Below are 57114 nucleotides of genomic sequence, written 5' to 3' on the forward strand. Positions count from 1 at the left end.
CGCCAACCCCCTACATTCACCTCCAACGCCTCTCCCATCATCCCGACGGGAAGGTCACTGGAGTCTCCCTCATGCCTTTCGTAACCGTACGCATCACCCGCGATGGCGTTACCACTGAGCAGAAAGCTCAGGTGATTGCCGAAATCACTGAAACACTGGAACGCGTCCTCAATAAACGCCCTGACCTGACCCACATCGTGATCGAGGAAGTCGATACCGATAACTGGGGTTACGCCGGCATCACCACCACCCAGTACCGCAAGCAACTGGCTGAGGCAGAGGAGAAGTCATGACGTCCTCCGTCACCATCGATTTCATCTCCGATGTGGTGTGCCCCTGGTGCGCATTGGGGGCGACGGCGCTGGAGCAGGCGATCGAGAACGTGGCCGGGGAAGTCTCGGTCGAGCTGACCTACAAGCCGTTCGAGTTGAACCCGAACATGCCGGCCGAAGGTGAGCAAGCGGTTGAGCACCTGATGCGCAAGTACGGGAGAACCGCCGACGACATCGCCGCCGGCAAGGCCATGCAAATCGCACGCGGCGAGGCCATCGGCTTCAAGTTCGATCTGGAGAAGCGCACGCACTTCTACAACACCTTCGATGCGCACCGTTTGTTGCTGTGGGCGTTGCAGGAAGGCCGGCAAGTCGAGCTGAAGAGGGTGCTGCTCCGGGGCTATTTCAGCGAAGGCCAGAACCCGAGCGATCACCAGGCGCTGGTGCGTCTGGCGACTGAAGCGGGGCTGGATGGGGCAAGTGCACAAGAGGTGCTGGCGTCCGGCGCGTTCGCCGATGAGGTGCGAGAGCTTGAAGCGTACTACCGGCAGCACGGCATCAATTCGGTCCCTGCCATGGTGCTGAACGGTCGACACCTGGTGTCCGGCTCGCAATCGGTCGAGTACTACGAACAGATGTTGCGACAAATGGCGAACGCCCCGGCCGAAGCCTGATTACAGATTTTCTAACCCGTTCTTTATTGTCAGAGGTATTCATCATGAGCAGTTCGAAAAAAGTCATCGTAATCACCGGCGCATCCCAAGGTCTCGGCGACGGCATGGTCCAGGCCTTCCGTGAACTCGGCTACCGGATCGTCGCCACATCGCGCTCGATCAAACCGTCCACCGATCCGGACATTCACACCGTGGCCGGTGACATCGGCGAACCGGAAACCGCCCAGCGCGTCATCCGTGAAGCGATTTCCCGTTTCGGTCGCATCGACACCCTGGTCAACAACGCCGGGATCTTCATCGCCAAGCCGTTCACCGCGTACACCGCAGAAGACTACGCCAATGTGCTGTCGGTGAACCTCAATGGCTTCTTCTACATCACCCAACTCGCCGTCGCCGAGATGGAAAAGCAGGGCAGTGGCCACGTCGTCAACATCACCACCAGCCTGGTGGACCACGCCATCGACGGCGTGCCATCGGTACTGGCATCGCTGACCAAGGGCGGCCTCAACGCAGCAACCAAATCCCTGGCCATCGAATACGCCAAGCGCGGGATTCGGGTGAACGCCGTCAGCCCGGGCATCATCAAGACCCCGATGCACGGCGAAGAAACACACGCCGCACTGGGCAACCTGCACCCGGTTGGGCGCATGGGCGAGATCGATGATATTGCACAAGCGGTCGTGTATCTGGATGGCGCCAAGTTCGTTACCGGCGAAATCCTGCATGTGGATGGTGGTCAGAGCGCGGGACACTGAAAGCGCTTTTTTAAACACCGGAAACAACAAAGCCCCTGCATTTATGCAGGGGTTTTGTTTTGTATGGTGCGGCACCAAGAGTCGAATAATAAATTAACTATTTGATTTATATTGTTTTTATTAGTGATTATAGAACTTTCTATCCCTAAATCTATCCTAATCGACACTCGCATTTTATTAGGCTTTCCAGATCTTCAGCGGAGCGTATTGTTCAGTGGGAGTGTGGGGTGTAATGGTCGCAGATATCTGATTCATATAATGTTTTTTGGATGGGTTAAACTTAGTTGTGGTGCATTAAAAGTGCGGGCGTTATTTATAGATATTGATAGTGTTATAGAGTAAAGGTAAATATTAAAAGCTAAGCTGGGCCGGAAATAATGCCCTTTTGCCTGCTTGAACTATGTGTGTTTGTTAGTTGATCTCTGTGCTCGGCGGGCGTTCGCGGTCGGTACCATATATAAGGTTGTCGCTTAGTCTTGAGTTCTTTTGCGTGAATAATAATTTTTTTAGTTTTATCCCAGTCCCGGAAATCACATTAAAATATTTAAGGGCAATAATGTCATTTGGGAAAGCGCTTGTTGGTTTCATAATTATCGAATAAATATGGCAGTTGTAATGTTGTAATGTTGTATTTGGTCAGTCCTATTTTACAAGATGGAAAGTATAAGGTTAGTGTGTGATTGAGATGGGCTCTTGAGATTATCAGATTGTGTCGTTTGAACAGTATTTACAAGCGGTATTTCTACTCACAGCAAATGCACCAAAATCGAAGTTGCTCAAGTTGAACTCAACACGTTTATTGACTACCGCCAAAAATTGTAATGGTGCACCAAAAATAACTTTAATTGCCTCAGTTGCGGTAATCGATGCGGAAACACCACATACGGGACCTATACTTCCAATTTTACGAGATTTTCTATTTAGTTTTTTTACGCCGAATAGATCCGCAGCGTTTGTTGGAGTCAGCACTTGATCGAAACAGTGGAAGCAAGCGGTTAATCCTGGAATAACTACCTGTCCAATCAACGTTAAATGTAAATTATAACCGCCACCAATGATGTGTGGAGTTTTATTTTTTAAACAGAAGTCGGAAACTATCCTGGATGTTTTGTCAACGCTCGGAAAGTCTGCGCAATTTATAATTAAATTTTGGGTGTCAGGTAATGATCCTAAATCTTCGACAGATTCCATTTTTTTGCAGATGGCCTTTATTTCAATACCATATGAATGCCTGATGTTGTCGCGAGCTGTGGCAGCTTTAGGCTTTCCGATGTCAGCCTCAAAGAACAAATCTTGTCTATGGAGGTTAGATGCCTCGACGACGTCATCATCCATTACAGTAATATTCTGGACGCCAGCTTTTATCAAGCAATGCAAAACCCATGATCCTACAGCGCCAAGACCGATGATAAGTACACTTGTCTTCTCGCCTTGCGAGATGGCCTTTTTAACTTCCGATGTGGAATGAAAATAACTTTCTAAAGTATTGATCAGTCGAGGGCGTGAGTCTACGTCAGACTGAGAATACGGATCATTCACTTCAATTAGAACGTATTTCTCTTGAAGAAATAGGGCTAGTGCACATAACTCGTGAATCAAAATTTCTGGATACAAAGCACTGATTGAACTAATTGTCAGCGAGCCATCAAATCGGTGTAGTAATCCAACAATTTCAGGGTAACTCTGCTCGATTGAAAATCCGACCCTTAGATTACTATCAAAAAATTCAACAATCTGCCCAAGGTGTACAATTGCAATGCAACTTCTTAACCTAAATACTTTACTTTCTACAGACATCGCAACCTTCCTTAGCTGAAATTTCCACCCACTCCACTTCACTTTTTCCGATCATGAACTCTCCACGCTGAGATAGCCTAGATTTATATGCCTCACCGCCTGCAATATAGTTCAGCAGCTGTACACAAGCGTATGATGCAGAAAACAGAGACATACTGTAAGTTCCGCCGCTACCACCGATAACATGTGTTTTTGTGGGGTTGGTTTTATGTACTTTGTAAGATGGTTTCCAGTCAGCTAAGGCAACGCTGAAAAAATTGCTACAGCAATCAACACAGATAGACTCTCCAGGAATGAAAAAATCTCCTGTGCTCATGAGGTGAGCATCAAACCCACCGGCAACATAAAGAGGGATATTCTTAGCCCACAAATAGCGACCGAGTTTGACCGAAGTGTGACCTATATATGGTTCGTCGGCTGTGTTAATTACGACAGTGGCACTGTCCACCAAACTGGATAGGTCTGTTAAAGGTAGGAGTTTTTCCTGGATGCACTTGACGCTTACATCGGAGTTTATTTTTTCGATGTGACGCCTAAGTGCATGAACCTTCGGTTCTCCGATCTCATTAATTGAAAAATATGGATGCCGTTCGGAAGACTGTTGAGTGAGGGTCTTGTTATCTACAAGCGTAAAATTTGAAACTCCAGCTCTTGCGAGATTAATTACAATAGAAGCCCCAACTGCCCCCACACCAAAAACAACACAGTGGCTGTCAACGATTCGTTGATGAGCCTTATCAGCGGGTAACCCAAATATCCAATCAGACAAAAAATTTATCTGTCGTGAGTATCGCGAGTCAGGGGCTGTACTCAAAGGATGTTCTAATACACCGTTAACGATTAAATAGTCAAATATCGACTTTAGTTCGTCGAGGTCTAGTTCGAATCCAAAATCGGCTAAATGCTTCGAGAGGGGTTTTACTCCATCTAGGGCCGATAGTACTTCACTAAATGTAGGGTCAATCCGAATGGAAAGTTTTTGCCTAGTATTGATATGGTAAAACTGAATCGTGCAGACGTGAGGCTCACCTGTGGACATATATACATCCACACTGTCTTTTATTTTTAAGACAGGATCATATGTGAAAGCTTCCATTCTTCATCCTACCGAGAGGAATAGGTGCCAAATTCTTGGCACCGCTCCAAAATCAATATTGCAAAACACCGGCATTGGCTTCGAGATACTCATCCCAAGAATCTAAACTGCCGTCATCAGATCCAATATCTTGACGGGTGCAAACTCGAGTGCAGCAGTCGCTTCTACTTCCTGAACAAGTCGTAGTGTACTTGGTACCGGCTTCAGGATGTTCGCCTACTTCGGAAAACTTTAAACTAACCTTCATTTTGACCATTGCTAACTCCGTTTACGTTATGGACACAGAGCGAAAACGATACCATAATGGCATTCTCATGTCACTCACGACTTTCACGAACGGAGTTACTGATGCAGGGAAGATCAGAAGAAAATTTCTTCACAGTTGTTGGTGCCAAAACAAACAACCTAAAATGTCTAAATATTAGAATTAAGTTAAATTCATTGACCGCCATAACGGGGATAAGTGGTGGTGGGAAGTCTTCTCTGGCATACGGCACGCTGTTTTCAATCTGCAAACAGCAATTTAATCAGCTGGAGTTTGGGGCATATGATTATGCTACTTATAGCGTGGATTCATTTCACGGCTCATTGCCAGCGATAGCGCTAACGCAAAACAATTTTAACTCAAACCCAAAATCGACTATTTATTCCTACCTAGATATTCCTAGTTATCTCTACTCCATCCTTCCGAACGACGATACACTAATCGACCATTCATATCTTCGTTTAAATAAGCCAGGAAATGAATGTCCGCATTGCGAAGGAAGTAGAGAGTCACTATCGTTGTCCGAAAGTCTCATTGTTGATGAATTTAAACCTTTGGAAAAAAACCCTTTCAAATGTTGGTCTGGGGCAAATCTATCTAAGCATACAGCTCTGCTTCACGCTTTTTGTGAGGATGAAGGAATTGATCTGGAAAAATCGATCTCTGAGCTTTCAGTGCAGCAAAAAAATAAGGTCCTAAATGGCGAGTCAGCTAAGAAATTTAAAATAAGCTTTGCCTTTAGTGGGAAAAGGAGATCTAGAGAAGAACGTTATATAGGTCCAATAAAGAGCTTGGTGGAGTTCTCGCAGAGCGAAAAAGCATCACTATATGATGCTTTTAGGAAGTTTTCAAAACCATCTCCGTGCTCCCATTGTGACGCAACTGGCTTGAACTTAAGTTTCTATAAGAAAAGCAAAGTATCTGGAATTTCCCTTTTTGAATTTTTAAAGTCTCCAGTTTCTGAGGTGGTTACGCGGCTGAAACACTCAGGCAAAAGCCAACCCTCGGCATTAAAAGCATTAGTTACCCAGTTGGAAACACTCGTTGAACTTGGTTTGGGGTATCTTTCTTTGGTAAGACAGGTCCCCACCCTGTCTGGTGGAGAGTTACAAAAACTTAGGTTTGGTCAAATATGTAATACTTCAATTTCAGGGGTTATGTTTGTTTTGGACGAAATTTCGTCGCAAATATCTACAAATGCTCATGATCTTTTGATTGAGAAGATGAAAAAAATATGCGCTAACGGGAATACAATTGTAATGATTGAGCATAATCATTACTTTATCCAATCGGCAGACCAAGTAATTTGCATAGGTCCAGCGCCGGGAAATGAGGGTGGCTATATTGTACCTTATGTAGTTCCTGAGCATTCTGTACTTGAAAGAGATAAAGAGTATAAGCCCGCAGACTTTTTTCCTCTCCCCAAAGTCAGCAAGAATAACGTTTCAAATGTCCTGGCGTCTATTCCAAAAAATGCTATTACCGGAATATGCGGTGTTTCTGGTTCGGGTAAGTCATCTTATGCCGCCGCTATTAGTGAAGTATTTCCCGAAGCTCACTATGTTTCGCAAAAGCAAATGCGTGGAAACGTTAGGTCTACTATATCTACAGCTCTAGATTTGAGCGCAAGTATCGCGACTATTTACTCAAAAAACACTGATATGGCTAAGGAACTATTCCTGCCTCAACCAGGTAAGCTAGGTTGCTGTAATGTCTGCGGTGGAACAGGGGTCGTAGACTTTGCTAGGACTTTTGAGAAAACGATTAAGATAACCTGTTCTCTCTGTGAGGGTTCATTATTTTCAGAAGTTGTTGACCTTATTAAGGTGTTTAACATGAACGTGAAGGAGTTTTATGGTTCACCCCTTCACTCTCTACCTAATGATCTGGTTGTGCAAAGCAAAAAGCTCAGCGCTGTAGTAAAAATCGCTGAGGCTCTTGGGGTGTCCCACTTGAGTCTAAACCGGAAAATCGGAAGTTTGTCAGGGGGCGAATCTCGCCGTATTAAGTTGCTGCAAGCATTAATATCTCCAAGTAAAGACAAAGTACTGATAATAGATGAGCCTGGCGCTGGGCTGGATAGTGCTTCTGCAGTTAAAGCCATAACTCATATTGGAGATTGCGCTGCTTATTTTAAGGCTATTTTGGTGATAGACCATAAGCCTGAAATACTTGATCGATGCAATTATATTTTAGAGTTTGGCCCGGGCGCTGGGCCAGCGGGAGGGGAACTTGTATATTCTGGGTTGCCGTTCAGCAGGAGTAGAGCAGTATAAGGATTGATTTGTTAGCGTAAACCTGTGATAGATTGTTTGAAAGGTAAGCCTCTCAATTGTGAAACAATGGGAGGTTTGCGCGATTCGCCCTTGTTTTTGTTTATTCCCCGACTCTACATGAATGCTCTGTTCCCGAAGGTGCTCGCTGACTGTTTTGGGTCATTCCTTCCCTGCCTTTACTTTGTGTAGAGTAGTTAATGCAGCGTCCTCTATAAATGCCGACCTTCGCGAAGATTTTTTGAACTGCCAGGATTTGTCTAAGCGAATAGTGAGTAAATGCACGGTCAATAGATAGTAAAAACGCGTCGACTCAGTGCGCTGGTTGAGGTGCTGATTTAGAAACCAGTCAAGATGTTTTCGTTGCCAAGCCCATGGATTATCTCGGTACCAGCGATTAGAAATCGCCGCTTGAATGGCCTTTGCTTGACGTAGGTGACGCTCACGTGTGGCATGCGACCCGGTCAGAACTCCCGCCAAGAACAGTTCCATATCGAATGGCTTGTTGCTCATGTTGGAGCACCGATGTAGGCCGATACCACGTCGATACGGCCATGCCCCAGTTCATAGCTGATTTGGTCTCGGGCCTGCTGATCGAGGAGCTGGTTGAGTTGGTAGCAACGGCCACCGTTGATGGGCGAGGAATGATGGGTGATTTGCTCATAGCGTTCGCACGCATAGGCCGCGCGCAGTTCGTGGAAGCCTTTGAGGTTGTGCTGATGGAGGATCTCCCGTGCGGGGCGAACGATTCCCTGTTGGAAATCGAGGTAGCGTTCATTCGGTGCAAGCAGGTTGCGGCTACCATCTGGCGAGACTTGGAGGGCGAATGCCAGTGCGTCGTGGATGTGCTCATCCATCGTTATCCATCGAGGGGCTGAGGCTCCCGAGCGGCCCCCTTTGGTGCCATCCTGGATGTTGATTTTGCCGAATTTTTCGGCCTCACACCTAAGGCGCGGAAGATCGGCCAAAATGGTCTCGCGTAGGCGCATGCCGGTGGCTCGCGCTAACTGAACGATGGCCGCGGCACGCGGCATTTTTTGTTCGCAGAGCACCTCTACGATCCGCTTCACGTGTTCGCGGTCCTGGCCTTGCGGCACTGAGCGACGAACACTGGTGCGGCGCATTCCCAGTGCCTTGCTCGGACTCGGCACTTTCACATACTGATCACCGCGAAGCGCGGCCATGGTTCGGTTCACGCTGGACAATCGGTTTTGCGCAGTGGCGATGCAGATAGCGGCTTGTTCAACTTGCTGACGCAGATGTCCGGCATAGTCCAACAAGGTCTGCCGATCAATCTGCCGCGCATTGTTAAAGCCCGGCCCATCCTCCGAACGACACCAGCGCACGAACGCCTGCCACCGATCACTGTGAGCCTTTACCGTGCCGTAGTGTCCACCGCCGAACATTTCTTTCAATGCCTGCGGCCCGGCATAGCTTAGCTGCCGACCATAGCCAAAATTGCGCCCATCCCGTCTACCGACCAACGCCATGATCAAACTCCTCTCGAAGCCAAACCGTTTGAAGTCTTTCCCCACGTCATCCCGCCAGGAATGCTGAGTGTTATCAGGGATCAAGGCCCCTGCGACCTGTGAGGGTTGTCCACTTACGCGGGACTGACGGCTCCTTACGACCGGGAGCTTGGGCATCTCATGATCTGGCCTCTTGAACACCTCCGAAGAAGTGGGCGGGTAGAGGCTGCACTGGCTGACGAGACCGGTGCCGCGAGATCCTGAGTCGGGTTAAGGCAGTGAAGCGATGACCGGGGCATACCTGACTGTCAGCCAGGTGCAGTCCATTCCTTGGGCTGCGGCACCATCATTCGCATCGCTGTTGCTGGTGACTTCGGTATTTGTCACGCCGATTGTCACGAGGAGAGTTGCCGCAAAGCCATGTACGACATGGGCTGCAGCAGTGGTAGGAGCGCCCGTCTCTTTCTGGGAGAAAGAGACGGGCGCAGGTTGGCGCAATGACATGCCCAAGCGGATAGGTTGCTGCAGGGCAGCTATGAAAGAGGATGAGTTGCCGCAGTGGGCACACTGGTAAAAGTAGGCATCCATCACATCGCTGTGACCGTGCGAGCCGCCGGACGCTAATCGCACTTTGGGAGAACCACCACGGTGTGGCGTAGCCTTAAAGGTTCTGGCTACCTGGGTTGCTGTCGACGACAGCGCTTTGCCTGACCTTTTCTACGCCTGTGGATAATTCGGGTCAAGGCTCGAATTTTCGGGAGTTCTGCGGCTGTGGATGAAATTATCCACCGGTGGAAATCAGTGGTTCTCCATAGACAGTTGTGTGGGCTTTAGATTTTTTAAGTGAGGTCCATCCAAGCAGGGCGGCTTTGCAGCCCTGTTTGGATGGACCCGCGTGGACAAGCGGATCGCTGAGATATGAAGACCGAGCGCTTACTCAGTTGCGCCACGTTTTGCTTTTAGGCGAGTGACGTTCGCTCCTGTCTGGTTCGCGAATTCGTGCGGAGTGACATGCTCCTGCCGGTTGGCCTCCAGATACCGGCTCCACCAGTTCATGATCAGCCTGCGCTCCTCGATGAACTCTGCCTTGTGGATGTAAGCGGCGCGGACGTTGTTGCGCTCCTTGTGGCTCATCTGCCGTTCAATGGCTGTCTCCGACCACAATCCTGACTCGATCAGTGCGCTGCAGGCCATCGAACGAAATCCATGCCCGCAGATATCGGTTTTGGTGTCGTACCCCATCGTCCGAAGCGCGTTGTTCACGGTATTTTCGGACATGGGCTTCCAGGGTTTGGCATCCCCTGCGAAGACCAATGCGAATTTGCCTGTGAGTGCATGGATTTTTTCGAGTAGCGCCACTGCTTGCGGCGATAAGGGTACTAAATGGATATCCCCTGCCATCTTCGTACCCCTTGTGGAAAAGGGTACGCCTTCCAACGCGGGTCGAGTGTCCGGTATCTCCCAAGTGCCGCGCTTGAGGTCGAACTCGCTCCAGCGTGCGAAACGCAGCTCGCTGGAGCGTACAAACACATGCAGCGACAACATTACCGTCAGGCGGGTAAGTGCCCGGCCTTTATAGGTGTCGATCCGCTCCTGCAGTTCCGGCAGTCGCGATAAGGGTAGAGCGGGGCGATGGATCACCCGCGGGGCCTTGATCGAGCCTTCGAGGTCGTAAGCAGGGTTTATGGTGATAAGCCGGAGGCGCTTTGCCTCGCGCATGATGCTCTGCAGGTAGTTTTGTACCCTTAAAGCAACGTCTATCGTTCCGCGCTTCTTGATCGCTTCCAAGGGCTGCATAAGGTCATGGGTGTCGAGATCAACAATGGCGCGTGCGCCGATCAGCGGGAATACGTGGGTTTTGAGGCGGCTCATCACAGTCTTGGAGTGGCCTGGTGCCCACTTGGCCGACATTTCCGTATGCCAGTCGAGCGCAACGCTTTCAAAGGTTCTGCCTTTGATTACGGCTTCCGCCTTGGCTTGGTGCCTGTTCTCTATAGGATCAACGCCATCCGCCAGCATTCGCTTAACTTCCAAGCGCTTGCGGCGCGCATCGGCGAGGCCAATGACGGGGTAGTTGCCGAACGAGGTCAGTCCTTCGCGTCCGTCAGGTTTGACGTAACGGAGCCGCCAGCCTTTGCGGCCATTGGGCTGGACTAAGAGGTAGAGGCCATCGCCGTCGAAAAGCTTGTAGGCGCGGTCTGTAGGTTTTGCCAAGCGGCAAGCTGCGTCGGAGAGCGGAGCTGTGGTGCGCGACATAAGGGTACTCCCTTTTATCGAAGTGACCTGTATCCCAAACTCTACCCTTAAAACGGTTGGAATCCACCAGTTTCTGACGGAAACCGATGGAACCCAAAAACGAAAAAAACCCGCCAGAAGGCGGGTTTTTCGGGGGTTCCAGAGATTTTGAAAGCCTTCTCTGGAACCTTGTATGGTGCCGGCACCAGGAATCGAACCCGGGACCTACTGATTACAAGTCAGTTGCTCTACCATCTGAGCTATACCGGCGTGTCAGGGCGACGATTATAGCGATTGCTTGGCTTCTGTAAACCCCTGAATTCTGACTATTTTTGTTCGGCCTTCAGGTCAGGCGCGCAGCAGGGTTTTCTTGAGTTTCTGAATGGCTTGCCAGGTTCGGCTGTTTTGCATTGCGCGCAGCTGTGCTTCGGCCTGTTCGGCGCGTTGCAGGGCGGCGGCGAGTTGGTGTTCGGCGTCGCCGATGGGGTGGCTGAAGTTGTGGCCTTTGCAGAACTGGAATTCGTCCAGGTTGCACGGTGGGATGTCGAAGGCGGGTTTGAGGTTCAGGTGTTCTTCGGCGAGGTAGTAGGTGTTGATGCCGTCGAACAGGATGGATTGGTAGCCGGCGTCGGTGACGAGGCTTTCCCAGGTCTGGTCGCGCTCCCACGGGGTTTCGATGAGGATTACCCATGGTCGCCATTGGCTGAAGTCCATGCCGCGCAGGACGGTTTCTTCGTGGCCTTCGACATCGATTTTGAGGAAGTGAATGGCGCGGCCCCGGGCGTGTTCTTCGCAGATGGAGGTCAGGGTGCGGGACTTGATCGTTTGGCTGCGCACGTCCATGCCAGCGTCTTTGTGCATTTTGGCCATGGCCGGGTCGAGGGTCGAGAGGCCGGTGCCGGCGATGCCGTAGAAGGTCAGGTCGTCAGCGCTTTCCCCGGCCGCGCACTGCAGGTTGGTGTCTTTGGGGCGTTGCTGGCACAGGGCTTCGTAGTAGTTGGGCATCGGTTCGACGTTGATGCCGGTCCAGCCGTGGTCGTAGAACGCCTTGGTGACCGAGTCATGGGTGGGGTGGTTCGCCCCCACATCGATGTAGAAGCCGTTTTCGACAGTCTTGAGGGCGCGCCACAGGCGTATGTCTTCGAAATTCTGTGCATAAGAAATGAAAGTCACTGGCGCATCCTGTCGGAGGAATGTTCTTGTTCGTGGCCGCGCATGCTGGCGCCCTGGCGTTTGTGTATATCAAGAGAAGTGCAGCGGTGCAATTTCCCCTGTCAGCGGTCCGGGATTAGGCATTTATGTCGTTTTCATTAAATGCTTATGCACAATGCCATCGGCAGCGCACTGGGTTTAGGTCGAATTTGTGGATCCGTTCTCATTTGTTCGTAAATGCCTGTTTTTTCGATTTTTTGTGCTGGTGTACAAAAAATGAACAGTGTTGATTTTGCCCTGAAACAGGCGTGGATATTGGATCCGTGATAATTCCATCAACAGAGTTATCCACAGGGCGGATGGGTTTAAGCGCGTTCGGCCAGGAGCAGGAAATTACGCGGCGTGAGCGGGGCGTCGCAAAAGGTGCCGACGCGGACGCTGTAACCCAGTTCGGCGAGGAAAAGTGCCCGGTCAAGGACCAGCCAAAGTTCCAGCGGACGTCGGAACAGTCCGCGTAGTAGTTCAAGGTTGCGCACTTCGGCCAGACGCTGCCATCCGGCGGCCTCGAGGGCTGACCAATCTTGCGCGCCGATTGTGGAAAACTCTTTGAGTGACGCCAGGTGATGGCAGTAATCGGCGAAGGGTTTGTCCAGCCAGGCGCTGGGCAGGGAGGGGGTTGGCAGGTACTCGTCCATGCCGCGCAGTTGCCGTTGCAGCAGGTCGAAGCCCAGACGCCGGGCCATGGAGGCGTCGCGTTGACGTCGCACGCGGGCACCGGCGGTAACGGTTTCGCTCATGGGCAACGCGAGGTCGTCGAGGGAAAGCTGTAAGCCGGAGCCTTTGGCGGCCGAGGAAATCGGCGAGTATTGGGCAAGGCCGATCCGGTTGTAGCAGCACGGCGCAATGGCGATTTGTTTGCAGCCTGTTGCGCTGGCGAGTTGAATCAGTCGCACATGCAAATCACCGCAGGCGTGAAGCGCGACGGGCGTGTGATACGCACTCAGTAAAGAAGCTGCGTCTGCCGCGAGCACATCCTGTTCGATATGCAGTGCGTGCAGGTGATGACGTTGGCTGAGTGCCTGGCCGCTGGTGACCAGTGCCGGGTCGTATTCCAGGCATGTCAGTTGTTGCCCCGCTTGCAGCAGGCGGCGCCCCAGATGTCCCTTGCCCGAGCACCAGTCCAGCCAGTGTCGCGGTGCCTCGGAAAACTGCAATCGACTGGCGAAGGCTTCGATCTGTTGCCATTTGCGTCCCGGCACATCGACGTTCAACCGATGGCCGGCCGCTTCGAGTGTGCGTGCAGGCAATTCATCCACCGCACTCAAGGCAATGGACATCGTTGCCAGGCAAGCAAAGGGTTCCGGTGCATCCAGAAGGGCAGGTTGGTTGTGAGCGTTTTCCGCGTCTTCCAGCGTTCGCTCACGTAACCATGCGGCCAGCTCCGGGTAGGACGCTTCCCAGGGTAGCTGCAGATGAGTGAACGGGCGAGGTTTCCACAGACCCTGATGCGCTGTCAGAAAAGCATCCAGCGCGGTGAAACGGGCGAGCAGGGCCTCGCCCGTCAACACGCCGGTATCAACGCCCTTGGCAGGCATCGACGCGCAGCCAGCGCTCCAGCAGTTTGAAGCCGCGCACCAGCACATAGGCCATTACCAGGTAGAACATGCCGGCGGCGAAGAAGATTTCCACTGGCAGGTAGGTCCGGGCAATGATGGTGCGGGCCATGCCAGTCAGTTCCAGCAAGGTCACGGTGCTGGCCAGGGCGCTGGCCTTGAGCATCAGGATCACTTCGTTGCTGTAGGCCGGCAGGCCGATGCGCGCGGCACGCGGCAGGATGATGTAGAGCAGTGCTTTGGGTTTGGACATGCCCAGCGCCCGCGCCGCTTCGATCTCGCCCGGTGGAATGGCCTGGATGGCGCCGCGCAGGATCTCGGCGATGTAGGCCGCAGTGTGCAGGGTCATGGTCGCCGTGGCGCACCAGAACGGATCGCGCAGGTACGGCCACATCGAGCTGTTTCGAACCGCGTCGAACTGCGCCAGGCCGTAGTAGACCAAAAACAGCTGAACCAGCAACGGCGTACCACGGAAAAAGAAGATGTAGCCGTAGGGAAATGCCCGCACCCACCACAAGCGCGACGAGCGGGCGATGCCCAGTGGAATGGCCAGCAGCAAACCAGCGATCACGGCGATGGCCACCAGTTCCAGGGTCAGGGTCGCGCCCTGGGCCAGTCTCGGCAGCCACTTGATGATGACTTCCCAGTTCATTGGGTGCTCCTCGTGAAGCCGCGAGCGGCGCGTTTTTCCAGGAAGTGCATGCCGGTCATCGCCAGAACCGTCAGGCCCAGGTACATGAACGCGGCCACCATAAAGAAGGTGAACGGCTGTTTGGAGACGGTCACGCCGATTTGCGCATGACGCATGATTTCTTCCAGGCCGATCACCGACACCAGCGCGGTGTCTTTCATCAGGATCATGAACAGGTTGCCAAGGCCCGGCAGGGCGATGCGCCACATCTGCGGCATGATCAACCTGGTGAAGATGCGCCATTTCGACAGGCCCAAGGCCACGCCGGCTTCGCGATGGCCTTTGGGGATGGCGAGGATCGCGCCGCGAAACACTTCCGTGGCGTAGGCGCCGAAGCACAGGCCCAGCGCAATCACGCCGGCAGCGAAAGCGTTGAGTTCGAGGTCGGGATTGCCGAAGAACTCGCCCAGGGCACGCATCAGGTTGACCGTGCCGAAGTAGATCAACAGCACCCAGAGCAATTCAGGGATGCCGCGAACCAGGGTCGAATAAGTGCCGCCAAGCCATTGCAGCGGCTTGTACGGGGAAGTCTTGGCCAAGGCGCCGAGCAGACCGAGTACCAGCCCCAGGCACAGGGCCGAGAGTGCCAGTTTCACAGTCATCAGCGCGCCAGCGGCGAGCGCCGGGCCGAATCCGTAGAGGTCGATAATCATGGATTTCTTTTCAAATCGCGGCAGGCAAGGCCGAAAACCGGCGCCATCAGGCGCCGGTCAGGCAGGTCAGAATCAATAGATGCTGAACGGGAAGTACTTGTCGTTGATTTTCTTGTAGGTGCCGTCAGCGACGATTTCTTTCAGCGCGGCGTTCAGCTTCGCGCGGATCGGGTCGTTTTTACGAACTGCGATACCGATCTTGTCGCTTTCTTCCACCGGGTCGCCCTTGAACTCGTAGGCACGGCCAGCGTCGCTTTTCAGCCACTCGTAGTTGACGTACTTGTCGGCCAGGATGGCGTCCAGGCGGCCGGAAGTCAGGTCGAGATAGGCGTTTTCCTGGGTGTCGTAGAGTTTGACTTCAACGCCCGGCATGTTGTCTTCCATGAAGGTGCCTGCCAGGGTCGAACGCTGGGCGCCGATCACTTTGCCTTTCAAGGAGTCCTTGTCAGTTTTGAAGTCGATGTCTTTCTTGGCGACGAACTGCAGCTTGTTGGAGTAGTACGGGTCGGTGAAGTCCACCGCGCCCTTGCGCTCGTCGGTGATCGACATCGAGGAAATCAGGAAGTCGAACTTCTTGGCGTTCAGGGCCGGGATGATGCCGTCCCAGTCGGAGGTCACAACGGTGCACTCGACTTTCATCTTGGCGCACAGGGCGTCGCCGATTTCTTTGTCGAAGCCGACGACATTGCCACTGGCATCTTTATTGTTGAACGGCGGGTAAGCCGCTTCGATGCCCATCTTCAGGGTTTCGGCCATGGCACCGGCGCTGAACGCCAGGGTGGCGGCGGCAGCCAGGAAGACCTTTTTGTAGTTCTGCATGTGGGTAGCTCCGTTAGCGGTTGCTGGACATGAATTGTTTGCAGCGCGCCGAAAGCGGGTTTTCAAACACCTGCTGTGGCGATCCTTGCTCTTCTACCAGGCCCTGGTGGAGGAACACCACTTCACTGGAGACTTGACGTGCGAAGCCCATTTCGTGGGTCACGAGCAGCATGGTGCGGCCTTCTTCGGCCAGCGCGCGGATGACATTAAGTACTTCCTGGACCATTTCCGGGTCAAGCGCCGAGGTGGGCTCGTCGAACAGGATGACCTTGGGCTGCATGGCCAGGGTGCGGGCGATGGCCGCCCGTTGTTGCTGGCCACCGGACAGTTGCGCGGGATAGGCATGGCGTTTGTCGGCGATGCCAACCTTGGCCAGCAGGGCTTCGGCCACTTCGATGGCTTCGGCCTTGCTCTGGCCGAGCACGCGGCGCGGGGCTTCGATGATGTTGTCGAGCACGCTCATGTGCGGCCACAGGTTAAAGTTTTGAAACACAAAACCGATTTCGCTACGCAGGCGGTTGATCTGCTTGCCGTCGGCGGCCACCAGTTCGCCGTTCTTCGCGGCCTTGAGCTTGAGTTCTTCGCCGGCGACCAGGATCTGGCCCTGGTGCGGGTTCTCCAGCAGGTTGATGCATCGCAGGAACGTGGACTTGCCGGAGCCGGAGGAACCCAGGATCGAGATCACATCGCCGTCGCGGGCGGTCAGCGAGATGCCTTTGAGCACCTCCAGCGAACCGTAGCGTTTGTGCAAGTTGCGGATTTCAAGCGCGGGCGTGGCCTCAGCCATGTGCGTTCCTCATATATGTTGCGCTCCTGCTGTTGGCGGCCTTCCTGACGAGGCGGCCAACCTAGCATAGCGTTTCAATGGCAGCCAACAGCGCTACGGACGGTAAACGGCTGGTGTGTGGCAGGTTGTCGCATCGGCGCAGCAGACTGTCGCCCCATCAACAACCGAACAGCCGTTTGAACCTTGCCTGTCGATAAAAAGCGCGGTGGCTGCCGCAAAAAAAGGCGCGATGTTGCCAGCTTTGACAGGGTGTTGGAAGCGCTATCCGGCCAAATGCACTGCTTGCGCACTTTTAATGTGCACAGAGCCATTTTCAGGTGTGTTTCCGGTGCACTGATTCGCCACACAATGTGGGTCGCAGGGTAACGCTCTGGCGAAGTGCCATTAAATTCAATGGGTTGCGATGACTGTCCGGTCTGGTCGGAATCACCGGGTTAGAAGGATTTGAAATATTTTGGCGCAATTATTGCGTGCAGAATACAGAACGCCCTGTTGGCTTCTTTTTACGAGAAGGATCGCCGAACGGGATGCACGCATTCGCTTCTCCTTACAAAGGTAGTTTTAATGAGCAGTACCCAAAGCTCTAATGGCCTCGAACAGGGGCTTAAACCGCGCCACGTGACCATGCTGTCGATTGCCGGGGTTATCGGCGCCGGCCTGTTCGTTGGCTCGGGTCACGCCATCGCCGCTGCAGGTCCGGCTGTTCTGTTGGCTTACGCCGCCGCCGGTATGTTGGTGGTGCTGGTGATGCGCATGCTCGGCGAAATGGCCGTTGCCTCGCCGGACACTGGTTCGTTTTCGACTTACGCCGACCGTGCGATCGGTCACTGGGCCGGTTTCACCATCGGCTGGTTGTACTGGTGGTTCTGGGTGCTGGTGATTCCGCTGGAGGCCAACGCCGCCGCGACCATCCTGCATGCCTGGTTCCCGGGTGTGGACATCTGGGCCTTCGCCCTGGTCATCACGATGCTGTTGACCGTGACCAACCTGTTCAGTGTGAAGAACTACGGTGAATTCGAGTTCTGGTTCGCCCTGATCAAAGTGTTGGCCATCATCGGCTTCATCGTTCTGGGCCTCATGGCGATCTTCGGCTTCCTGCCGGGCAGCCAGGTCAGCGGCGTTTCGCACCTGTTCGACACCCAGGGCTTCCTGCCAAACGGCATGGGCGCGGTGCTGGGTGCGATCCTGACCACCATGTTCTCCTTCATGGGCACCGAAATCGTGACCATCGCGGCCGCGGAATCGAAAGATCCAGGCAAGCAAATCTCCAAGGCCACCAACTCGGTGATCTGGCGGATCGGCTTGTTCTACCTCGTGTCGATCTTCATCGTTGTGGCGCTGGTGCCATGGAACGACCCGATTCTGGCCAGCCTCGGTTCCTACCAGACCGTGCTTGAGCGCATGGGCATCCCGAACGCCAAGATCATCGTCGACATTGTGGTACTGGTTGCTGTAACCAGCTGTCTGAACTCGGCGCTCTACACCTCGTCGCGGATGCTGTTCTCCTTGGGCAAACGCGGTGATGCACCGGCCATGTCCACCCGCACCAACAAAAGTGGCACGCCATACTGGGCAGTGATGTTGTCCACCGGCGCTGCGTTCCTGGCAACATTCGCCAACTACGTAGCCCCGGCTGCCGTGTTCGAATTCCTGCTGGCAAGCTCCGGCGCCATCGCACTGCTGGTGTACCTGGTGATCGCGATTTCGCAACTGCGCATGCGTAAGCAGCGTATAGCGCGCGGGGAGAAAATCGCCTTCAGCATGTGGCTGTTCCCTGGCCTGACCTACGCGGTGATCGTATTCATCGTCGCGGCCCTGACCATCATGCTGTTCCAGGACGCCCATCGCGTGGAAATTCTTGCGACCGGCTTGCTCAGTGCTCTGGTGGTAGCTGCCGGCTTGCTGGTGGCTCGCCGTCGCAAACTGGAACAGCGTGGCGCGGTGGTGCTGAACTGATCCATACCGCGTAATGCAAAAACGGCCGCTGTCAGTGATGACGAGCGGCCGTTTTTGTTTCTGTCGATTGTTCTGTGTTCAGTCGACATGAACCCAGTCTTCTACGCGTAACCCCGGAACCGCTCTAATCAGCAGATTGCTCAAGATCGGCCATGAAGTCTTTAGTGACGTTGTCGCCGTCGAACCAGCTGTCCCATGTTTCACAAGCGGGAGTGACGATGAGTGCCCTTCCAATGGCGACGATATCGACACGATTTACGTCGCCGGGCATTGCAACGGCTTTGGACAGAGGGGCTTCCTGACTTCGATTGCTCATGAAGAGGGTGATTTTTTTCATTCGAGCCTCCTGCGCTTCACGCCGAAGTTTTATACGCCTTTTTCTTCGGGTGCTTCCAGCGACTCGCGGTAGACATCCAGCGCAGCGCCGAAGTCAGTAATGAACTGCGGCTCGCTCAGCCATGCCTGGGCGGCGTCGCGGTCCATGCCGTCGGCCCACATGCGGTAGTCGATCAGCATGTCGGCGGCCAGGTGGGTGGCGGCCATGCCTTCGTCGTCGGCGTTTTCCATGTCCAGCAGTTCTGGATGGTCGATGATGATAAAGGCGAGGTTCGTCAGCAACACCGAGAGCATTTCGCCGCGGCTGACGGCTTCCGCGTCGCGCATTTTGCTGAACATCGCCAGGGTGTATTCCGGGATCGGCTCGGCGAGGTGGCCAAGGTCATCGTCCAGCGCGGCGGGTTTGCGGCCGTGGATATTGATTTGCTTGGCTTTGGCTTTTGCACGCTTGGCGCGATTCTGTTGCTTGTTCAGGGAGGCCATGGGAACTCAGTTCGGTTTCTGTTGGGTTTGCGCGGCAATGGCGTCGGACGCCGCCACGTAGTCAGCCTGGAAGGCCGGTGATTCGATCCACGCCAGGGCGCCAGCCTCGTCGGTTTCAGCGGACCATTGGCGATATTCGATCAGAGCAGCGAGGATGAAGTCTGTCGCTGTTTCCTCACCTTCCTGCTCCAGTACCAGTGCGATAAGCGGATGTTCCAGAAAGGCCGCGCACATGGCCTGCTGGCTGATCTTTTGTGCGTCGATCATCTCTTTGAACATGTCGGTCAGGTCCACCGATTCGAAGTCGATGCGATCATCGTTCGGGTCCAGTTCCACCGGCGCGGCAGCCCGCTGGGTGCGGTTCTGCTTGGCCTTGGCCTTGGCGCGGGTGGCGCGTTTTTGCTGCTTGTTGGCGGAGGCCATGGGCATCGTTCCGTATTCGTTGAAAGGGCAATTGACTTAGCTGCGCGGTACTCGCCGCCCCGGGGAATCGGGGGCCAGTTCGCCGTTTTGCAGCCAGGTCAATGCAATGGGCCATAGTGTGGCTTGGTATGCGCTGCGAAAAAAGGCGAAATGTCCGACTTCTTCTTCGCCGATGTCTTCAGGGTGGATACGCAAGTGGGAGTTTGTGCTGCCGGTGAAGTAGCTGAGCAGGCGTTCGATGGCCGGAATCGTGCCGTAGGGATCGTCACTGATGCTGATGGCCAGGGTTTGCGCGGTGACGCCGGCAAAGGGTAGCTGTCCGGTGGTTTTGCTGATTGCGCGGCCGCTGGAGCGTTTCTCGAAACGGGCGGTGGAGAGGCTCCAGTCACGGACCACGCCGGCGGGTGTGTCTTCCAGCCATCCAAGGCGTTTGCCCGGAAAGTAGCCGTAGATCATCGTTACCAATGGCATCAGCACATGCCACTTGCCGAACATGCGCCAGCGATGGGCCGGCGCATAGTCGCGCCAGTAGGCGAATTGTGCACCGACCGTCACCAGGCGCCGGATCAGGTGCCCGGACGCCCCCAGGCCCGCTGCACAGCCGCCAAAGCTGTGGCCGACCACATCGATGGGCTGCCTTGGGAACTCGCGCTGTGCGCGCTTGAGCATCGCCTCGAAATCCAGCGCTCCCCAATCGGTCCACGAGGCTTGAAACCCCTTGAGCGATGCCGGCCGCGACTCGCCGATGCCGCGGTAGTCATAGGCGATGACATCGAAACCGTGGGCGAACAGGTAGTCGGCGAAGCGCGAGTAGTGGCGGCAACGGACCGAAGTGGCGGCATTGATGATCACGACCGGACGAGTGGCGTCCCGAGAAGGGTGTCGCCAGGTGAAGCCACCGAGGATGAAACCGTCCGAGGCGGTTTCCTTGAACGGTTTGCCGGGGGTGGTATCCGGCAGCGGCAACTCGATGGAAGTGGGGGCCAGTGGAGGCGTGTCCTGCAAATTCATCGGCGTCAGTCCTTTGCGGGTAGCTGCCAACGATAGTCTTGATGCCGCTGATGAACAATCCATTCACCTCAACGCAGTGGTTGATCGAGCAGTCGTTCTTCAAGTGCCGCCCGTTGCCGATCCAGCTCGTTACGCAGTTCTTCTTCACTCGGCAAGACAAGCTTGTACTTGCTGGCGAGCAGTTGCTCGTTTGCGTCCTGCACTGAGTAACGCACCACGGATTCATCCTTTTGCGCACAGAGCATGATGCCGACGGTGGGGCTGTCTTGCGCGCTGCGTATGAGGTCGTCGTATATGCACACGTACATGTCCATCTGCCCCACATCCTGATGGGTCAGTTCACCGCGCTTGATATCGACGATGACGAAGCACTTGAGCAGGTAGTTGTAGAACACCAGATCGATGTAGAAGTCTTTGCTGTCGGTACCGATGCGTTGCTGGCGGGCAATGAACGCGAAGCCCTTTCCCAGCTCCAGCAAGAAGCCGAGCAGTTGTTCGATCAGTGCTTGTTCGATCTCGCTTTCCTGAAGCATGCCGGCACTGGGTAAACCAAGAAACTCCAGTACCACCGGATCACGGATGAAATCACGAGGGCTGGCCTTCATGTTTTGAATGTGGGTGGCGGCCTCCTGCTTGACGCTGCCGCGATCGCGGCTCGCCAGCAGGCGTTCGTAATACAACGTATTGATCTGGCGCTCCAGGGCGCGGCTTGACCAGTTTTGGGTGACTGATTCGTTCATGTACCAGAGGCGGGCGCTGTCGTTGTCGACCCGAAGCAGGTGGCGGTAGTGGGTCCAGCTCAATTCGGAACGCACTGCGTTCCAAATTGGAAAAGTTTGATAAAAATCCCGCATGTAACGCAGATTGCGTTCGTCAAAGCCTTTGCCGAAGTCGGCACTGAGCACTTTCGCCAAAGTGGCCAGCAAGCGCTTTCCATATCTCGCCCGCCGAGCCCCTTCCTGCTCGAACTCGACAATATGTCGCCCGATCTGCCAACAGGTCTGCACTTGAACGGTATCGACCGCCCGAAGCACCTTCTGACGTGCCTGATGGATCAATTTGCCAAGGTTGCCAAGCAGTGATGCCAGATGTGGGTCGTGAGTGTCGTTGGGTGTGAGGGCCGTCATGAGGTCTTCCGCAGCAGGTTGAACAGCGAAAGAGCATGACAAATGAGCACCCTTCGAAGATGCCGGGAGTTACCGAGAAACAGGCAGGAAATACCGGCTTCTGCGGCGGGACGGGTCTGAATCCGGGTGAGGGTTGAGGAGCAAGTGGCGTAGTACGTTTCGTACTCAGGCCAAATCAATCCAGGGCCCCCTCCCTCCGACTGGAAATCCAAAGGATGTAACGATTGAGAGTCTGGCGACGTGGAGTGGGTGCATCGTCAGATCCCAGGCAAAAGGAAGCGCCGGTCATCACCGAGTGGTGATCATAACGAAGCCAGTGTCTGGATGAGTGCAACGCGTAAAGGGTTGGTTTCTACGCTCAGCAGCTTGATGGCCAAGGCGCAGCAGACCACGATCAACATAGGTTTGATCAGCCGTGGTCCGACCCGAACAGCGGCCCGTGCACCCAATTGAGCGCCGACGAAGGCTGCCAAAGCCATGGCAATGGCTACCGGCCAGATAATCACACCTTTGGTGATAAAGACCGACAGAGAACCGAGATTGCATGAGGCGTTGGCAAGTTTGGTAAAACTCATGGCCCGCATCATGCCCAGGCCGCAGAGCAGTACGAATCCGACGATAAAGAAAGAGCCCACACCGGGGCCAAATATACCGTCGTAGAAGCCAAGAATCGGCGCAACGCTAAACGAAAAAAGCAGAATGCCGATTCTCTTGCGTCGATCTTCATTGGCCAGCTTTGGAGAGAGCGCAAAATAGATGGCTACCAGGATCAGCATGATAGGTACGCAAACTTCCAGATAGCGTTTATCAATAGAGCTGACCAGCAAGGCACCACTGGCGCCGCCAATAAATCCGCAGATAACCAGGAAACGGCCTTCGCGCCACTCGATCATTCCTTTGCGAGCAAAGGTTACAGTTGCCGAAACAGTTGCCGAAGCGGCCTGGAACTTGTTCGTGGCAATCGCACTGATGGGGTCCATCCCAGCCAGAAAAAGTGCAGGCAATGTTATCAGCCCGCCCCCACCTGCAATGGCATCAAAAAAACCGGCGCAGAACGCCACGAGCGCCAATAGGCTAATTACATCCCAAGACATCCCAATCCCTCTTTTACAATTATTGGCAAGTCATCCGTGTGACTGGCCACTCAACAGTCAGGGCGTTTGGCAAACGTCAGCCCTGCAGCCTCAACGGGTCTTCTGAAATAACGATAGGAGACGAAATTTTCGACAGGCCAAAAATGCCCATTCTGTGCAAACCGATGATCAGCGTATGTCATCCAATTCCGTTAAAGCATACGGAGTATTCCGACAAACCAAGAGACTGCCAGAAAGGGCCGATTTCCAATATCTGAAATTTTTTGTGGACTCAGCCCCGGCAACCATTACGGGCACTTGCTGGCGTGGCGAGAGGAGGTGGGAATTGGCGCTTCGATGGTGCCTCGAGTAGTGCCTGGACAAATCGCAGGCATAAAAAAACCCTGAATCTTGCGATTCAGGGTTTTCGGTATTTGGTGCCCAGAGACGGAATCGAACCGCCGACACGGGGATTTTCAATCCCCTGCTCTACCGACTGAGCTATCTGGGCAACGGGGCGCATTAAACGGGTTTTTCAGGGGGTCGTCAAGCAAGTTTTCAAAAAAATTTTAATTATTACCGTCGCTTACGTTCCGACCCCCGATAAATCGGGGTTATTCCGACGGCGGCACGTAGCCTTCGGCCTTGGCGTAATCCTCGCCGGAGAAGTACTTGTCCATCTCGCCCTGGAGATATTTGCGATCTTCGGCGTTCATCATGTTCAGGCGTTTTTCGTTGATCAGCAGGGTCTGGTGTTTTTGCCAGTCGGCCCAGGCCTTGGCCGAGACGTGGTCAAAAATGTCCTGGCCTTTGGCGCCCGGGAAGGGAGCGCGCTCCAGGCCTGGTAATTCTTCTTTGTACTTGCGGCACATGATGGTGCGGGTCATGACGACTCTCCTGCGTTCAATACGGCGGCCGCGCGTTCGAGCAAGGTTTTGACCGGGGCGGCAAGGCCCAGGCGCGGCGGGGTGGCGAGGTTATACCAGAGCCAGTCAGCCTCGGCCACGTGGTGGCCGGACTCCTGGACCTGAACCAGCCAGGGTTCGATGGATAACTGAAAATGGCTGAAGGTGTGCACCAGGCTCGGTAATGCCTGTTGGGTGCCCAGCTCCAGCGAGTGCTGCGATGCCAGATGCGGCAGGTCGTCGAGGTCGTCGAGTTCCGGCAGGCTCCACAAGCCGCCCCACAGGCCCGTGGAGGGGCGACGGTAAAGCAGGATCGCGCCCTCGCCGTTGGCGAGCATCGGCATCAGTGTGCGTTTCTGCGGGATGGCCTTGCGCGGCTTGGGTATCGGGTAGCGGGTTTCCAGGCCGAGCATGTGCGCCTCACAGCCCTTTTCCAGCGGGCACAGCAGGCAGCTCGGTTTGCTGCGGGTGCAGAGCGTCGCGCCCAAGTCCATCATCGCCTGGGTGTAGGCGTTGACGCGGGTCTGCGGTGTAAAGCGCTCAGCGTTGGCCCAGAGCTGTTTGGCCACCTTCGGCTCGCCGGGGTAGCCCTCTTGTGCGGTAAATCGCGCCAGCACCCGTTTGACGTTGCCGTCGAGGATCGGCGCACGCAGGCCCATGCTGATGCTGGCAATGGCGCCAGCGGTGGACAGGCCGATCCCCGGCAGATCAGTGAGTTTTTCCACGTCTCGGGGAAATTCGCCGCCGTACTGCTCGACGACGATTTTCGCGGTCTTCTGCAAATTGCGCGCGCGGGTGTAGTAACCCAGGCCCGTCCACAGGTGCAGCACTTCGTCTTCCGGTGCCGCCGCCAGGGCTTCGACCGTTGGCAACGAAGCCATGAAGCGGTCGAAGTAGTTCAGCACGGTGCTGACCTGGGTCTGCTGCAACATGATTTCCGAGACCCATACCCGATACGGGTTGATGTCCTGCTGCCAGGGCAAATCGTGACGGCCGTGGCGGTCGAACCAGTCGAGCACCGCCGTTGAAAACTGCTCGGCTCTCATCGCTTGAACAGCTCCTTGAGCGCGTCTTTCAGTTTCGGGTTGACCTTGTCGCCCCATTTTTCGTCGATTTTTTCGCTGATCCTGTCGCCAGCCAGTTTGGACGCGACCTGGCTCATGCGGTCGTTATCCAAACGGCAAGCCTTGGCGCCCAGCTCCAGCGGGCCGCGGCAGCGCAGTGGCCACTCGATGCCGACAAACTTGTCGCCGACCTGACAGGCCGGGTCCGGCATGGCGCTGGTATCGCCTTCGACGATGATGCCGACGCGGTAGTCCATGCCCAGCACTCGCAGATCGATGTCACCGTCACCGTTGACGGTCATGCCGGGGATGCGCACTTTCAGGTCCGGGTTGCTGGCCACGCCGTTACGCAAGGTCAGGTTGCCCTTGAGCTCCTGGAACGGTGTGTCCTTGCCGCGCGGCTCACCGTTGAGGGTTTTGCGGTTGAGCGTGGCGATGCCTTTGCACAGCTGTTGCTCAAGGTTGGCGTTGAGCAGCACGCCATTGTTGATGACGAAACTGGCGTTGCCGTTGAGGGTTTCGATCAGTGCTTTCTGGCTGTTGCCGCTACCGGTCAGGCTGCTGTTGAGCGTGACCAGGCCTTTGACCGGCGGATTCTTGCCCTGGCTTTCGAGGATTTTTTCTGCCGGTACCCGGCTGATCTTCGTCTGCAGGTTCAGCGCCGGCACCGGCTGGCGTACATCGAGCGTGCCGTTGGTTTCGAAGCTGCCCTCGTACAGGTCGCCGCGCAGGTTGGCCAGTGTCAGCAGGCCGCCCTGGCCGGTGGCCTTGAGCGCAGCGTTATGGATCGGCAGTTTTTGCAGGGTCAACTGGCCGAAGCTCAGGTCGGCGTCCACATCGAGCTTGCTCAAGCGTTCCACTGGCAACAGGCGCTCGCTGCTCCACGCGTCCTTGGTCGGCGCAGGTGGCAACGGAGTACTGCCGGCGCCGGCCATGGCATCGGCTTCGGTGCTGGCGACTTCGGCCTGACGCACTTGTGTCGCGCTATTGGCCTCGGCGGATTTCGGCGGCAGGTAACGGTCGACGTTGAAGGTGTCGGCCTTGAGTGCTGCGCGCAACGATTGCTTTGCGAAGTCTTCGACGGCGATACGGCCGCTGAAGGTGCTGTCGTCGACTTTCAGGTTGAGATCGTCAAGCGACAGGCTGGTCGGTGTCGCTGCCAATCGGCTGACCAGCTCGACTTTGCTCAGGCTGCCTTCGGCCATGGCCGGGAGTTTCTGGCCGACGCTGTCGACGAATTTCGCCAGGTCGAACTGGGCAATCGAGATGCCGCCGCTGACCTGTGGGGTCTTGTCGAGGTCGTTGACCTTCAGTTCACCCAGTGCCCGCAGTTGGTTGGCGGAGATCTTGATACCAGTCCATTCGGCGATGTTGGCGGCCTTGTCCAGCACCAGCTGGCCCTGGGCGGCGAACGTCATGGTCTTGCCTTGCAATGGGTCGCCGGTCACTTCGCCGGACAACCTCATGTCTTCGAGCTGATAGCGCTGCAGTGCACGTGCTATGCGCACCTCACCGTTGAGCTCGGTACGCACTCGCAATGCCGGCTGGTTGGCTGACAGGAAAGCCGTGAGCTTGAGCGGGATGTTGACGGAGTCATGAACCGCACCGGTGCTCAACTGAATGCTTTCGGCGCTGAAGCTCTTGCCGGTTCGTTCATCGGTGTATTCAACCCGTGCGTTGTTCACGGTCAGGCTGTCGATGTCCAGGCGAATCGGTTGCGGCGGTTTTTCCGCCGCGACGTTGGCTTCAGGCGCAGGTTCGCCAGCGGCCGGCGGGGTGCTGGTCGCGTCGGTTTTGGTCGGTGCCGGCAGCTTGCCGATGTCTTGCCAGTTGCCGTGACCGTCCTTGTCGCGGTTCAGGCGCAGGTTCAGGCCTTCGACGCGCACGTCGCTCATCTGCACTTCGCGGCGTAGCAGCGGCAGTACGCGCACCGACAGGCCGAGCATCTGCAAGTCGGCGTACGGTTCGGTCGGCTTGACCATGGTCGCGACGCTGGCGTCGTGCAGCTCCAGGCCCAGCCACGGGAACAGGCTCCAGCCGATATCGCCATTGAGCGTCAGCTCGATGTGGGCCTTGTCGCGGGCTATCTGGCGAATCTCGTCTTTGTAGTCGTTGGGATCGAAGAGGTGGGTCAGGGCAAAGCCCAGCGCCACAATGATCAGCAACAGCCCGAGAAGTACCAGACCCAGGATTTTGCCGAACGCTTTCATGGGCGAGTCCTTGTAATTAGTCGAATTCAAAATTTAGCCGAAGAGTATAGCGCCCCCGAACAGACGGCCGGTCAGCGATCACGTCGGCAGTACATCCAGCGGCAGTTTCAACTTGGCCGCCAGTGCTTGCGCCTCCAGATGCCCGGCAGGCGCCAGCAAGCGCAGCGTCATACCCGATTGCTCGGCCATTTTCCGGGCTTCGGCGACCAGTCGCTCGGCAACCCCGCGGCGACGGGTAATTTTGCGCACACATATTTGGGACAAGTGCCAGGCATCTTGGTGCCTTTGCAAGCGGGCCGCGCCCAGCAGGCGATCATTGAAGCGTCCGGCGATCAGTGTGCCATCGCGCAAACAGTCTTCGATCAACTGCGCTTCCCCGGAAAACGGCGCGAACAGCCAGTCTGGGGCGTCGTGGTAGATCTTGTGCAGATCCTGCCGATCCTGGGCAGTGGCTTGGTTCAGCGGCTCGACAATGATCGGCATGGTGATTCCTGTGAGGTCATGAAGCGATGGAGATCGGATGACGTACAAAAGGTGATGTCAGTTTGGTTTTTCTGTCACTTGCAGATGGTAACCTTTGCCCGTTCGTCCGTCCTTCTGCGACCTGTTGTCGCACAACAAGGCGCTCCACCAAAAAAACGGTCATGCCTGCGTGCGTCAAGGCCGGGAGTGAACCGTGGCTGGCGAACCCTACTGATAATTGGGGGATACACAATGACCACGAGCATAACGGCGGACGGCTACAGCGCCGACCAGCCTGCGTTCCTGTTAAAGGAGCGGATCATCGCCAAGCCCGGTTTCAACCGCTGGCTGGTGCCACCGGCCGCGTTGGCCATCCACCTTTGCATCGGCATGGCCTACGGCTTTTCGGTGTTCTGGTTGCCGCTGTCCAAGGCACTGGGCATCACCGCTCCAGTGGCCTGCGCGCCAGACATGAGTTTTATCGCGCAAGTCTTTTCGTCCCAGTGTGACTGGCCGATCTCGATGCTCGGCTGGATCTACACCCTGTTCTTCATCTTCCTGGGTTGCTCGGCCGCCATCTGGGGTGGCTGGCTGGAGCATGCCGGGCCGCGCAAGGCCGGTGTTGTATCGGCGCTGTGCTGGTGTGGTGGTCTGCTGATCTCGGCACTGGGGGTGTATACCCACCAGATCTGGCTGATGTGGATCGGCTCCGGGGTCATTGGCGGTATCGGCCTGGGCCTGGGCTACATTTCGCCGGTGTCGACCCTGATCAAGTGGTTCCCGGACAAGCGCGGCATGGCGACCGGCATGGCGATCATGGGCTTTGGCGGCGGCGCAATGGTCGGTGCTCCGCTGGCGGCGGCGTTGATGGGGCATTTCGCTTCGCCAACCAGCGTCGGCGTGTGGCAGAGCTTCCTGGTGATGGCCGCGATCTACTTCGTGTTCATGATCGGTGGCGCATTGTCCTACCGAGTCCCGCCAACCGGCTGGAAGCCTGAAGGCTGGACCGCCCCGGCGAAAAAAGCCTCGAACGCAATGATCACTCATCGTCATGTTCACGTGAATGTGGCCTGGAAGACGCCGCAGTTCCGTCTGGTGTGGCTGGTGCTGTGCCTGAACGTATCGGCCGGTATCGGCATCCTCGGCATGGCGTCGCCGCTGCTGCAGGAAGTGTTCGGTGGCAAGTTGCTGGGCAATGACCTGGCATTCGGTCAACTCGATGCTTCACAACTGGCTTCAATTGCCGCCATTGCTGCCGGTTTCACCGGTTTGCTGAGTCTGTTCAACATCGGCGGGCGTTTCTTCTGGGCTTCGTTCTCGGATTACCTGGGCCGCAAAAACACCTACTTCGTGTTCTTCGCCCTGGGTTTTGCCCTGTATGCACTGATTCCGAACCTCGGCCACCTGGGCAACGTCGCGCTGTTCGTGGCGGCGTTCTGCATCATCCTGTCGATGTATGGCGGTGGTTTCGCGACTGTTCCGGCGTATCTGGCGGACCTGTTCGGTACGCAAATGGTCGGTGCGATCCATGGTCGCCTGCTGACGGCGTGGGCGGCTGCCGGCGTGCTCGGTCCAGTGCTGGTGAACTATCTGCGTGAGTATCAGCTGAGCATCGGCGTCGAGCGCGCAGCGGCGTACGACATCACCCTGTACATCCTCGCCGGCCTGCTGGTGCTGGGTTTCCTATGCAACCTGCTGGTGCGTCCGGTGGCCGACAAGTACTTCATGACCGACGCCGAACTGGCCGCCGAACAGGCATTGGGTCACGACAAAGGCGCTGACAGCAGCACGTCGCTGGAGTGGAAAGCCGCGCCGGGCACCAAGCCGCTGGCGGTTGCGGCGTGGTTGGTGGTGGGCACTCCGCTGGCGTGGGGTGTGTGGGTGACCTTGCAGAAGACGGCAGTGCTGTTTCACTAAGTAAACGCATCACCCTTGTAGGAGCGAGCCTGCTCGCGATAGCGGTCTGACAGTCGACAATGATGTTGAATGTGAGGGCCTCATCGCGAGCAGGCTCGCTCCTACAGTTGTTTTGGGGTGTCTGAAATGGCTTGTATGGACATGTCTATCGCCAACACCCCCGAATTCACTCCGTCAGGGATATCACCTCGCGTGTTTCTGTTTGGCGCCCGCGCCCCTATAATGACTGCCTTTTTCGCCCAATGATTTTGCGGAGCTGGTGATGGCCGAACGTAAGGCGTCTGTCGAGCGCGACACTCTGGAAACCCAGATCAAAGCCTCGATCAACCTCGATGGCACCGGAAAGGCCCGATTCGATATCGGTGTTCCTTTTCTTGAGCACATGCTGGACCAGATCGCCCGTCACGGGCTGATCGACCTGGATATTGTCAGCAAGGGCGACCTGCATATCGATGACCACCACACGGTGGAAGACGTCGGTATCACCCTCGGCCAGGCGTTTGCCAAAGCCATCGGCGACAAGAAAGGCATCCGTCGCTACGGCCACGCCTACGTGCCGCTCGATGAAGCGCTGTCGCGCGTGGTGATCGACTTCTCCGGTCGCCCAGGCCTGCAGATGCACGTGCCGTACACCCGCGCCACCGTGGGCGGCTTCGACGTTGACCTGTTCCAGGAATTCTTCCAGGGCTTCGTCAACCATGCATTGGTCAGCCTGCACATCGATAACCTGCGTGGCACCAACACCCACCACCAGATCGAAACCGTGTTCAAGGCTTTCGGCCGCGCCCTGCGCATGGCCGTGGAGCTCGATGACCGCATGGCCGGGCAAATGCCATCGACCAAGGGCGTCCTGTAATGCAGACAGTCGCGGTTATCGATTACGGCATGGGCAACCTGCACTCGGTGGCCAAGGCCCTCGAGCACGTCGGTGCCGGCAAGGTGCTGATCACCAGCGATGCGAACGTGATTCGCGAAGCCGACCGGGTGGTTTTCCCTGGCGTCGGCGCGATTCGCGATTGCATGGCGGAGATCCGTCGCCTCGGCTTCGATTCGCTGGTACGTGAAGTCAGCCAGGACCGTCCGTTCCTCGGCATCTGCGTGGGCATGCAAGCCTTGCTCGACACCAGCGAAGAGAACGACGGAGTCGACTGCATCGGCCTGTTCCCGGGTGCGGTGAAGTTCTTCGGCAAGGATCTGGTCGAAGACGGCGAACACCTGAAAGTCCCGCACATGGGCTGGAACGAAGTGAAGCAGAAGGTCAGTCACCCGCTGTGGCACGACATTCCGGACATGGCGCGGTTCTACTTCGTGCACAGCTACTACATCGCTGCCGCCAACGCGCGGCAGGTGGTGGGGGGCGGTCACTACGGTGTCGATTTCGCCGCGGCGCTGGCCGAAGGCTCGCGTTTCGCCGTGCAGTTCCACCCGGAGAAAAGCCATACCCATGGCCTGCAGTTGCTGCAGAACTTCGCTGCGTGGGACGGTCGCTGGTAAATGGCAACCAAGAAGTCCAAGCCGCCGATTCTGACCCTCACTCCCGAGCAGGAGAGCGAGGCCAATCGCAAGATCAAGCGTTTCATGGAGGACCGCTTCGAACTCGACCTCGGCTCGTTCGAGGCGGCGGAGATTCTTGAGCTGTTTACCCGTGAAATTGCTCCGCACTATTACAACAGGGCGATTTTCGATGTGCAGGCGCACCTCAAAGAGAGGTTCGAAAGCATCGAAAGTGACCTGTGGGCGCTCGAGAAAAACTGATTTCCGAGCCAAGCTGATCATTCAAATTTGAAGGTTTGCCAGATGCTGATTATTCCCGCTATCGATCTTAAAGACGGTGCCTGTGTTCGTCTGCGCCAGGGCCGTATGGAAGATTCCACGGTGTTCTCCGATGACCCGGTGAGCATGGCTGCCAAGTGGGTGGAGGGCGGTTGCCGTCGTCTGCATCTGGTCGACCTGAACGGCGCGTTCGAAGGCCAGCCAGTCAACGGCGAAGTGGTGACTGCCATCGCCAAACGCTACCCGAACCTGCCGATCCAGATCGGCGGCGGTATCCGCTCCCTGGAAACCATCGAGCACTACGTGAAAGCGGGCGTGAGCTACGTGATCATCGGCACCAAGGCCGTGAAAGATCCGGCCTTCGTCGCTGAAGCCTGCCGCGCGTTCCCGGGAAAGGTAATCGTTGGCCTGGACGCCAAGGACGGTTTCGTCGCCACCGATGGCTGGGCTGAGATCAGCACCATTCAGGTGATCGACCTGGCCAAGCAGTTCGAAGCCGACGGCGTGTCCGCCATCGTTTATACCGACATCGCCAAAGACGGCATGATGCAGGGTTGCAACGTACCGTTTACCGCCGCGCTGGCTGCTGCAACAAAGATCCCGGTGATCGCTTCCGGCGGCATCCACAACCTGGGTGACATCAAGACCCTGCTCGACGCCAAGGCGCCAGGCATCATCGGCGCGATCACCGGCCGTGCGATCTACGAAGGCACCCTCGACGTCGCCGAAGCGCAAGCTTTCTGCGATTCGTACAAAGGCTGAGGAAACGACCATGGCCCTGGCCAAACGCATCATCCCTTGCCTGGACGTGGACAACGGCCGGGTGGTCAAGGGTGTGAAGTTCGAAAACATCCGCGACGCCGGTGACCCGGTGGAAATTGCTCGTCGCTACGACGAGCAAGGTGCCGACGAGATTACCTTTCTCGACATCACCGCCAGCGTCGACGGCCGCGACACCACGCTGCACACCGTCGAACGCATGGCCAGCCAGGTGTTCATCCCACTGACCGTGGGCGGCGGCGTACGCACCGTGCAGGACATCCGCAACCTGCTCAATGCCGGCGCGGACAAGGTTTCGATCAACACCGCCGCGGTGTTCAACCCGGAATTCGTCGGCGAGGCCGCGCAGCATTTCGGTTCGCAATGCATTGTGGTGGCCATCGACGCGAAGAAGGTTTCCGGGCCGGGCGAAACCCCGCGCTGGGAAATCTTCACCCACGGCGGTCGCAAGCCAACCGGTCTCGATGCCGTTGAGTGGGCGAAGAAAATGGAAGGCCTGGGTGCCGGCGAAATCCTGCTGACCAGCATGGACCAGGACGGCATGAAAAACGGCTTCGACCTGGGCGTCACCCGCGCCATCAGCGATGCGCTGGGCATTCCGGTGATTGCCTCCGGCGGTGTCGGCAACCTGCAGCACCTGGCCGACGGCATTATCGAAGGCCACGCCAGTGCGGTATTGGCGGCAAGTATTTTCCACTTCGGCGAATACACCGTGCAGGAAGCCAAGGCCTATATGGCCCATCGCGGAATAGTGATGCGCTAAACATACAGGCTAGTGGACATCATGGCGGGCCCAAGGCACTCTTGGGTACGCCATGGATTTCGGTAGCCAGATATGCTTAAACGCTTTCTTCTCGTTCTCGCCAGTGCTTCTCTGTTGCTCATTAACGGGGCACACGCTGCAGATCGTTCCGATACCGGCCTGGTGTTGCTGACGGAAAACTTCCCGCCATACAACATGGCGAAGAACGGCAAGAACTTCGCTCAGGACGAGAACATCAATGGCATCGCCACCGATATCGTCCGCGAGATCTTCAAGCGCGCCGACATTACCTACAGCCTGACGCTGCGTTTCCCTTGGGAGCGAATCTACAAACTCACCCTGGAAAAACCCGGTTACGGCGTATTCGTCATGGCGCGGTTGCCGGATCGCGAAAAGCTATTCAAATGGGTAGGTCCGATTGGCCCGGATGACTGGATCATGCTGGCCAAGGCTGACAGCAAGATCACCCTCGAAACCTTGAATGACGCGCGCAAGTACAAGATCGGCGCCTACAAGGGCGACGCCATTGCCGAGACGCTGGCCAAGCAAGGCCTCAACCCGATCGTTGTGCTGCGTGATCAGGACAACGCGAAAAAACTGGTCAACGGCCAGATCGACCTGTGGGCCACCGGTGACCCGGCCGGGCGCTATCTGGCGCGCCAGGAAGGGGTTAACGGGTTGAAAACCGTACTGCGTTTCAACAGTGCCGAACTGTACCTGGCGCTGAACAAGAATGTGCCGGACGAAACGGTGGCCAAGCTCCAGGCGGCACTGGACCAGATGCGCAAGGAAGGGCGGGTGGACGAGATCATGGCGCAGTATCTGTAGAGTCCTGCACAAATCAATGTGGGAGCGAGCCTGCTCGCGAAAGCGGTTTTACAGTCGACATTTGCGGTGACTGTCATGACCCCATCGCGAGCAGGCTCGCTCCCACAGTTGTTTGGTCGTGCCCACGGATTAGCGGTACACCCCATCCTTGCCATGCGCCGCCGTCGCCCGGTTGCTGCGCACACTGATCATCTGCCGGATATCAATCCACTCGATCCCCTGAGCCTTGAGCTTGGGTAATTCGCGTTCCAGCACCGCCAGGGTCTGGGGATACGGATGCCCGATCATCACCGCCGAACCCTGCTTGTGCGCGAGGCTGATCGCGGTCTGCAACTGGGTCAGGATTGCTGCTTCAGTACGTTCATCATCGAGAAACACATCCCGCGAAACGCTCGCCAGACCGATCTTCTGTGCTTGGGCAGCGGCCACAGTCCCGGCACTGGTGCGGCTGTCGACGAAGAACTTGTGTCGTCGTTGCAAATCCGCCATCAGCCAGGCCATAGCCGCTGGTTGTGCGGTCATGCGGCTGCCCATGTGGTTGTTGATGCCGCTGGCGTATGGGACCATTTTGAACGCGGCGTTCAGGCGTTTTTCCAGCTCCTCGACGGGCAGCTCGGGATGCCAGGCGAACGGTCCGGTGGCCGGATCCATAGGCATGTGCAGAATGACGATCTTGCCGGCGCGACGGGCTTCGCGGGCGAACTCGGTGGCGTGGGGCGTGTCCGGCATGATTGCCGTGGTCACAGGGCCGGGCAGGGCCAGCACGCGGCGATCCCGGGGCAGGTTCTGCCCCAGGTCATCGATGATCAGACTCAGGTAGGCTTTGTGGGGCGTCGATCCGGCGGGTTCTGCGTGAGCAATACCCGCCAGACAACACAACAGCCCGATCAGCAACCGCAGAAGCATCTCAACGGCCGGACGTGATGCTCAGCCCTTTGAGCAGGCTCAGGGCCTGGGCCAATTGGTAATCATCGTCCTGTGGCATCGGCTTGGCTTTGCCGCTGGAACCGGTCGGTTTGTCTGCGCCGCCGTTGCCGTTGCCCAGGTGACCCTGCAGGTCCGCTTCCTTGAAGTAGTCGCTGTCCTGCTCGCTGGTGATCTTGGCCTTGCGCACTTCGATGTCCGGGACGATGCCCTGGGCCTGGATGGAGCGGCCGTTCGGCGTGTAATACAACGCCGTGGTGATCTTCAATGCGCGTTCGTTGTTGAGCGGCAGAACCGTCTGTACCGAGCCCTTGCCGAAACTGGTGGTGCCCATCAGCACGGCACGTTTCTGGTCCTGCAGGGCGCCGGCGACAATTTCCGAAGCCGAAGCGCTGCCGCCGTTGATCAGCACGACCATTGGCACGGCTTCGCTTTCGTCCTTGCCAGTGGCAGAGAAGCGCAGCTCGGAGTTGGCAATACGGCCCTTGGTGTAAACGATCAGGCCCTTGGTGATGAAATGGTCGACCACTTCGACCGCCGATTGCAACACCCCGCCCGGGTTGTTGCGCAGGTCGAGAATGATGCCCTTGAGCTTCTTGCCGTTGTCCTTGCGCAGCTTGGCCAGGGCCTTGGAAACCTCTTCGCCGGTCTTGACCTGGAACTGGGTGATGCGGATATAGCCGTAGCCCGACTCCAGCAACTGGCTCTTCACGCTCTTCACCTGAATGACGGCGCGGGTCAGGGTCACGTCGAACGGTGTGCCGCCGTCGCGCACCAGGGTCAGGGTGATTTTCTGGCCGATCTTGCCGCGCATCTTGTCGACGGCTTCGGTCATGCTCTGGCCACGGGTGGGTTGGCCGTTGATCTTGACGATGAAGTCGCCGGCCTGGATGCCGGCCTTGGAGGCCGGGGTGTCATCGATGGGCGAAACCACCTTGATGAAGCCGTCTTCGGCACCGACTTCGATACCCAGGCCACCGAATTCCCCGCTGGTGCTTTCCTGCAACTCGGCGAAGTCTTCAGGGCCGAGGTAGGCCGAATGCGGATCGAGGTTGCCGAGCATGCCCTTGATGGCGTTTTCCAGCAGAGTCTTGTCGTCCACTGGTTCGACGTAAGCGGCTTTGATCCGGTCCATCACCTCGGCAAAGGTGCGCAACTCATCCAGCGGCAGTGGCGCCTTGGTGGTCGCAACAGTGCCTGCAGGCGCAACCGCCGGGGCTGGTTGAGCGGCAAACGCCAGAGGCGCGCCGATCACCAGGGCGATCGTCAGGGCCAGCGAGGTAAGGCGGGACAAATACAGCATGTCGAACGAACTCCTAATGTAGGTAACTCAACGCCTATCCTTGCGCGTGGCACCATTGCGCGGGGTCACTCGGGTGACCCAGCTGACGAATTGCGAAATACAGCGCTGGTGTGTCCTGCCCGCCACTGTTACCGACAGTGGAAATAGGCTCACCGGCTTTTACAACGTCACCCGCAGACTTGAGCAGCGTCTGGTTGTGACCGTACAGACTCAGATAACCATTGCCGTGGTCGAGAATCACCAGCAACCCGGCGCCACGCAACCAGTCGGCGAATACCACGCGACCACCGTGTACGGCACGCACCGCACTGCCGGCAGACGCGCCGATCATCACGCCGTCCCACTTGGTCCGGGCATCGTCGCCACGGCTTTCACCGAAACGCGCCAGCAGTCGACCGTCGACAGGCCAGGGAAGTTTGCCGCGGGTTGACGCAAACGGGCCGCCAAAGGTCTCGCCGGAACTGGAAACCAGTGCGCCTGGTGTCGATCTGACCGGTTTGCGTGGGGCATCGTCGCTGGCATCTGCCTGCGCCTGGGCCTCACGTAAACGCTTTTTTTCGGCTTCCTGCTGGGCAATCAGCGCTTTTTGCCGCGCTTCTTCTGCCTCACGGGCCTGGCGGGCCAGGGTTTCTTCAATGGTTTTAAGGACTTTAGACAGGTCTGCCTGATCCTGCTCGCGAGCAGCCAGTTTCTGATCGCGAGCCTTTACGTCGTCATTGAGTTTGGCCAGGACTTTCTGGCGCTCCTGGCGAACTTTCTCGAGTTCGTCACGCTGGGTATCGAGGCTGCTTTGCTGCACCAGCAATTGCGCCTGTTGCATGGCGATGTCTTTCTCGACGTTTGACAGTTGGCGCAGGGTTTCGTTGAAACTTTTCAGCTGCTCCAGGCGAGCCTGGCTCAGGTAGTCGTAATAGGTGAGGGTGCGAGCGAATTTTTCAGGATTTTGCTGGTTGAGCAGCAGCTTGAGGTATTCCTGACGACCGTTCTGGTAGGCCGCCCGGGCCTGCATGGCGATCAGTCGTTGCTGCTCAGTGCGCGCGCTCTGGAGTTTTTTTTTCTCTGCATCGAGGCGCTGTAGCTCGGCTTCGCTTTTCTTCAGCTCTTTTTGCAGGGCTTCGACCTGCTTCTCGAGCTTGCCCATTTCGGTTTCGGTGCCCTTGAGCTCTTTCTGCACACCGGACTTCTCTTCCTGCAGCTTGCCCAGCAGTTTCTTCAGCTCGGCAATATCCTGACGCGTGGCGTCCAACTGTTGTTGGGTGTCTGCGCGCTCGTCAGCAAAGGCCGGTTGGAGCAGGCATGTCAAGGCTAGGGCTATCAGGACGCGAAGCATAGGGGCGGGCGGCACCAGGGAAAGGGACAGCCTAGTATGCCCGCCATGGGCGGCAAAAAAAATGCCCATTTCTGACTGTGTGATAACTGGGCCGAAAAACACCGATAACCCACTGTAGGAGCAGCCGGTCGACGCTCGACTGCTCGCGATGGCGTCCTAACATTCAATATCGATATTGACTGTCAGATTGCTATCGCGAGCAGGCTCCCCACAGGGTTTTGTGGCGTTCGGAAGATCTAATCAGACCAGAATCGAAGTCCCGGTCATTTCCGCCGGTTGCTCAAGGCCCAGCAACTTCAGCATGGTCGGCGCCACGTCCGCCAGCACGCCGCCTTCGCGGACCTTCAGGTCGCGCTTGCCGACATAGATGAATGGCACCGGCTCGGTGGTGTGCGCAGTGTGCGCCTGGCCAGTCGTCTCATCGGACATTTGCTCGACGTTACCGTGGTCAGCCGTGATCAGCGCTTCGCCACCGACCTTTTCCAGTGCATCGACGATGCGACCCACGCACAGGTCCAGGCATTCAACGGCCTTGACCGCCGCTTCGAACACGCCGCTGTGGCCGACCATGTCGCCGTTGGCGTAGTTGACCACGATCACGTCGTAACGCTGGTTTTCGATGGCATCGACGATGCGGTCGGTGACTTCCGGTGCGCTCATTTCCGGTTGCAAGTCATAGGTGGCGACTTTCGGCGACGGAATCAGGATGCGTTCTTCGCCCGGGAACGGTTCTTCGCGGCCGCCGGAGAAGAAGAAGGTCACGTGAGCATATTTTTCGGTTTCAGCGATGCGCAGCTGGGTCTTGCCGTTTTTCGCCAGATAGTCGCCCAGCACATTTTCCAGGCTGCCGGCAGCAAAAGCCGACGGTGCAGGGATGCTGGCGGCGTATTGGGTCAGCATGACGAAACCGGCCAGTTTCGGCTGGCGGGCACGCTCGAACTCACTGAAGTTGTCTTCGACGAACACGCGTGTCAGTTCGCGGGCGCGGTCGGCGCGGAAGTTCATGAACACCACGGCATCGCCGTCTTCGACTTTTACCGGCTCGCCAATGGAGGTAGCTTTGACGAATTCGTCGCTCTCGCCACGCTCGTAGGCTGCTTGCAGGCCTTCCTGAGCGGTGGCGGCGTTGAATTCGCCCTGACCATCGACAATCAGGTTGTAGGCCTGAGACACGCGGTCCCAACGGTTGTCGCGGTCCATGGCGTAATAGCGACCGATGATGCTGGCGATCCGGCCTTTGCCCAAGGCCTGGAAAGTCGCGTCGAGCAGTTCGATCGACGACTGCGCGCTTTTTGGCGGAGTATCGCGGCCGTCGAGGAAGGCGTGCAGGTAGATGTTTTGCGCACCGCGCTTGAAGGCCAGTTCGGCCATGGCGACCAAGTGATCCTGGTGGCTATGCACGCCGCCATCGGACAGCAGGCCCATGAAATGCACGGCCTTGCCGGCGGCGACGGCTTTGTCCACGGCGGCGCAGATGGTCGGGTTCTCGAAGAACTCGCCATCGCGGATCGATTTGGTGACGCGCGTGAAGTCCTGATACACCACGCGGCCGGCGCCGAGGTTCATGTGGCCGACTTCGGAGTTGCCCATCTGGCCATCCGGCAGGCCGACGTCCATGCCGCTGCCGGAGATCAGGCCGTTCGGCACTGTGGCCCACAGGCGGTCCAGTACGGGCTTCTTCGCGGCGAAGATGGCGTTGGATTCAGGGCTCTCACTGTGACCGAAGCCGTCGAGAATGATCAGGACCAAAGGTTTAGGCGTGGTAGTCATGGAATCCACTCGTGGCTGAGGTAAAAGGGGTAATGGAAAAAGGAGTCGCAGTTTAAAGCGAAGTTCCTGCCACGTCACCGCCGGACGGGGTTTGGCCCACCATAGTGGCTGTGTATACTGGCCGACATTTTAACGCCCTGGAACCTCCTTCGATGGTTGCTCACCTGATTGAATTCGCCACTAACCACTACATTCTCGTCGGTATCTTCGTCGTACTGCTGGCGTTGCTGATTGCCTATCAAATGCAGGGCGGCGGCCGTAGCCTGAGCACCGGTGAATTGACCGGACTGGTCAACAAGGACGCAGGCGTGGTGATCGACATTCGTCCAACCAAGGATTTCGCCGCCGGTCACATAGTCGGCGCGCTGAACATTCCCCAGGACAAACTGGCCGCCCGCGTTGGCGAACTGGAAAAGCACAAGGCCAAGACCATCATCCTGGTCGACGCCATGGGCCAGACCGCCGGCACCCACGCCCGCGAACTGATGAAATCCGGCTTCACCGCCGCCAAGCTGTCCGGCGGTATCTCCAGCTGGAAAGCCGACAATCTGCCGCTGGTGAAGTGATATGAGTAGCGTCGTCGTCTATTCCAGCGATTACTGCCCTTTCTGCTCGCGAGCCAAGTACCTGCTCGAGAACAAAGGCGTGGCCTTCGAAGAGATCAAGGTCGATGGCAAGCCGCAGGTGCGCGCTGCAATGGCCCAGAAGGCCGGGCGTACGTCCGTGCCGCAAATCTGGATCGGCAGCACCCACGTGGGCGGTTGTGATGATTTGTTCGCCCTGGAGCGTGCCGGCAAGCTCGACGCGCTGCTCAGGGCCTGACGGTAATACCCCAAACAAGCAAACCTAAAAGAACCCTGGATCAAGAAGGATCTGCGATGACTGACCAACAGAACACTGCTGCGACCGAAGAAGAAACTGCACCGCAATTCTCCTTGCAGCGCATTTATGTGCGTGACCTGTCCTTCGAAGCTCCGAAAAGCCCGGCGATCTTCCGCCAGCAGTGGGAGCCGAGCGTCGCTCTGGATCTGCAGACTAAACAAACGTCTCTGGAAGGTGACTTCCACGAAGTCGTGCTGACCCTGTCGGTCACGGTGAAAAACAGCGAAGAAGTGGCGTTTATCGCTGAAGTGCAGCAGGCCGGGATCTTCCTGATCAAGAACCTGGACGCCGCTTCGATGAGCCACACCCTGGGTGCGTTCTGCCCGAACATCCTGTTCCCGTACGCTCGCGAAGCGCTGGACAGCCTGGTGACCCGTGGTTCGTTCCCGGCGCTGATGCTGGCTCCGGTAAACTTCGATGCGCTGTACGCTCAAGAGCGGCAACGCATGCAGGATTCGGGCGACGCTCCGACCGTTCAATAAAAAAGCTTCGTTTGGCCCATGAAAAAAGCGCCTTTGACGGCGCTTTTTTCATGGGCCAAACGAAACCTGCGGCAGCTCCTACATTGGGTCGTGGTGTTATTTGAAGTCGTTCTGACGCCAGGCTTCGTAAACGGCCACCGCCACGGTATTGGACAGATTCAGGCTGCGGCAGCCCTCGCGCATCGGCAGGCGCAGGCGTTGCTCGCCGGGCAGGGCATCCAGCACCTCAGCGGGCAAGCCTCGGCTTTCCGGGCCGAACAGGAACGCATCGCCCGGGGCGAAGCTGGCATCGTGGAACGGCCGCGAACCCTTGGTGGTGAAGGCGAACAGTCGTGGATGGCCGAGGCTTTCCAGGCAGCTGGCAAGGTCCGCGTGGCGTTGCAGGGTGGCATACTCGTGGTAATCGAGGCCGGCCCGGCGCAGGCGCTTGTCGTCCATCTCGAAGCCCAGCGGTTCGATCAAATGCAGGTGGCAGCCACTGTTGGCGCACAGCCTGATAACGTTGCCGGTATTCGGCGGAATTTCTGGTTGGAAAAGGATGACGTGAAACATGCACGGCTCCGAAGGTAAAGATGACGCGCATTCTACGCCGCCAGAAGGCGAGCGTTCGAAACTATTCCTGCGGGTGATGGGCTCGCTGGCGATTGTCGGGGTAATGGTCGGGATGATGATCGGTCGCCTGACCACGCCAGACCCCAGCCAGTTGCAGCAGGTTGAGGTGACGAGCGACGGGCTGGTGGTGTGGTTCAACAACGAGCCCAAGACCCACGGCGAGATGGTTGATGGCAGTGTCGCGCTGCTGTTTGGCGCCGAGGGCAAGGCGCAGAAAGGCCAGCTCAAGCTCGGCGGCAAGGACGTGAACTGGCGGGTACGTTTGAGCGATGGGGGGCTGTTGCTGACACTGGTGGCGGCCCGCCCCCTGCAGGGCGAGTGGGCCGGTAGCGAGGTCGATGACCGCTGGCGGCTGGAGATCCATCTCCGGGAGCAATAAAAGAGGGGAATCCCCGGCCTGCCTGTACCAAGGTCCCCAAAACGGGAGGCTCGTCGCGAATGCGGTGTGAGCCTGGTGTAAAGAAGGAACCCCTGACCTGCCTGTATCAAGGGCCCCAAACGGCTGGGCTCGTCGCGGATGCGGTGTGAGCCCGGTGTAAAGAGGGGAATCCCCGGCCTGCCTGTACCAAGGTCCCCGAAACCGGGTAGGTGAACTGGTTCACTTGATAGGGTTAATGCAGGGGGCGTGCCAGGTTTTAACAGTGCGAAACAAAAAACGCCTAAAAACGCCGAAAGCCCCGTAATCCGGGGCTTTCGTGTTTTTTCGATAGGGGTTCGATTGCGAACGCAGGTAGGGTTTCGACGCTGTTTTTGTGCGCGATTGCGGTTCACGGTGCATTGCGGCGGTGCACAGATAACCCCAAAAGCATCGCGAGCAGGCTCGCTCCTACAGGGTTCGATGGTGTCTACACGATAGTGAAAACACCGAAAATCCACTGTAGGAGCGAGCCTGCTCGCGATTGGGCCTAACGGTCAGCGAAGAAACAAAGGCTGTTTAGCCCTCATCCCCCTCATCATCATCCCCACCATCCACCTTCATCCCCAGTTCCTTGATCTTGCGGGTCAAGGTGTTGCGCCCCCAGCCCAGCAACACGGCGGCATCGCGACGGCGGCCGGCTGTGTGTTTGAGCGCGGTCTCGATCATGATCCGCTCGAAGGCCGGCACGGCGCTGTCGAGCAGGCTCGACTGGCCGCGGGCCAGCGCCTGGTCGGCCCACTGGCGCAGGGCCTGCTCCCAGTTGGTCACGGGCGCCGAATCCTGCGGCAGGCTCAGCAGCTCCGGCGGCAGGTCACCGATATGCACTTCGCGACCTGAAGCCATCACCGTGATCCAGCGGCAGGTGTTCTCCAGCTGCCGCACGTTGCCGGGCCACGGCAGGTTCTTCAGGTATTCCTCGGTTTCGCTTTTCAGCAGCTTTGGCTCGACGGCCAGCTCCTGGGCTGCGCGGCTGAGGAAGTGCTTGGCCAGGGTCGGGATGTCTTCGCGACGGTCCGACAGGCGCGGGATGTGGATGCGGATCACGTTGAGGCGATGGAACAGGTCCTCACGGAATTTTCCGGCATGCACCAGGGTTTCCAGATTCTGGTGAGTCGCAGCGATGATGCGCACATCGACCTTCACCGGCACATGACCGCCGACGCGGTAAAACTCGCCATCAGCCAGTACGCGAAGCAACCGGGTCTGGGTGTCGGCCGGCATGTCGCCGATTTCATCGAGGAACAGCGTGCCGCCGTCAGCCTGTTCGAAGCGCCCGCGCCGCAGGTTGGCCGCGCCGGTGAACGCGCCTTTCTCGTGGCCGAACAGTTCGGATTCCATGAGGTCTTTGGGGATCGCCGCCATGTTCAGCGCGATGAACGGCGACGCTGCCCGCGGGCTGTGACGGTGCAGGGCGTGGGCCACCAGCTCTTTACCGGTACCCGATTCGCCGTTGATCAGTACGGTGATGTTGGAGTGGCTCAAGCGCCCGATGGCGCGAAACACTTCCTGCATCGCCGGCGCTTCGCCGATGATTTCCGGGGTGCGGGTCAGGGTCGGGGCGACTTCCAGGCCTTGTTGTTCCTGGGCGTGCTGGTTGGCGCGCTTGACGAGGGAAACCGCCTCGTCGACGTCGAACGGCTTGGGCAGGTACTCGAAAGCGCCGCCCTGATAGGACGCGACAGCGCTGTCCAGGTCGGAGTGAGCGGTCATGATGATGACCGGCAGTCGTGGATGCTGCTCGCGAATCCGCGCCAGAAGCTCCAGGCCGCTGGCGCCGGGCATGCGGATATCGGAAATGATCACGTCCGGCTGCTGGCGAGCCAGGCGGCTCATCACACCATCGGCGCTGTCGAAGCTTTGCGTGGTCATGCCTTCCTGCTGCAGGGCTTTTTCCAGGACCCAACGGATAGAACGGTCGTCATCGACGATCCACACGGTTTCACTACGGCTCATGTCGATGTGGCTCCTTGTTCCAGTGGCAGAAAGATCGAGAAGGTGGTGTGGCCGGGGTGGCTGTCACATTCGATCAAGCCCTGGTGCTGGCTGATGATGTTCTGGGTAATGGCCAGGCCCAGTCCGGTACCGTCCGGACGTCCGCTGACCATGGGAAAGAAAATGGTTTCCTGAAGTTCTGCAGGGATGCCCGGACCGTTGTCGATGATCTCGATCTTGGTCACCAGGCGATGACGCACGTGGCCGATGGTGAATTGGCGCATGGCGCGGGTGCGCAGGCTGATGCGGCCCAGGCGCAGTTCGTTCTGGCTGCTGATGGCCTGCATGGCGTTGCGCACGATGTTCAGCACGGCCTGAATCATTTGCTCGCGGTCGATCAGGACGTCGGGGATGCTTGGGTCGTAGTCGCGCACCAAGGTGATGCAGCCCTGGCTTTCGGCCTCCACCAGATGGCAGACACGCTCAAGCACTTCGTGGACATTGCACATGGCCAGCGACGGCAACTTGTTGGAGCCGAGCATGCGGTCCACCAGGTTACGCAGGCGGTCGGCTTCTTCGATGATGACGTTGGTGTAGTCGCGCAGGCTTTCTTCCGGCAGTTCCCGGGCCAGCAATTGTGCCGCGCCGCGAATCCCGCCCAGCGGGTTCTTGATTTCATGGGCCAGGCCGCGGACCAGCATCTTGCTGGTTTCTTGCTTGGAAAGCTGTGCTTCTTCCTTGGTGATCCGCAGCAAGCGGTCACGCGGGTGGACTTCGAGCAGCAGCATCGTGTCGCCGTTGCTCAGGATCGGCGTTACCGCGTAGTCGACAGTCAGGGTCTGGCCGGTGAGGGCGGTGAGCATGGCTTCGCGTTTGGTGAACGGGTGCGCTTGTTCGACGGCCTGGCGCAACGAATTCAGCGCTTCGGTCGACTCGGTAAACAACTCACTGATGAACTGCCCATGGCTGCGTTGACCGCTGATGGCCAGCAGCATCTCCGCCGCCGGGTTCATGTACTCGAGGCGCAGTTCGGCGTCGAGCAGGATGGTGGCAGTGGTGAGGTTGTCGAGTAGCAAGCGGTGGAGTGCGTCGCTAATGGTCATCGGGACCTCTTTTAGGGCAGAGCATGCGCAAGAAAAAAAGCGCTGGTACGGGCAAAATGCAAAAACCAAACCAAGGCTCCGAAAAGAAGCGTTCAGCGCCTGAAACAGGCGTTTGACGCTCGTTTGCGTGGCGCTTTGCCAGCTTTCGCGGGTACTTTCGAACCAAAATGGGTTGGAATGTGAGTACGGTGCAAGCAATTGCACCAATATAGTGCGCAAACCTGAACGAGGTTAGAAAAGTCTCAGGAAAGGATTTTTTTCTTCGCCGGGTTTGTCGCTGAGCGGGCATTCCGGCCGCTGGCCGTAGTCTTCGAGAGTGCAGGGTTTGATCCTGCGCTTCTGGGTGAGAGACATGCGTTGCATGTGGAAAGGCTGGCTGGCGCTGCGTTCTACGATGCGTCCCTGTTCGTCGAGGATTTCCACGGACAGGGTATGGCTGCCGCGATCGAGGTTGCTCAGCGGGAACACCGGACTCAGGCCGGGTTCGGCGATGGGCTGGCCGTCGAGCAGCAACCGGTAGCGGTGACCGGGGTGCAGGGCTGGTTCGTTGGTGGCGCTGACGATGACTTCGCCGGTGTTGCTACGGATGGTGGCGTCGGGTTCCGGGATCAGGATGCGCAGTACTTCATAGTGGAACAGCGCTTGTACTTCAGGGCTGCTCCGGGCAATCAACGGCGCTGCGCGGGCGGGGTTGGCCGCTATTCGATTGCTCGGTGCCAGCGGTACGCGCCTGGCGTCGCCGGGTTTGGGATGGTCGGTGAAAACCCGATTGCCCTGAGCGTCGACATACATGAAGACCTCTGCCGAGGCGGGCAGGGCGATCAGGCAGGTGATCAGTAGCCACGCCTTCAAGGCTTGTGCACCCGCTGTACGGTGAATGTCACCGCAGGGCTCTGCTGCACAACGTTTCCGCCATCGATCACTTGTACGGCAAGGCGGTGTTCGCCGCGATCGATGTTCACCAGCTGCAGGCTCGGCACATTGCCTGGCTGGCCGTAGGGCTGATCGTCCAGCAGTAGCCGCAACAGGTGGGGGGCTTGCAGGCGCGGCTTGATCAGCACCGTTATGGTGAACGTGCCGTTGTTGGCGCGCAGGGCTTCGGTGGTGGGCAGGCCGGACAGCTCCAGTACTTCATAGGCCTTGTGGGGCGGTTCATTGCGAGCGGTTTCAGCAGTCGGTGCGGCTTCGCCGGGAGGCTGGCGCTCGACGCTGTTGAGAGGCGGCAGGTCGACCGGATGGGCGCTGACGCCGTCAGGCGGTTGATTGCTGTACGCGGTGGCGCCGTTGGCGTCCGTGTACTTGTAGATCTGCGCCGTGGCGGGCAGAACGATCAGCAGCAGGATGAAGAGAAAACCGCGACCCATAAAAACAACCGGAAACGAAAACGTAGGGTTGCAGCATAGGTCAGGGTTGGTGGTTGGCCCAAGTCGCTAAACATTTGCGCATGATTCACGGAGATCTGGCGGACGCCTCAATCCCCTGTGGAAACAGATCAGCCATCGAATCGTGCACATAAAAAAGGCCTCCCGAAGGAGGCCTCTCTTTTGTCACGCCGCTTGCGCAGGCGCTACCGGATCAGCAGCTGTAGTACAGCTCGTATTCCAGTGGGTGTACGAAGGTACGTACCTTGATTTCTTCTTCGCTTTTCAGGGCGATGTAAGCGTCGATGAAGTCGTCGCTGAAAACGCCGCCTTTGGTCAGGAACGCACGACCTTTGTCCAGTTCTTCCAGGGCTTCTTTCAGGCTGCCGCAAACTTGTGGGATCTCTTTGGCCTCTTCAGGCGGCAGGTCGTACAGGTTTTTGTCAGCAGCGTCGCCAGGGTGGATCTTGTTCTGGATGCCGTCCAGGCCAGCCATCAGCAGTGCGGCGAAGCACAGGTACGGGTTGGCAGCCGGATCCGGGAAGCGTGCTTCGATACGGCGGGCTTTCGGGCTCGACACGTAAGGAATGCGGATCGAAGCGGAACGGTTGCGAGCCGAGTAGGCCAGCATCACAGGAGCTTCGAAGCCTGGAACCAGACGCTTGTAGGAGTTGGTCGCCGGGTTGGTGAAGCCGTTCAGGGCCTTACCGTGCTTGATGATACCGCCGATGAAGTACAGGGCGGTGTCGGACAGGCCGGCATAGCCTTCACCTGCGAAGGTGTTCTTGCCATCTTTCCAGATGGACATGTGTACGTGCATACCCGAGCCGTTGTCGCCGTACAGCGGCTTAGGCATGAAGGTAGCGGTACGGCCGTAGGCATCGGCTACGTTGTGCACAACGTATTTCAGAGTTTGGGTTTCGTCGGCTTTCTTCACCAGGGTGTTGAACTTGACGCCGATTTCGTTCTGGCCGGCAGTCGCCACTTCGTGGTGGTGAACTTCGACGGTCAGGCCCATTTCTTCCAGTGCGTTGCACATGGAGGTACGGATTTCGTGGTCGTGGTCGAACGGCGGAACCGGGAAGTAGCCGCCTTTGACGCCTGGACGGTGGCCTTTGTTGCCGCCTTCGATGTCCTGGTCGGACATCCACGAACCTTGTTCAGAGTAGATCTTGAACATGGAGCCGGAAATGTCGGACTTGAACTTCACCTGGTCGAAGATGAAGAACTCTGGCTCTGGACCGGCGTATACGGTGTCACCGATAGCGGTGGCTTTCAGGTGCTCTTCGGCGCGCTTGGCGATCGCACGTGGGTCGCGATCGTAGCCTTGCATGCTCGAAGGCTCGATGATGTCGCAGACCAGGATCAGGGTCGGTTCTTCGGTGAACGGATCCAGAACAGCGGTGGAGTCGTCCGGCATCAGGATCATGTCGGAAGCTTCGATGCCTTTCCAGCCAGCGATGGAGGAACCGTCGAACATTTTGCCGACTTCGAAGAAGTCGTCATCCAGCGCATCGCGAGCCGGCATGGTCACGTGGTGCTGAGTGCCTTTGGTGTCCGTGAAGCGCAGATCAATCCACTTGACGTCATGATCTTTGATGAGTTGAACCGACTTCGACATAGTGTCCTCCGGGTGGCTTCGGGCTAGTAATGGATGCCCTTATAATGTGGGTGATGCCGGCGCGAATACTCTGCCAAGGCAACCTGCCTCACAAGGGAGCAAATTGCATGCCAGTGCCCCAGCATGGGTTTTTTGCCCCAAATTCACGCTTGTGAGGTTGTTTTACGCTTTAAAGCAGAAAATATCGCCCTGTAATGTGGCGTCAAATCCAATAAATGACCTGTTTTGGTGCGCGCCAAACCTTCTGCACATTAACTGGTTAAACCTTGAGCAATTTCCGCTATAATCCGCGCCCCCCTTTTTCGGCAGGCCCTGCGCGCGCTGTTTCCATGAAATTAATCGTAAAAGTCTTCCCCGAGATCACCATCAAGAGTCGACCTGTCCGGACGAAATTTATCCGCCAGTTGGCCAAAAACATCCGCGCCGTGCTCCGCGATCTGGACCCGGCCGTGGTGGTGAACGGCGTGTGGGACAATCTCGAGCTGGAAACCCGCGTCACCGACCCGAAAGCCTTGAAAGAGATGGGTGAGCGCCTGACCTGCATGCCGGGCATCGCGCACTTTCTGCAGGTCGACGAGTACCCGCTGGGCGACTTCGACGACATCACCGAAAAGTGCAGGCAGCACTACGGCGATGCGCTGGCCGGGAAGATTTTCTCGGTGCGCTGCAAGCGTGCGGGCAAGCACCCGTTCAGCTCGATGGACGTCGAAAAATACGTCGGCAGCAAGCTGCGTCGCGAGTGCGGCGCCGCCGGGATCGATCTGAAAAAGCCTGAAATCGAAGTCCGCATCGAAGTTCGCGACCAACGGTTGTTCGTGATCCACAGCCAGCACAACGGCATCGGCGGTTATCCGCTGGGCGCCCTGGAGCAGACGCTGGTGCTGATGTCCGGCGGCTTCGATTCCACCGTGGCGGCCTACCAGATCATGCGCCGTGGGCTGATGGCGCACTTCTGCTTCTTCAATCTGGGCGGACGTGCCCACGAACTGGGCGTCATGGAAGTCGCGCATTTCATCTGGAAGAAGTACGGCAGCTCGCAACGCGTGTTATTTGTCAGTGTGCCGTTCGAAGAAGTTTTGGGCGAAATTCTCGGCAAAGTCGATAACAGTCATATGGGCGTAGTATTGAAGCGTATGATGTTGCGCGCTGCGTCCCAAATTGCCGATCGACTGCACATCGACGCACTGGTCACCGGTGAGGCGATCTCCCAGGTGTCGAGCCAGACGTTGCCGAACCTGAGCGTGATCGACTGTGTGACCGACAAGCTGGTCTTGCGTCCGCTGATCGCCAGCCACAAGCAGGACATCATCGACCTGGCCAACGAAATCGGTACCGCTGATTTCGCCCGGCACATGCCGGAATACTGCGGCGTCATCTCGGTCAATCCGAAGACCGCGGCCAAGCGCTATCGCGTCGAGCATGAAGAGAAAGAATTCGATATGGCGGTACTCGAGCGTGCGCTCGAAAACGCCAAGCTGGTGCCGATCGATCGCGTGATCGACGAATTGGGCCAGGACTTGCAGATTGAAGAAGTCAGCGAAGCGCTGGCCGGTCAGATCGTCATCGACATCCGCCACCCGGATGCCGCTGAAGACGACCCGCTGGAGCTCGCTGGCATCGAGGTACAAACGATGCCGTTTTATGCAGTGAACGCTCGTTTCAAGGAACTGGACCCTACTCGCCAGTACCTGCTGTATTGCGACAAAGGCGTGATGAGTCGCCTGCATGCCCACCATTTGCTCAGTGAGGGGCATGCCAATGTGCGCGTTTATCGACCGAGCTAAGTGCCCGGGGCTGTTTGCCTGTGGCCTGCGTCACCGGCCCCCCGATGCCACCGTCAAGCTGTAACGGCTTTCACGGACGCTACTGTTAATCGCTGCCAAGACTTGTCAGCACACCGAATCCTCTGATCGAGATACACAAGTGATCGAAAATCTACGCAACATCGCCATCATTGCCCACGTTGACCATGGTAAGACCACCCTGGTAGACAAACTCCTGCGTCAATCCGGCACCCTGGAGCGCAACGAGCTCAACGACGAGCGCGTGATGGACTCCAACGACCAGGAAAAAGAGCGCGGTATTACCATTCTGGCGAAAAACACCGCCATCAACTGGAACGGCTACCACATCAACATCGTGGACACCCCGGGCCACGCCGACTTCGGCGGCGAAGTTGAACGCGTAATGTCGATGGTCGACTCCGTTCTGCTGCTGGTTGACGCTCAAGACGGCCCTATGCCGCAAACCCGTTTCGTGACCAAGAAGGCTTTCGAAGCCGGCCTGCGTCCAATCGTGGTGATCAACAAGGTTGACCGTCCAGGCGCGCGTCCGGACTGGGTTCTGGACCAGATCTTCGACTTGTTCGACAACCTGGGTGCCACCGAAGAACAGCTGGACTTCAAAGTCGTCTACGCCTCGGCCCTGAACGGTATTGCCGGTCTGGACCACACCGAAATGGCTGAAGACATGACCCCGCTGTACCAGTCGATCGTCGACAACGTACCAGCGCCGAAAGTCGACCGTGACGGTCCGTTCCAGATGCAGATCTCCGCACTGGACTACAACAGCTTCCTGGGTGTGATCGGCGTTGGCCGTATCGCCCGTGGTCGCGTCAAGCCGAACACCCCGGTTGTGGCTATCGACGCTGACGGCAAGAAGCGCAACGGTCGTATCCTGAAGCTGATGGGTCACCACGGCCTGCACCGCATTGACGTTGAAGAAGCTTTGGCTGGCGACATCGTCTGCATCAGTGGCTTCGACCAGCTGTTCATCTCCGACACCCTGTGCGACCCACTGAACGTCGAAGCGATGAAGCCGCTGACCGTTGACGAACCAACCGTTTCCATGACCTTCCAGGTAAACGACTCGCCTTTCTGCGGTAAAGAAGGCAAGTTCGTGACCAGCCGTAACATCAAGGAACGTCTGGACAAGGAACTGCTGTTCAACGTTGCTCTGCGCGTTGAAGAAGGCGACACCGCCGACAAGTTCAAAGTCTCCGGCCGTGGTGAGCTGCACCTCTCGGTACTGATCGAAACCATGCGTCGCGAAGGCTTCGAAATGGGTGTTGGTCGTCCGGAAGTGATCATCCGTATGGTTGATGGCGTCAAGCACGAACCGTACGAAAACGTGACCATCGACCTGCCGGAAGAATCCCAGGGCGCGATCATGGAACAGATCGGTATCCGTAAAGGCGACCTGACCAACATGGTTCCGGATGGCAAGGGCCGTGTGCGCCTTGAGTACAACATCCCGGCCCGTGGTCTGATCGGTTTCCGTAACGAGTTCCTGACCCTGACCTCCGGTGCAGGCATCCTGACCTCGATCTTCGACCGTTACGACACCATGAAGTCCGGTGACATGTCCGGCCGTCAGAACGGCGTGCTGGTATCGGTTGCTACCGGTAAGGCACTGACCTACTCGCTGGAAACCCTGCAGTCGCGTGGCAAGCTGTTCATCGAACACGGCCAGGACATCTATGAAGGTCAAATCGTTGGTCTGAACAGCCGCGACAACGACCTGGGTGTTAACCCAACCAAAGGCAAGAAGCTCGACAACATGCGTGCTTCGGGTAAAGACGAAACCATCGCTCTGGTTCCGCCTGTACGCTTCACTCTGGAGCAAGCTCTGGAATTCGTACAAGAAGACGAGCTGTGTGAAGTCACGCCTAAGTCCATCCGTCTTCGCAAGAAGATCCTGGGCGAAAGCGAGCGTACCCGCGCTGCCAAGAAGTCCGGTAACTAAGTCATTTAGTTAGCTGACAAAAAAAACGCCCCCGACCGCAAGGCCGGGGGCGTTTTTGTTTGTCTGCGATTTGTGCGGTGTTTGTGCGGGCCCCTTCGCGAGCAGGCTCGCTCCTACAGGGAAACGCATTCCAATGTAGGAGCGAGCCTGCTCGCGATGGCGGCCGATCAGCCGCCGAAAACTCCAGGAAACATCAGAACCGCTCGATACTCCGCGAACTCCGCTCGCGCTCCACTTCCTTGGGCTTGTACGCACAATACCCCGGCCGCGGGCCGATTTTCGGGTGGTTGCGGCAGGTATCCGGGCGCTTTTCATAAATAGTGCACAGACGGCTCTTACGATCCAGGTACAGGCAATCGTTGTTGCTCATGCGCTGGAGGGTGAAGATTCCTGACTTCTGGTTGAAACGCTCGACCAAACCTTCCTTTTGCAGGCGTTTGGCGATGTTCTTCGGCGGATCGCCCAGCTCGAATTCATCGACCACGCCGATGCGGATCAGGTCCTTGATCTTGACTTCGACGGGCAGGGTGCAGCAGCTGGACATGCACGAGCCGCACATCGGGGCAGAGTACTTGGCCCAGGTATCGAGGCGGTCGATCTCTGCGGCAGCGATCAGGTTCGGCTTCATCATCGTTTGTTACCAGCGTGTGCATCAGGGCGCGCGATAATACCGGGACTGGTGGATTTTTGAACAACCTTTCGCCAGATTTTTTCACTGCCGGCCAATAAGCCGCTAATCCGGCACGGCCCCTGCATTGAATCAGGTACACGACAATGTATTGCCGAGCCGATTCGCACTAACTGGAAAAACTGCCGAACCAGAGCCTCTACCGCCTGTCAGACCGTCTAGGCTCAGACAACTTCAAGCTCGCTCGAGGTCCTATCGATGACTCAAGAACCACTTGTTCGCGAAGCAGAGGTGGCCGCATTCCGCGACGCCGTCTTGACCAAACTCACTTATGCAGTGGGTAAAGACCCGGATCACGCCTTCGACCATGACTGGTTCGAAGCCATTGCCCTGGCCGCGCGGGACCACATGGTCGAGCACTGGATGGACCATACGCGGCAGATCTACCGCAAAGGTCAGAAGCGCGTTTATTACCTCTCCCTGGAATTTCTCATCGGTCGGCTGCTGTTCGACAGCCTGAGCAACCTCGGCCTGCTCGACGTGGCCCGCGAAGCTCTGACCGAACTCGGTGTCGACCTTGAGCGCATTCGCTTGCTGGAGCCCGATGCGGCCCTGGGCAACGGCGGCCTCGGGCGTCTGGCGGCGTGTTTCCTGGAAAGCATGTCGACCCTCGGCATCGCCGGTCATGGCTACGGCATCCGCTATGAGCACGGGTTGTTCCGCCAGGCGATTGTCGATGGCTGGCAGCAAGAGCAGACCGAACACTGGCTGGATTTCGGCAACCCGTGGGAGTTCGAGCGGCCGGAGGTGGTGTACCCGATCGGCTTTGGCGGCAGTGTCGAGACCGTGACCGATGAAAACGGCAAGTCCAGGCAAGTCTGGCATCCGGCGGAAACCGTGCGGGCCATTGCCTACGACACGCCGGTGGTCGGCTGGCGCGGGGCGAGTGTCAACACGCTGCGTTTGTGGCGCGCCCGGGCCATGGAGGAACTGCACCTGGAGCGTTTCAACGCTGGCGACCACTTGGGCGCCGTGGCCGAAGTGGCCCGGGCCGAAAGTATCTCCCGGGTGCTGTACCCGGCGGACAGCACCGAGGCCGGCCAGGAACTGCGCCTGCGCCAGGAATACTTCTTCGTCGCGGCGTCCCTGCAGGACTTGCTGCGCCGCCATCGCAACATGCACACCTCGGTGCTGACCCTGGGCGATCACGCTTCGATCCAGCTCAACGACACTCACCCCTCGATTGCCGTGGCTGAACTGATGCGGCAACTGGTCGACGTGTATGACGTGGCATGGGATGCGGCGTGGCAAGTCACGGTCGATACGCTCTCCTACACCAACCACACATTGCTGCCCGAGGCGCTGGAAACCTGGCCGGTCGGCCTGATGGAACGCATGTTGCCACGGCACATGCAGATCATTTACCTGATCAACGCCCAGCACATCGACTCCCTGCGAGCCAAGGGCATCCATGATTTCGACGTGCTGCGTGCGGTGTCGCTGATCGAGGAAGACAACGGTCGTCGGGTGCGCATGGGCAACCTGGCGTTTCTCGGCTCCCACAGCATCAACGGTGTGTCCGGGTTGCACACGCAACTGATGCGCCAAACGGTGTTCTCTGAGCTGCACAAATTGTACCCGGAGCGAATCAACAACAAGACCAACGGTATTACCTTCCGCCGCTGGCTGTACCAGGCCAACCCCGAGCTGACCTCGATGCTGGTCGATACCCTCGGGCCTGAAGTGCTGGATAACCCGGAAACGCGTTTGCTCGCCCTCGAGCCGTTCGCCGAGAAAAATGCATTCCGCAAGGCATTTGCCGAGCAACGTCTGCACAGCAAGAAAGCCCTGGCGTACCTGATTCATGAGCGGCTGGGCGTCGCGGTCAACCCGGCGGCGATGTTCGACGTGCAGGTCAAGCGAATCCACGAATACAAACGCCAGTTGCTCAACCTGATGCACACCGTGGCGTTGTACCAGGCGATTCGCGCGGAACCGGAAATCGACTGGGTGCCACGGGTAAAAATCTTCGCCGGCAAGGCCGCCGCGAGTTATCACCAGGCCAAGCTGATCATCAAACTGACCAACGACATCGCCAGGGTGGTGAACAACGACCCGACCGTGCGCGGTTTGCTCAAAGTGGTGTTCCTGCCCAACTACAACGTCAGCCTGGCGGAGAGCATCATTCCCGCGGCGGATTTGTCCGAGCAGATCTCCACCGCCGGTTTCGAAGCGTCAGGCACCAGCAACATGAAATTCGGCCTGAACGGCGCGCTGACCATCGGTACCCTGGACGGGGCCAACGTGGAAATGAGCGAGCGCATCGGCACCGAGCACATGTTTATCTTTGGTCTCAGCGCACAGCAGGTCGAGGCGCGCAAACAGAACCATGAGTTCAATGCGGCACCGGATATCGCCGCCTCCCATCGTCTCAACGATGTGCTGCAAGCGATTCGCAGCGGCGTGTTCTCGCCGGATGATCCGTCCCGTTACACCAACCTGATCGACTCGTTGGTAGATTATGACCGCTTCCTGGTCTGCGCCGACTTCGACTCGTACTGGAACGCACAGATGCGCGTTGAAGACCATTGGCACGATTCGAACCAGTGGTGGCGTTCGGCGGTGTTGAACACGGCGCGGATGGGCTGGTTCTCGTCGGACCGGACCATTCGCGAGTACGCCACGGAGATCTGGAAGGCGCTGGAGTAAGTCTTCAGGCTGGTGGATATACTGGCGCGCCGGAAAAGATCGTCCGAACGCGGCCCGAGCCTTCGGCAGCTCCTACAGGATCGCGTAGGAGCTGCCGAAGGCTGCGATCTTTTGGGCGCTGGTTACGCTAATCTTTCGGGATTGAGCTTAGGGATATCGGCCATGCAATGGATTTTCATGCTGATCGGGCTGGTGCTCGGCTGGATACTCGACGAGTCATTCAGTGATGCACTGCTGGGCGCGTTACTCGGATTGGGTGTCGGCCAGGCCGTTCGCATGGCTCGCATGGACGCTCGGGCAGCCGAGCAGCAGCGCTTGCTGGAACAGGCACAGGTTGCGCTGCAAGCAGTCGAGCAACGGCTGGCAGTGCTTGAAGCATCAGGCGTCAAGGCGCCGCAAACCCGTGAACCGCTGGTATCGCCTGAAGCCCTCCTTGATGAAACACCTGCTACAGCCCCGGAATTGATCTGGGAACTGCCGCCCGAGTTCGAGCCAATCCCCGCAGCGGCCAGCGAAATCGCCGATGCCTGGAAACCCGAGCCGACTGCTCGCGAAGCTCAATCGACTATCCCCCCGCATGGCCCGAACCTCATCGACCGCGCCATCAGCCGCGCCCGTGCCTGGTTGTTCGGCGGCAATACCGTCTTGCGTGTCGGTGTGGTGCTGCTGTTCCTCGGTCTGGCCTTTCTGCTGCGCTATGCCACCGAAGGCGTGGTGGTGCCGCTTGAGTTGCGCTACGCAGGCGTTGCGGCCGCAGCCTTGGGGTTGCTCGGGTTGGGTTGGTGGTTACGAGCCCGCAACAGCAGTTACGCGTTGATTTTGCAGGGCACCGGGATCGCCGTGTTGTACCTGACAGTGTTTGCCGCGATGCGCCTGCATCCGTTGCTCGATCCCTCGGCGGCGTTTGGCCTGCTGGTGGCGGTGACGATCTGTTCGGCGATTCTCGCCATTGCTCAGGACTCCCTGGGGCTGGCCGCCGCTGCCGCACTGGGTGGCTTCGCCGCGCCCATCCTGGCCTCCACCGGCGCCGGCAGCCACGTCGCGCTGTTCAGTTACTTTGCCCTGCTCAATGCCGGCATCCTCGCCATTGCCTGGTTCAAGGCCTGGCGGCTGTTGAACGTCATCGGATTCACCGGCACCTTCGGCATCGGTTTCGCCTGGGGCCTGCGCTCCTACTCGCCGGAGTTGCTGTGGAGCACCGAGCCGTTCCTGATTGTGTTTTTCCTGATGTACCTGGCCATTGGTCTGTTGTACGCCCGGCGCAAGTTGATGGCGATGAGCGATGCACCGGCAGAGGGCAATCGCGAAGCGCTGCTGCAGTGGTCGGCGCGCAAGGGTGACTACGTCGACGGCACGCTGCTGTTCGGCCCGCCGCTGGTGGGTTTCGGCTTGCAGTTCGCACTGGTGCAGCATCTGGAATTCGCTGCGGCGTTCAGTGCCTTGACGCTGGGCATGATTTACATGGGGCTCGCCCGTTGGCTGATGGCCGGGCGCACGCTGTTGCTGGGGGAAACCTGCCTGGCCTTGGGGGTGATCTTCGCCAGTCTGGCGATTCCGCTGGGGCTCGATGCGCGCTGGACGACGGCGGCGTGGGCGGTGGAAGGCGCGGGGATCTTCTGGCTCGGTCTGCGTCAGCAAAGGCCCCTGGCCCGGGCCTTTGCCTTGCTCCTGCAACTGGGGTCGGCGCTGGCGTTTCTCAGCGAGTTGCACAGCAGCGAGAGCAGCCTGCTCGGCGGTGTGCCATTAGGCGCGCTGTTGTTGGGTGTCGCGTTGTTGTTCAGCTTCTACCAGTTACGCAAAGCCTTGCCGGAGCAGATCAGGCCTTGGGAGCTGATAGGCCTGCCAGTCCTGGCTTGCCTCGGGCTGGCGTTTCTCTATTTGCTGGCACCGCTGTTTTTCTTCAGTCACGGCACGGTGATCAGTTGGGCCTTGGCCGGGGCGCTGACGTTGTTGGTTGGCCTGCGCCTGCCATCGCGCACGTTCGTGTTCACCGCGCTCGCTGTGCAACTGTTGGGTGGCGCGCTGTTCCTGGCGACGGGGCCGCAGTTCAGTGAAGGGGTGATCCCCTTGGCCCATGGCGAGTTCTGGGCGCCGCTGGTGCTGGGGCTGGCCGCGATGGTCGGGGCTTGGCGTTTGCAGATGGGGCATTCGCTCGGAGCGTTCGAAGGGCTGAGTCTGTTGCGATTGTCCCAGGCGTTGCTGGTGTGGGGCGCAGGCTGGTGGGCGTTGGCCTGGGTCATCGAGGTGCTGCATTTCGCGTCGTTGCCGATGCAGGCGACTTTTTTATTGAGCATGGCTGCCGTGAGTGTCGCGCTGTGGACGGTATTGGCACAGCGCCTGAGTTGGCCGTCACTGGGCGTGCTCTGCACGGCGTTGATTCCCGCGGCGGCGCTGGTGCTGCTGGCGGCCTGGCACTCGCGTTATCACCCGGCGGCCAACGTCGGCTGGCTGGCGTGGGCCGCCGTGTTCGTCGTGCATTTCATGTCCCTGCGGCGTCTGGCGCCCATGCTGCCGGCGCGCGTGCTGAGCGTCGCCCATGTGCTCGGCTGTTGGCTGTTGATGGGGGTGCTGGCTCTGGAACTGCGTTACGCCTTGCTGGTGTTGTCCGAGCAATACAACGTCTGGCGCTGGTT

General features: G+C 57.7%; 53 protein-coding genes and 2 tRNA genes (1 of these 55 only partly in view). 20 read left to right on the forward strand and 35 right to left on the reverse strand.

What is annotated here, in order from left to right:
• Nucleotides 1-71 precede the first annotated feature (71 nt).
• Genes KGA83_RS20845 through KGA83_RS20855 form a run of 3 tightly spaced genes read left to right on the forward strand, consistent with a single transcriptional unit; the run spans nt 72 to nt 1701 of the window.
• Nucleotides 72-293 (forward strand): tautomerase family protein, encoded by a 222-nt coding sequence (locus KGA83_RS20845; RefSeq protein ID WP_218429617.1) that lies wholly within the window; start codon nt 72-74, stop codon nt 291-293.
• Nucleotides 290-946, forward strand: coding sequence for a DsbA family oxidoreductase (locus KGA83_RS20850; protein ID WP_115948291.1), 657 nt, complete (start codon nt 290-292; stop codon nt 944-946). Before KGA83_RS20845 ends, KGA83_RS20850 begins: the two co-directional genes overlap by 4 nt.
• A gap of 44 nt (nt 947-990) precedes the next feature.
• A complete protein-coding gene (locus KGA83_RS20855) occupies nt 991-1701 on the forward strand; it encodes an SDR family NAD(P)-dependent oxidoreductase (RefSeq protein WP_223530741.1) in 711 nt (236 codons plus the stop codon).
• Nucleotides 1702-2403: 702 nt separating this feature from the next.
• On the opposite strand, the gene KGA83_RS20860 is transcribed toward KGA83_RS20855, so the two are convergent.
• Genes KGA83_RS20860 through KGA83_RS20870 form a run of 3 tightly spaced genes read right to left on the reverse strand, consistent with a single transcriptional unit; the run spans nt 2404 to nt 4850 of the window.
• Nucleotides 2404-3498 (reverse strand): ThiF family adenylyltransferase, encoded by a 1095-nt coding sequence (locus KGA83_RS20860; RefSeq protein ID WP_223530743.1) that lies wholly within the window; start codon nt 3496-3498, stop codon nt 2404-2406.
• The gene (locus tag KGA83_RS20865; RefSeq protein ID WP_223530745.1) at nt 3482-4594 is read right to left on the reverse strand and encodes a ThiF family adenylyltransferase; all 1113 of its coding nucleotides are present in this window, start codon (nt 4592-4594) and stop codon (nt 3482-3484) included. The genes KGA83_RS20860 and KGA83_RS20865 overlap by 17 nt, the downstream gene beginning before the upstream one ends.
• Before the next feature lie 52 nt (nt 4595-4646).
• Nucleotides 4647-4850, reverse strand: coding sequence for a hypothetical protein (locus KGA83_RS20870; protein ID WP_223530747.1), 204 nt, complete (start codon nt 4848-4850; stop codon nt 4647-4649).
• A 92-nt stretch (nt 4851-4942) separates the two neighbouring features.
• On the opposite strand from KGA83_RS20870, the gene KGA83_RS20875 reads away from it, so the two are divergent.
• Nucleotides 4943-7135, forward strand: coding sequence for an ATP-binding cassette domain-containing protein (locus tag KGA83_RS20875; protein ID WP_223530749.1), 2193 nt, complete (start codon nt 4943-4945; stop codon nt 7133-7135).
• A 159-nt stretch (nt 7136-7294) separates the two neighbouring features.
• Here the strand turns inward: KGA83_RS20875 and KGA83_RS20880 are convergent, their stop codons facing one another.
• The 10 genes from KGA83_RS20880 to KGA83_RS20925 form a co-directional block, all read right to left on the reverse strand.
• A complete protein-coding gene (locus tag KGA83_RS20880) occupies nt 7295-7645 on the reverse strand; it encodes a hypothetical protein (RefSeq protein WP_223530751.1) in 351 nt (116 codons plus the stop codon).
• Nucleotides 7642-8622 carry an integrase domain-containing protein gene (locus KGA83_RS20885; protein ID WP_223530753.1) on the reverse strand — a complete coding sequence of 327 codons (981 nt, stop codon included), beginning with the start codon at nt 8620-8622 and terminating at the stop codon, nt 7642-7644. The genes KGA83_RS20880 and KGA83_RS20885 overlap by 4 nt, the downstream gene beginning before the upstream one ends.
• A 912-nt stretch (nt 8623-9534) precedes the next feature.
• Nucleotides 9535-10857: a tyrosine-type recombinase/integrase gene (locus tag KGA83_RS20890; RefSeq protein ID WP_223530755.1), complete on the reverse strand. Its 1323-nt coding sequence runs from the start codon at nt 10855-10857 to the stop codon at nt 9535-9537.
• Nucleotides 10858-11030: 173 nt separating this feature from the next.
• A tRNA-Thr gene (locus KGA83_RS20895) sits at nt 11031-11106 on the reverse strand.
• A 78-nt stretch (nt 11107-11184) separates the two neighbouring features.
• Nucleotides 11185-12009 (reverse strand): FkbM family methyltransferase, encoded by an 825-nt coding sequence (locus KGA83_RS20900; RefSeq protein WP_115947419.1) that lies wholly within the window; start codon nt 12007-12009, stop codon nt 11185-11187.
• A gap of 344 nt (nt 12010-12353) precedes the next feature.
• Nucleotides 12354-13583 (reverse strand): methyltransferase, encoded by a 1230-nt coding sequence (locus tag KGA83_RS20905; RefSeq protein ID WP_223530757.1) that lies wholly within the window; start codon nt 13581-13583, stop codon nt 12354-12356.
• A complete protein-coding gene (locus KGA83_RS20910; protein ID WP_108216169.1) occupies nt 13564-14253 on the reverse strand; it encodes an ABC transporter permease in 690 nt (229 codons plus the stop codon). Before KGA83_RS20910 ends, KGA83_RS20905 begins: the two co-directional genes overlap by 20 nt.
• Complete coding sequence (locus KGA83_RS20915; protein WP_223530759.1) at nt 14250-14945, reverse strand: ABC transporter permease; 696 nt, start codon at nt 14943-14945, stop codon at nt 14250-14252. The genes KGA83_RS20910 and KGA83_RS20915 overlap by 4 nt, the downstream gene beginning before the upstream one ends.
• A gap of 72 nt (nt 14946-15017) precedes the next feature.
• On the reverse strand, nt 15018-15764 hold the full coding sequence (locus tag KGA83_RS20920; RefSeq protein WP_108216171.1) for an ABC transporter substrate-binding protein: 747 nt from the start codon (nt 15762-15764) through the stop codon (nt 15018-15020).
• Nucleotides 15765-15777: 13 nt separating this feature from the next.
• Nucleotides 15778-16551 carry an ABC transporter ATP-binding protein gene (locus KGA83_RS20925; protein ID WP_007972784.1) on the reverse strand — a complete coding sequence of 258 codons (774 nt, stop codon included), beginning with the start codon at nt 16549-16551 and terminating at the stop codon, nt 15778-15780.
• A 564-nt stretch (nt 16552-17115) separates the two neighbouring features.
• Between KGA83_RS20925 and gabP the strand changes: the two genes are divergently transcribed.
• Entirely contained in the window at nt 17116-18507 is a 1392-nt protein-coding gene (gene gabP, locus KGA83_RS20930; RefSeq protein WP_115947416.1) for a GABA permease, read from the forward strand.
• Between the two features lie 124 nt (nt 18508-18631).
• On the opposite strand, the gene vapB is transcribed toward gabP, so the two are convergent.
• The 11 genes from vapB to KGA83_RS20985 all read right to left on the reverse strand — a co-directional run bounded on the left by vapB (nt 18632) and on the right by KGA83_RS20985 (nt 27622).
• The gene (gene vapB / locus KGA83_RS20935; protein WP_223530761.1) at nt 18632-18844 is read right to left on the reverse strand and encodes a type II toxin-antitoxin system VapB family antitoxin; all 213 of its coding nucleotides are present in this window, start codon (nt 18842-18844) and stop codon (nt 18632-18634) included.
• Nucleotides 18845-18873: 29 nt separating this feature from the next.
• A complete protein-coding gene (locus KGA83_RS20940) occupies nt 18874-19326 on the reverse strand; it encodes a hypothetical protein (protein WP_223530763.1) in 453 nt (150 codons plus the stop codon).
• Between the two features lie 6 nt (nt 19327-19332).
• A complete protein-coding gene (locus KGA83_RS20945) occupies nt 19333-19749 on the reverse strand; it encodes a hypothetical protein (RefSeq protein ID WP_056725823.1) in 417 nt (138 codons plus the stop codon).
• A gap of 36 nt (nt 19750-19785) precedes the next feature.
• Complete coding sequence (locus KGA83_RS20950) at nt 19786-20760, reverse strand: alpha/beta fold hydrolase (RefSeq protein WP_223530765.1); 975 nt, start codon at nt 20758-20760, stop codon at nt 19786-19788.
• Nucleotides 20761-20828: 68 nt separating this feature from the next.
• A complete protein-coding gene (locus KGA83_RS20955) occupies nt 20829-21887 on the reverse strand; it encodes a YhcG family protein (protein ID WP_223530767.1) in 1059 nt (352 codons plus the stop codon).
• 302 nt (nt 21888-22189) lie between these two features.
• Nucleotides 22190-22981 (reverse strand): TSUP family transporter, encoded by a 792-nt coding sequence (locus KGA83_RS20960; protein ID WP_108216176.1) that lies wholly within the window; start codon nt 22979-22981, stop codon nt 22190-22192.
• A 414-nt stretch (nt 22982-23395) separates the two neighbouring features.
• Nucleotides 23396-23471 (reverse strand) — tRNA-Phe (locus KGA83_RS20965).
• 103 nt (nt 23472-23574) lie between these two features.
• Complete coding sequence (locus KGA83_RS20970; RefSeq protein ID WP_007972770.1) at nt 23575-23847, reverse strand: oxidative damage protection protein; 273 nt, start codon at nt 23845-23847, stop codon at nt 23575-23577.
• Nucleotides 23844-24911 (reverse strand): A/G-specific adenine glycosylase, encoded by a 1068-nt coding sequence (gene mutY, locus KGA83_RS20975; RefSeq protein ID WP_223530769.1) that lies wholly within the window; start codon nt 24909-24911, stop codon nt 23844-23846. The genes KGA83_RS20970 and mutY overlap by 4 nt, the downstream gene beginning before the upstream one ends.
• Entirely contained in the window at nt 24908-27139 is a 2232-nt protein-coding gene (locus tag KGA83_RS20980) for an AsmA family protein (RefSeq protein ID WP_223530771.1), read from the reverse strand. Before KGA83_RS20980 ends, mutY begins: the two co-directional genes overlap by 4 nt.
• Nucleotides 27140-27217: 78 nt before the next feature.
• Complete coding sequence (locus KGA83_RS20985; RefSeq protein ID WP_108216179.1) at nt 27218-27622, reverse strand: acetyl-CoA sensor PanZ family protein; 405 nt, start codon at nt 27620-27622, stop codon at nt 27218-27220.
• A 231-nt stretch (nt 27623-27853) separates the two neighbouring features.
• On the opposite strand from KGA83_RS20985, the gene KGA83_RS20990 reads away from it, so the two are divergent.
• From KGA83_RS20990 to KGA83_RS21020, 7 genes are all read left to right on the forward strand, one after another.
• The gene (locus KGA83_RS20990; RefSeq protein ID WP_223530773.1) at nt 27854-29518 is read left to right on the forward strand and encodes an OFA family MFS transporter; all 1665 of its coding nucleotides are present in this window, start codon (nt 27854-27856) and stop codon (nt 29516-29518) included.
• Between the two features lie 262 nt (nt 29519-29780).
• Nucleotides 29781-30374 (forward strand): imidazoleglycerol-phosphate dehydratase HisB, encoded by a 594-nt coding sequence (hisB, locus tag KGA83_RS20995; protein WP_003218037.1) that lies wholly within the window; start codon nt 29781-29783, stop codon nt 30372-30374.
• Nucleotides 30374-31012 (forward strand): imidazole glycerol phosphate synthase subunit HisH, encoded by a 639-nt coding sequence (gene hisH, locus KGA83_RS21000; RefSeq protein WP_008047713.1) that lies wholly within the window; start codon nt 30374-30376, stop codon nt 31010-31012. The genes hisB and hisH overlap by 1 nt, the downstream gene beginning before the upstream one ends.
• Nucleotides 31013-31273: a DUF2164 domain-containing protein gene (locus KGA83_RS21005; RefSeq protein ID WP_095942301.1), complete on the forward strand. Its 261-nt coding sequence runs from the start codon at nt 31013-31015 to the stop codon at nt 31271-31273.
• 42 nt (nt 31274-31315) lie between these two features.
• Nucleotides 31316-32053 (forward strand): 1-(5-phosphoribosyl)-5-[(5-phosphoribosylamino)methylideneamino]imidazole-4-carboxamide isomerase, encoded by a 738-nt coding sequence (gene hisA, locus KGA83_RS21010; protein ID WP_007972753.1) that lies wholly within the window; start codon nt 31316-31318, stop codon nt 32051-32053.
• 10 nt (nt 32054-32063) lie between these two features.
• The gene (hisF, locus tag KGA83_RS21015) at nt 32064-32834 is read left to right on the forward strand and encodes an imidazole glycerol phosphate synthase subunit HisF (protein ID WP_007972752.1); all 771 of its coding nucleotides are present in this window, start codon (nt 32064-32066) and stop codon (nt 32832-32834) included.
• A gap of 72 nt (nt 32835-32906) precedes the next feature.
• On the forward strand, nt 32907-33662 hold the full coding sequence (locus KGA83_RS21020; RefSeq protein WP_115947409.1) for a substrate-binding periplasmic protein: 756 nt from the start codon (nt 32907-32909) through the stop codon (nt 33660-33662).
• Nucleotides 33663-33791: 129 nt separating this feature from the next.
• Here KGA83_RS21020 and KGA83_RS21025 read toward each other — a convergent pair whose 3' ends face one another.
• The 4 genes from KGA83_RS21025 to gpmI all read right to left on the reverse strand — a co-directional run bounded on the left by KGA83_RS21025 (nt 33792) and on the right by gpmI (nt 38989).
• Complete coding sequence (locus KGA83_RS21025; protein ID WP_108216183.1) at nt 33792-34568, reverse strand: divergent polysaccharide deacetylase family protein; 777 nt, start codon at nt 34566-34568, stop codon at nt 33792-33794.
• Between the two features lies 1 nt (nt 34569).
• Nucleotides 34570-35889 carry a S41 family peptidase gene (locus KGA83_RS21030; protein WP_223530775.1) on the reverse strand — a complete coding sequence of 440 codons (1320 nt, stop codon included), beginning with the start codon at nt 35887-35889 and terminating at the stop codon, nt 34570-34572.
• Nucleotides 35890-35923: 34 nt separating this feature from the next.
• Nucleotides 35924-37219, reverse strand: a complete 1296-nt coding sequence (locus KGA83_RS21035) for a murein hydrolase activator EnvC family protein (RefSeq protein ID WP_108216185.1) — start codon at nt 37217-37219, stop codon at nt 35924-35926.
• Between the two features lie 240 nt (nt 37220-37459).
• Entirely contained in the window at nt 37460-38989 is a 1530-nt protein-coding gene (gene gpmI, locus KGA83_RS21040; RefSeq protein WP_108216186.1) for a 2,3-bisphosphoglycerate-independent phosphoglycerate mutase, read from the reverse strand.
• A 152-nt stretch (nt 38990-39141) separates the two neighbouring features.
• On the opposite strand from gpmI, the gene KGA83_RS21045 reads away from it, so the two are divergent.
• From KGA83_RS21045 to secB, 3 genes are read left to right on the forward strand one after another with little or no spacing between them, the layout of a single operon-like run.
• The gene (locus KGA83_RS21045; protein ID WP_108216187.1) at nt 39142-39555 is read left to right on the forward strand and encodes a rhodanese-like domain-containing protein; all 414 of its coding nucleotides are present in this window, start codon (nt 39142-39144) and stop codon (nt 39553-39555) included.
• Nucleotide 39556: 1 nt separating this feature from the next.
• Nucleotides 39557-39811 (forward strand): glutaredoxin 3, encoded by a 255-nt coding sequence (gene grxC, locus KGA83_RS21050; RefSeq protein ID WP_108216188.1) that lies wholly within the window; start codon nt 39557-39559, stop codon nt 39809-39811.
• 56 nt (nt 39812-39867) lie between these two features.
• Nucleotides 39868-40353, forward strand: coding sequence for a protein-export chaperone SecB (gene secB / locus KGA83_RS21055; protein WP_108216189.1), 486 nt, complete (start codon nt 39868-39870; stop codon nt 40351-40353).
• Nucleotides 40354-40449: 96 nt separating this feature from the next.
• Here secB and trmL read toward each other — a convergent pair whose 3' ends face one another.
• A complete protein-coding gene (trmL, locus tag KGA83_RS21060; protein WP_090452600.1) occupies nt 40450-40905 on the reverse strand; it encodes a tRNA (uridine(34)/cytosine(34)/5-carboxymethylaminomethyluridine(34)-2'-O)-methyltransferase TrmL in 456 nt (151 codons plus the stop codon).
• Between trmL and KGA83_RS21065 the strand changes: the two genes are divergently transcribed.
• The gene (locus KGA83_RS21065; RefSeq protein WP_177413226.1) at nt 40904-41344 is read left to right on the forward strand and encodes a hypothetical protein; all 441 of its coding nucleotides are present in this window, start codon (nt 40904-40906) and stop codon (nt 41342-41344) included. The genes trmL and KGA83_RS21065 overlap by 2 nt on opposite strands.
• Before the next feature lie 555 nt (nt 41345-41899).
• On the opposite strand, the gene ntrC is transcribed toward KGA83_RS21065, so the two are convergent.
• The 5 genes from ntrC to glnA all read right to left on the reverse strand — a co-directional run bounded on the left by ntrC (nt 41900) and on the right by glnA (nt 47400).
• Entirely contained in the window at nt 41900-43336 is a 1437-nt protein-coding gene (gene ntrC, locus KGA83_RS21070) for a nitrogen regulation protein NR(I) (protein WP_108216190.1), read from the reverse strand.
• Complete coding sequence (gene glnL, locus KGA83_RS21075) at nt 43333-44418, reverse strand: nitrogen regulation protein NR(II) (protein ID WP_057712404.1); 1086 nt, start codon at nt 44416-44418, stop codon at nt 43333-43335. Before glnL ends, ntrC begins: the two co-directional genes overlap by 4 nt.
• 231 nt (nt 44419-44649) lie before the next feature.
• On the reverse strand, nt 44650-45270 hold the full coding sequence (locus tag KGA83_RS21080) for a DUF4124 domain-containing protein (protein WP_108216191.1): 621 nt from the start codon (nt 45268-45270) through the stop codon (nt 44650-44652).
• Nucleotides 45267-45782 carry a DUF4124 domain-containing protein gene (locus KGA83_RS21085; RefSeq protein WP_108216192.1) on the reverse strand — a complete coding sequence of 172 codons (516 nt, stop codon included), beginning with the start codon at nt 45780-45782 and terminating at the stop codon, nt 45267-45269. The genes KGA83_RS21080 and KGA83_RS21085 overlap by 4 nt, the downstream gene beginning before the upstream one ends.
• A gap of 211 nt (nt 45783-45993) precedes the next feature.
• On the reverse strand, nt 45994-47400 hold the full coding sequence (gene glnA / locus KGA83_RS21090; protein ID WP_008002929.1) for a type I glutamate--ammonia ligase: 1407 nt from the start codon (nt 47398-47400) through the stop codon (nt 45994-45996).
• A 329-nt stretch (nt 47401-47729) separates the two neighbouring features.
• Between glnA and thiI the strand changes: the two genes are divergently transcribed.
• Nucleotides 47730-49184 (forward strand): tRNA uracil 4-sulfurtransferase ThiI, encoded by a 1455-nt coding sequence (gene thiI / locus KGA83_RS21095; RefSeq protein ID WP_108216194.1) that lies wholly within the window; start codon nt 47730-47732, stop codon nt 49182-49184.
• Between the two features lie 139 nt (nt 49185-49323).
• Entirely contained in the window at nt 49324-51144 is a 1821-nt protein-coding gene (gene typA, locus KGA83_RS21100) for a translational GTPase TypA (RefSeq protein WP_046041316.1), read from the forward strand.
• A 193-nt stretch (nt 51145-51337) separates the two neighbouring features.
• On the opposite strand, the gene KGA83_RS21105 is transcribed toward typA, so the two are convergent.
• Nucleotides 51338-51775: a YkgJ family cysteine cluster protein gene (locus KGA83_RS21105; protein ID WP_108216195.1), complete on the reverse strand. Its 438-nt coding sequence runs from the start codon at nt 51773-51775 to the stop codon at nt 51338-51340.
• Nucleotides 51776-52030: 255 nt separating this feature from the next.
• On the opposite strand from KGA83_RS21105, the gene KGA83_RS21110 reads away from it, so the two are divergent.
• Both KGA83_RS21110 and KGA83_RS21115 read left to right on the forward strand, forming a co-directional pair.
• On the forward strand, nt 52031-54481 hold the full coding sequence (locus KGA83_RS21110) for a glycogen/starch/alpha-glucan phosphorylase (protein WP_108216196.1): 2451 nt from the start codon (nt 52031-52033) through the stop codon (nt 54479-54481).
• 162 nt (nt 54482-54643) lie between these two features.
• Nucleotides 54644-57114: the 5' portion of a DUF2339 domain-containing protein gene (locus tag KGA83_RS21115; RefSeq protein ID WP_223530777.1), read on the forward strand. Its footprint extends 721 nt past the window's final position; 2471 of the gene's 3192 nt are visible here — the first part of the coding sequence; its start codon is at nt 54644-54646; its stop codon lies off the right edge, out of view.

Origin of the sequence: Pseudomonas sp. GL-R-19, from assembly GCF_019956375.1 — a bacterium.
GTDB lineage: Bacteria > Pseudomonadota > Gammaproteobacteria > Pseudomonadales > Pseudomonadaceae > Aquipseudomonas.

Coding starts and splice junctions, on each gene's coding strand:
- hisA (WP_007972753.1), top strand. CDS start 31,316: ATGCTGATTATTCCCGCTATCGATCTTAAAGACGGTGCCTGTGTTCGT.
- KGA83_RS21110 (WP_108216196.1), top strand. CDS start 52,031: ATGACTCAAGAACCACTTGTTCGCGAAGCAGAGGTGGCCGCATTCCGC.
- ntrC (WP_108216190.1), bottom strand. CDS start 43,336: ATGAGCCGTAGTGAAACCGTGTGGATCGTCGATGACGACCGTTCTATC.
- KGA83_RS20940 (WP_223530763.1), bottom strand. CDS start 19,326: ATGGCCTCCCTGAACAAGCAACAGAATCGCGCCAAGCGTGCAAAAGCC.
- KGA83_RS20845 (WP_218429617.1), top strand. CDS start 72: ATGCCTTTCGTAACCGTACGCATCACCCGCGATGGCGTTACCACTGAG.
- KGA83_RS20950 (WP_223530765.1), bottom strand. CDS start 20,760: ATGAATTTGCAGGACACGCCTCCACTGGCCCCCACTTCCATCGAGTTG.
- trmL (WP_090452600.1), bottom strand. CDS start 40,905: ATGTTTCACGTCATCCTTTTCCAACCAGAAATTCCGCCGAATACCGGC.
- KGA83_RS20880 (WP_223530751.1), bottom strand. CDS start 7,645: ATGAGCAACAAGCCATTCGATATGGAACTGTTCTTGGCGGGAGTTCTG.
- KGA83_RS20855 (WP_223530741.1), top strand. CDS start 991: ATGAGCAGTTCGAAAAAAGTCATCGTAATCACCGGCGCATCCCAAGGT.
- KGA83_RS21085 (WP_108216192.1), bottom strand. CDS start 45,782: ATGGGTCGCGGTTTTCTCTTCATCCTGCTGCTGATCGTTCTGCCCGCC.
- vapB (WP_223530761.1), bottom strand. CDS start 18,844: ATGAAAAAAATCACCCTCTTCATGAGCAATCGAAGTCAGGAAGCCCCT.
- grxC (WP_108216188.1), top strand. CDS start 39,557: ATGAGTAGCGTCGTCGTCTATTCCAGCGATTACTGCCCTTTCTGCTCG.
- KGA83_RS21035 (WP_108216185.1), bottom strand. CDS start 37,219: ATGCTTCGCGTCCTGATAGCCCTAGCCTTGACATGCCTGCTCCAACCG.
- KGA83_RS20890 (WP_223530755.1), bottom strand. CDS start 10,857: ATGTCGCGCACCACAGCTCCGCTCTCCGACGCAGCTTGCCGCTTGGCA.
- KGA83_RS20905 (WP_223530757.1), bottom strand. CDS start 13,583: ATGCCTGCCAAGGGCGTTGATACCGGCGTGTTGACGGGCGAGGCCCTG.
- KGA83_RS20865 (WP_223530745.1), bottom strand. CDS start 4,594: ATGGAAGCTTTCACATATGATCCTGTCTTAAAAATAAAAGACAGTGTG.
- KGA83_RS20945 (WP_056725823.1), bottom strand. CDS start 19,749: ATGGCCTCCGCCAACAAGCAGCAAAAACGCGCCACCCGCGCCAAGGCC.
- thiI (WP_108216194.1), top strand. CDS start 47,730: ATGAAATTAATCGTAAAAGTCTTCCCCGAGATCACCATCAAGAGTCGA.
- KGA83_RS20850 (WP_115948291.1), top strand. CDS start 290: ATGACGTCCTCCGTCACCATCGATTTCATCTCCGATGTGGTGTGCCCC.
- gabP (WP_115947416.1), top strand. CDS start 17,116: ATGAGCAGTACCCAAAGCTCTAATGGCCTCGAACAGGGGCTTAAACCG.
- KGA83_RS20985 (WP_108216179.1), bottom strand. CDS start 27,622: ATGCCGATCATTGTCGAGCCGCTGAACCAAGCCACTGCCCAGGATCGG.
- KGA83_RS20970 (WP_007972770.1), bottom strand. CDS start 23,847: ATGACCCGCACCATCATGTGCCGCAAGTACAAAGAAGAATTACCAGGC.
- KGA83_RS21065 (WP_177413226.1), top strand. CDS start 40,904: ATGCACGGCTCCGAAGGTAAAGATGACGCGCATTCTACGCCGCCAGAA.
- KGA83_RS21020 (WP_115947409.1), top strand. CDS start 32,907: ATGCTTAAACGCTTTCTTCTCGTTCTCGCCAGTGCTTCTCTGTTGCTC.
- gpmI (WP_108216186.1), bottom strand. CDS start 38,989: ATGACTACCACGCCTAAACCTTTGGTCCTGATCATTCTCGACGGCTTC.
- KGA83_RS20925 (WP_007972784.1), bottom strand. CDS start 16,551: ATGGCTGAGGCCACGCCCGCGCTTGAAATCCGCAACTTGCACAAACGC.
- KGA83_RS20860 (WP_223530743.1), bottom strand. CDS start 3,498: ATGTCTGTAGAAAGTAAAGTATTTAGGTTAAGAAGTTGCATTGCAATT.
- secB (WP_108216189.1), top strand. CDS start 39,868: ATGACTGACCAACAGAACACTGCTGCGACCGAAGAAGAAACTGCACCG.
- KGA83_RS20960 (WP_108216176.1), bottom strand. CDS start 22,981: ATGTCTTGGGATGTAATTAGCCTATTGGCGCTCGTGGCGTTCTGCGCC.
- KGA83_RS20915 (WP_223530759.1), bottom strand. CDS start 14,945: ATGATTATCGACCTCTACGGATTCGGCCCGGCGCTCGCCGCTGGCGCG.
- KGA83_RS20870 (WP_223530747.1), bottom strand. CDS start 4,850: ATGGTCAAAATGAAGGTTAGTTTAAAGTTTTCCGAAGTAGGCGAACAT.
- KGA83_RS20910 (WP_108216169.1), bottom strand. CDS start 14,253: ATGAACTGGGAAGTCATCATCAAGTGGCTGCCGAGACTGGCCCAGGGC.
- KGA83_RS21030 (WP_223530775.1), bottom strand. CDS start 35,889: ATGCTGTATTTGTCCCGCCTTACCTCGCTGGCCCTGACGATCGCCCTG.
- KGA83_RS21105 (WP_108216195.1), bottom strand. CDS start 51,775: ATGATGAAGCCGAACCTGATCGCTGCCGCAGAGATCGACCGCCTCGAT.
- glnA (WP_008002929.1), bottom strand. CDS start 47,400: ATGTCGAAGTCGGTTCAACTCATCAAAGATCATGACGTCAAGTGGATT.
- KGA83_RS20990 (WP_223530773.1), top strand. CDS start 27,854: ATGACCACGAGCATAACGGCGGACGGCTACAGCGCCGACCAGCCTGCG.
- KGA83_RS20980 (WP_223530771.1), bottom strand. CDS start 27,139: ATGAAAGCGTTCGGCAAAATCCTGGGTCTGGTACTTCTCGGGCTGTTG.
- KGA83_RS20875 (WP_223530749.1), top strand. CDS start 4,943: ATGCAGGGAAGATCAGAAGAAAATTTCTTCACAGTTGTTGGTGCCAAA.
- hisH (WP_008047713.1), top strand. CDS start 30,374: ATGCAGACAGTCGCGGTTATCGATTACGGCATGGGCAACCTGCACTCG.
- KGA83_RS20920 (WP_108216171.1), bottom strand. CDS start 15,764: ATGCAGAACTACAAAAAGGTCTTCCTGGCTGCCGCCGCCACCCTGGCG.
- hisF (WP_007972752.1), top strand. CDS start 32,064: ATGGCCCTGGCCAAACGCATCATCCCTTGCCTGGACGTGGACAACGGC.
- hisB (WP_003218037.1), top strand. CDS start 29,781: ATGGCCGAACGTAAGGCGTCTGTCGAGCGCGACACTCTGGAAACCCAG.
- glnL (WP_057712404.1), bottom strand. CDS start 44,418: ATGACCATTAGCGACGCACTCCACCGCTTGCTACTCGACAACCTCACC.
- KGA83_RS21005 (WP_095942301.1), top strand. CDS start 31,013: ATGGCAACCAAGAAGTCCAAGCCGCCGATTCTGACCCTCACTCCCGAG.
- mutY (WP_223530769.1), bottom strand. CDS start 24,911: ATGAGAGCCGAGCAGTTTTCAACGGCGGTGCTCGACTGGTTCGACCGC.
- KGA83_RS21045 (WP_108216187.1), top strand. CDS start 39,142: ATGGTTGCTCACCTGATTGAATTCGCCACTAACCACTACATTCTCGTC.
- KGA83_RS21025 (WP_108216183.1), bottom strand. CDS start 34,568: ATGCTTCTGCGGTTGCTGATCGGGCTGTTGTGTTGTCTGGCGGGTATT.
- KGA83_RS20955 (WP_223530767.1), bottom strand. CDS start 21,887: ATGACGGCCCTCACACCCAACGACACTCACGACCCACATCTGGCATCA.
- KGA83_RS20885 (WP_223530753.1), bottom strand. CDS start 8,622: ATGGCGTTGGTCGGTAGACGGGATGGGCGCAATTTTGGCTATGGTCGG.